The sequence below is a fragment of the Salinibacter sp. 10B genome, assembly GCF_002954405.1.
Taxonomy (GTDB): Bacteria; Bacteroidota; Rhodothermia; order Rhodothermales; family Salinibacteraceae; genus Salinibacter.
In genome coordinates, this window is record NZ_MQWC01000004.1 from 3,142,459 (window position 1) to 3,200,129 (window position 57,671).

Sequence of the window (57,671 nt, forward strand, 5' to 3'; positions counted from 1 at the left end):
ACCGAACGCGGGCTGTCGGGGAGGGCGAGTGCAGAGAGCCTCTCCTCCAGAAACGTCAAGACGCAGTCGCCCTGACAATCGTATAGGAAAGCCCTAGTTGGAGCAGGACGGTTCCATGTTTGTGACGCTATTGATTGTACATTTCGTCAGTGTGCGTGAGCGCTTGTCGTCGAACCGTAATGTCGTAACCGACATCAGGCTTCGGAGACAGAGTACGATTCGACACTCGACGTCCTCAGCTTGACGGAGCAATAGACCCTTTATACAGACACTGCTCTCCCTTCTCGTATACTGGGAATCATCCTGACAATGAGGCACGCGCAGATGGGAGCGTACGACGACTCATCCATCTAACCGTCGTGCCGAATTCCCCACCACCAACAGACTGCTCGACGCCATGGCGAGGGCGGCGGCCAGCGGATTGAGCCAGCCGAGAATGGCCAGCGGAATGGCAATGGCGTTGTAGCCGAATGCCCAACCCAGATTCTGACGGATGCGTCGACGGGTGGTGCGGGCCAGGTTCAAAAGGTCCGGAAGACGCGTAAGGTCGTCGTCCAACAGCACGACATCGGCAGAGTCGGCGGCGAGGGCCGTGGGACCGAAGGCCACTCCGAGGTCCGCGTCGGCGAGGGCCGGGGCGTCGTTACTGCCGTCGCCCACCATGGCTACTCCGTTGTGATCTGTGCGCCATGTGCGGAGGAGGGCGCGCTTGGCTTCGGGCCGCACTTCGGCAAACACCTCATCGATACGAGAGTCGGCGCGGAGGGGGGCTACGGCGGCCTTATGGTCGCCCGTACACACAGCAACGCGGACAGATTCGCCGAGCTGGTCGAGGACGGCGTCGGCTTCGTCGCGGAGCGAGTCGCCTACCACAAAGAGGCCTTGTGCTTCATCTTCGTCTCCCCCCACCACCACGGGCACCCGCGCGTTCTCGATCGCAGCCTTCGCCTTCGCGGATAGCGAAGCCGAGATCGTTCCGCCCCGTGTCCGGTACGCCTCCGGGTGGCCTACAAAGACGCGATCCCCGTTGATCGTCGCCCCGATGCCGCGCGGATGGGTCTTCACGTCGCGTACCTCGGCGTCGGTGCTCCTTCCCGAACCAGCGACCGCCCGGCCGACGGGATGTGACGACCACTGTTCAATGGCGCGGGCCTGTGCGAGCGTCTCGGGGTCGCCCGTCGCGTCGACGACCTGCATTTGGCCCGTGGTGAGCGTTCCGGTCTTGTCGAAGACCACCAGGTCGAGGTCGGCAGCCTGCTCGAAGGCACCGGGGTGCTTGATGACGATGCGGCGCCGGAGGCCGGCCTGCGTGCCGGCGGCCACGGCCAATGGCGTCGCGAGGCCGAGCGCGCAGGGGCACGATACGATGAGAACCGTCAGGCCACTGAGCAGCGCGTACGGAAGCGTAGCTCCCATCGTGAGTTGAATGCCAACGGCCCCAACGCCAAGTACCAACACAAGCGGGACAAAGATGGAGGCCAGCCGGTCGGCCACCTGCTGCACACCCGGCGTAGAGGCCTGGATCTCCCACATCAGGCGTACGAGTCGGTCGAGTGTGCTTTGCGCCTCCTCTCCCACCCGCACGTCGAGCACGTTCGTTTGTACTACGCTTCCGCCGATCACGTCGTCGCCCGGGGTCTTGGAGACGGGGCGGGCCTCCCCCGTCAGGAGCGATTCGTCAACCGTCGCTCGTCCCTCGGCAACCGTACCGTCGATCGGGACGCGTTCACCCTGGCGTACTCGTACCACGTCGCCGGAGCAGAGGGCGCTAAGGGCAACAGACTCGGTAGTGCCATCGGCCCCGACGCGCTGAGCAGCGTCTACCTGCTCGCGGGTGAGTTCGGACAACAGCCCGACGGCTCGCGCTTTTACCCGGTCCGCGAACCAGCGACCGAGGGTGACGACGAAGATGATAACGACGGCTACGTCGAAGTAGACCTCCATTTCTCCCAACAGCAGGGCACCGGTGCTGTAGAGGTAGGCACTGCCCGCTGCGATCACGATCAACAAATCCATGTTGGGCTTCAGGACACGGAGGCTGACCCCGGCACTGCGGATCAACGGCCAGCCGGTAATGCCGAGGACCACCGTGGTCGCGAGCCATACGTTGCCGAGCGCGTAGCGGGCAAACTCCCCTTCCAGAGGGACGAGGCCATTCCCTCCGACGTATACCGGGTACAGAAACACGATGTACCACACCATCACCATCATGGTGAAGAAGCCACCGAAAATGAGCCGGACGGCGGTGCTGGAGTCATCGTCCGCCTCCGATCGGTCTCGGGCAGCGGTATATCCACTCCGGGTGAGATGGGAGGCCAGAGCGTCCCCCGACTGCTGGTCCTCGTCGTAATGAAGACGCATCATCTCGGAGGCATAGCTGGCCTCTGCCCGGTAGACCCCGTCCGCCTGCTCGGCCACTGCTTCGAGAAAGGCCTCGCACGCCGTGCAGTGCATGCCCTGTACGTGCAAGAACGTTTCGGCCGCGTCGTCGGGGACGGGGGAAGCGGCACCGGAGCCGTCCAAGCGCTCACGGACCGCCGCTTTGTCCTCGTCATCGAGGGTGTCGAGCGTGCGGTAGACGTCCCGGCAGCCCGGACAGCAGAAGGTGCCGTTGACGTCCGTGCCGGTCACGGGGGGATCCGGGGTCGGCAGATCGCAGAGCGTGCACCGCTCAGAAGACGCGTCGGCTGGATCAGAGGCGCTCGTCGTGGGGGACGGAGAGGTCGGGGCTGTACTCATCGAGACGGGAGGAAAACATAGGACGATTCTCAGAACGGCAAACGCAGCACTTCCCGATGGTGTCCGCCGTTGATCTGCGATCGTATGTGGGGAGGGGCCCGACAGGATTGTGCCCTGTGGGGGATTCGGAACTATGCGAGGTCCGCTGCGGACACGGTCACTTGCACCAACGGTGCAGCCCCACCCCCTCCATACTGATACGGGGTTCCCGGGGCGATCCCGCATAGATTGGGGCACTCCTCTCTCGGTGTGCAACAGATCCCTTCAAAATGATGACACCATCAACCCGTCGTTCGTTACCCGATACGAGCAGATCTCCTCTCCCCAGGACCGCTCGTTCCGATCCGTCCCGGATCACGTCTGTGTACATGGTGGATGACCATCCGGTCATCTGCCAGGCGGTGGCCGATGCGCTACACCATACGATCGGAGTCGACCTTCTCGGGTATGCAACCGGGTTTCGGGAAGGACTCTCTGAGATTCAACAACAGCCCCCCGATGTCGCCATCGTGGACATCTCGCTTCCGGATGGGCACGGTCTCGATCTGGTACGGACCATCAACAGACAGAATCCGGACGTCGGGATTCTCATCTTTTCGATGTACGATGAGAAAATATACGCGGAGCGGGCCCTGCGAACAGGGGCGTCCGGCTATCTGATGAAAACCGAACCCGTAGAGTGGATCGTGGAGGCGATTCGCTGTATCGAACGCGGAGAAACGTTTCTCAGCGACCGAATGACCAATCGCATCGTCCGCCGGATGAGACAGAATGGATCAGCAGAGGCTCGATTTTCCGTTGACGAACTGACGGATCGAGAGCGAGAGGTTTTCCGCATGATCGGTCGAGGATACAGCGTCGAGAAGGTTCAAGACGAACTAGGCCTTAGCCGCAAGACAGTGGAGACTCATCGGCGCCGAGCACGAGAAAAACTAGGGCTTGACAGCATCTCGGCCCTTCTGCAGTATGCTATGCAGTGGATGTACTGTGAGAGCAAGGGCCTGAACGGGGAGCGGTAGTCGGAGACGGAATGGGCATCAGGACACGGTCTTGTCGGTACATGGGGCGAGATCCATGTTTCAAACGAAGGCGCTGGGGGGAGAGTCTCAGCGTCCCGACTGAGCCTGCACTACGGGGTGGGGGGAGGCGACTCGGAGGCGGCCGCCGTTAGACTCGTCTCCAGCGACTCGCCGGTGCCGATGGAGCGGATGGTGCGGCGGCCGTAGCGTACGCGAATTGGGGTGGCGTCTGCGCTTTCGGCAATGCGGGTATTTCCTGCGTACTCCGTTTCCGGAATTGTGAGGGGCTGTCCTACGTGCATGGAAATCGGATAGCCATTGGTGTTGGCCTCCACGAGACGGTCGCGCTCCACGTGGTACCGCTCGGCGACCTGTCCCATCGTTTCCCCGGATTGCAGAATATGCTTCAGCGAGGGAGCTCGTTCTTCGGCTGGGAGGGCGGCGTAGTTCTTGGCAAATGTGTGGTACGTGCCGTAGGGCAGGCGCACATAGTACGGCTCTTCCGAGGGCGGGAGACGGTTGCTCCGCAGCTCCGGATTTAATACCTGAACCTTTGTTTTCTTTACTTCCGCCAGGGTGGCCACCTGCTCGATGGTGAGAGCGGCCTCCACGGGCACGTAGTCGAAGGCATAGCGCGGACCGGCCTCCACGCGCTTGAGGTCAAAGTCCGTGGGATTCGAGAGAATGACGGCCGTGGCGGTAAAGAGGGGGACGTAGTTGCGCGTCTCCTCCGGCAGCTTCTGGTAGATGTCCCAGAATGAGGGCGTCTCCCCCGTGCGCTGTCGGTACTTGTAGACGTGATACTGCACCACGCCCGGATCGCAGTTGTACCCCGCCAGGGCCAATTGCCAGTCTCCGAAGCGAGCATACAAGTCTTTCAAATGGCGCGCCGCGGCTCGCGTCGATTTTTCCGGATCGAGGCGTTCATCCACCCAGGGGTCGACCGATAGGCCGTAACGACGGCCCGTTCGGGCCACGAATTGCCAGATGCCAGCGGCCTGAGCCCGGCTTTGGGCGTGGGGGTTGAGCCCACTCTCAGCAATTGCGAGATACTTCAGTTCGTCCGGCACGCCCTCTTCTGCAAGGATCTGCTCGATCATAGGGAAGTAGGTGGAGGCCCGCCGCAGCCACGGATACAGGTACTGCTGCTTGTGGTCCAGCAGAAAAGCCATGCTCTCCTTAACAGGACGATTCAGGGTGAGAGGGATTGGCAGATCCTGCTCGCGCAGATCGGAGGGCAGTTCGTCCACGAGCGAGGCCGGCGCATCGTCGTTGAGGGTTGCAAAGAGGCCGCCGCGCATCGTGTGAATGTCCCCTTCGGGAAGTCGGAGCGTGTCGGGGATGCCATAGCGCTTCTCGTATTCCGAGGTGAGGGCATGAAAGACCCGGCGGAAGCGTGGGCGATCCGCGAGACTGCGATGATTGAGGAGCGTTCCCAACTCGTCGATGGCCGTGTGTAAAATTCCCTCGACCCGTTTGGCGTCGTGGGCGGCTTGCGCCTGCATGAGGTCGGCCTGGAGGCGATAGAGTCGCTCGATGCGACGCAAGGCGTCGGCCTCGGACAGGGTGTCCTGTGAGGCTGGGGGATTGGCGTGAGCGATCGGGCCCGTGCGGGCGAGGGAGTGCGTCCAGGAGGTCTCGGACGTGGGGGCCGATGGATGTACCGAGTGGTGCCAGAGTGCGGCGAGAACCACCCCACCGATGGCAACGACAAGGAGAAACGTACGCTTCTGCATGGCACCTCCCGCTCCGTGCGGAGCATCGGTGACGGAATTGCGACGCGGGGTCCAAAAGAGATGACTCCCCTATTTCGAAGTGGAATGAAACGTCGGCGTCCCTTTCATTCCGTATGCGCCGCGAAGATTCGACGCAGGTCACAGTAGACCCTTCAGGCACAACGCGTGAATCTGTGACCGGGTTGTAAATCTACCAATTCATGACGCATAAACCGATCCAGCGATCCGTGGACGGTCCGTTTCGGAAGAGAGGTTTCTCAAATCTTGGGATTCTGGTTCCCTCTGCGTGTTGATTTGAAGAGAGACTGTTTTGGCTCTCTCCCCATCCTGTGACCGCAAAACAGTTTCTAAGACGGTCGAGGCGATTGTCCGCTACCTCCGTGTGTCCGGAATCCGCGGCTGTTACAGGGGCATATTGCCGTGTTTTTTGGGCGGATTGTTAACGACCTTGTTCTCCAGCATATCGAAGCCACGGAGGAGACGCCTCCGAGTTTCGCTCGGCTTGATGACATCGTCCACGTAGCCGTATTCCGCCGCCACGTAGGGAGTCGCAAACGCCTCCCGGTACTGTTCAACAAACTCGTCTTTTGCGGCCTCCGGGTCGTCGGCCTCTTGAAGCTCATCACGGTAGATAATCTCGACGGCACTTTTGGGCCCCATTACGGCCACCTCGGCGGTGGGCCAGGCAAAGTTGAGGTCACCCCCGATGTGTTTTGAATTCATGACGTCGTAGGCCCCCCCGTATGCCTTGCGGGTGATGACGGTAATGCGGGGCACGGTGGCCTCGCAAAAGGCGTAGAGCAACTTGGCCCCTTCCTTGATGATGCCGTTCCACTCCTGGTCGGTGCCGGGCAGAAAGCCGGGCACGTCTTCGAAGACCAGTAGCGGAATGTTGAAGGCGTCGCAGAACCGAACAAACCGAGCGCCCTTCACGGAAGCGTCGATGTTGAGCGTGCCCGAGAGTACGGCGGGCTGGTTGGCCACGATGCCGATGGGGCGTCCGCCGAGCCGCGAAAAGCCGGTGATCAGATTCTCGCCGAAGTCGGGCTGGATCTCGAAGAAGTCGTCTTTGTCGACGATGTGCCGGATCACGTCGCGCATGTCGTAGGGCTTGTTCGGCTCCTCCGGCACCAGTGCGTCCAGTTCCTCTCCGTCGAGTGCGCTGGAGACCTCATCGCGCGACTGCCGGGGCGGGTCTTCCTCGCAATTCTGCGGGAGGTAGCTCATGAGGTCCCGAATGCGACGGAGGCAGTCCACGTCGTTCTTGCACGTCACGTGGCTCACGCCGCTCTTGGTCGCGTGGGTGCGTGCCCCGCCCAGCTCTCCTGCCGTCACGTCTTCCTGCGTCACCGTCTTCACCACGTGCGGCCCCGTCACGAACATGTAGCTGGTGTCCTCCACCATGAACGTGAAGTCGGTGATGGCCGGGCTGTAAACCGCGCCTCCGGCGCACGGCCCCATGATGGCGGAGATCTGCGGAATGACGCCGGACGCGTCGGTGTTGAGCTTGAAGATGTCGGCGTAGCCGCCGAGGCTCTTCACGCCCTCCTGGATGCGCGCACCGCCACTGTCGTTGAGGCCGATGAGGGGCGCCCCATTCTCCAGCGCCTTCTCCATCACGTTCACGATCTTGTCCGCGTGTGCCCGGCCGAGCGAGCCGCCGTAGACGGTAAAGTCCTGGCTGAAGACGTAGACGAGCCGCCCGTGGATGGTGCCGTAGCCCGTCACGACGCCGTCGCCGTACGGCCGGTTCTCGTCAAGGTCGAAGTTGGTCTCCTGGTGTCGAACGAACGTGCCCAGCTCTTCGAACGACCCGTCGTCGAGCAGAATGTCGAGGCGCTCGCGGGCGGTGAGCTTGTCCTTTTCGTGTTGCCGTTCGATGCGTGCGTCTCCGCCTCCCTTGGCGGCCTCTTCGCGGCGGTGCTGGAGATCCTCGTACAGCTCTCGGTGGGTCTGGGCATCAGTGGTGGAGGAGGTGGGGGCGCTCATAAGAGAAGAGGACGATCGTGAACGAGAGAAGACAGAAAGGAGGGTGAGGGATGAAAGTAAGAGCCACGGCATCCTTCCTCAACGAATCCCTGCTGAGCATGTCCGTCCCGCTCCCGCTTTTCTTGCGAAGAGGGCCATGCTCGGGGGGACTCCGATTGGAGGGACGGTGTGGTCCAAGCCGTTTTCCCGCGGTACTGTCCCGCCGATAGGCACCCAATACGGTATTACGCCCCCGTTGCACTTAGGAATGGGTACTGGAGAGGGGCTCCGTGTCGTCGCGACGCAAACAAAGCATCGTTAAGTACACAATCCTTTCTGAAAACCTCTTCACTCCCATGAGATCATACTCAAACACAGCCCTTCTCCCCCACCGGCGCCTATGGGCCGGGCTGCAGGTTCTCCTGCTTGCCTTCGCCCTCGTCATCGTAGGCTGCGACAGCAACGGGGACATGGATGACGATAACGGCGATGATTCCGAACCCGCAACGACCCTCACCGATGCGGTAACGGGCAGCGATAACCTTAGTACTCTTGCCACGGCGTTGCAGGCCACCGATCGGGCCAGCGTCCTGGACGACACGGCCGAAACCTTTACGGTGTTTGCGCCCTCCAACGCGGCCTTTGAGTCGTACGACGTTGACTTCCTAACAAGCAACGCGGATCTGCTCGGGTCTGTGTTGGACTATCACGTCGTGCAAGGGGCTGCTGTCCTGTCCGGCGACCTCGAAGATGGGGACACCTTCACGACCGTCACCGAAGAAGAGATTGAGGTCAGCATCGATGACGACGGCAACGTCTTCGTCGAGGGGGCTCCGGTAACGAGTGCCGACATCGAAACTGACAACGGCGTGGCCCATGTGATCGGCGACGTTCTGCTGACCAACCGCACCGCCGCTGAGCGGCTGCAGGTGACGACTGCGACCGAGCAGCTCTACCAGGCCCTGCAGAACGCCGAATTGGTGCAGGCCTTCGAGAGTGCGGACAACACCTGGACCACGTTTGCGCCCAACAACGCCGCGTTCGAAAACGCGGACCTCAGTGGCTTTAGCGACAACGAGGTCCAGCAGATTCTCCAGTACCACGTGCTCGACGGCATCACCGACGCCGAGTCCCTCGTCCAGATGCTGTCGCAGAGCGACAACGGCGAGATCTCCGTCCCCACCCTGCAGGGGGAAGAGGTGACGATCACGCAGCGAGAAGACGGCACCATCGTGTTCAACGGCGGCGAGGCCACACTGAATCTCGACCGCGTGGATCAGCGGGCGAGCAACGGCATTATCCACCTCATTGACGGAATTCTCGTGCCGCCCAGCTTTACGAAGAGCGTGAGCTACGAATTGGCGGCTCAGTCCAACGAGGGCGCTATTTCCGAGGGAGTGAATGGGACCGTCACCTTCTGGGAGGTCAGTGAGAGCCAGACGGCGGTAACGCTGGAGCTTGAGAACGGGGCAACGAATACTCAGGTCGCTCACCCAGCACACATTCACGCCAATTCGGTCTCTGAGGGCGGCGGGATCGAGATTTACCTGACCCCGATTGACGGCAGCGGCGGCGGAGGAACCAGCGCTCGCCTCGTGAACCGCCCGTTCGAGGAGCTTGCCAACTTCAACGGATACGTCAACATCCACGAGAGCACGTCGAGTCTGGGCACGGTGGTCTCGCAGGGCAACATCGGCGCCAACGCCGAAGGAACCCTCGCAGCCGGCCTGGACCTCGTGGACAACGGACGGTCGACGACCTTTTCGCTGTCGGCCAACAGTAACAATGGCAACCTGGCCCCGAACGGCATCCCGGGCGAGGTGACGCTCATTGAGCTGACCGACGGCATGACGTACGCACAGGTGTCCCTGCAGCCCGGCGGCGATGGCTCAACGGGCGCCGACGTCTCGCATCCGGCCCACATCCACAATAATTCGGACGGCAACATTGCGTACTACCTCAGTCCGATCGATGGGAAAGACACGGAGGCTCGGAGCGGTAAGCTCATCGGGGAATCGTATGACACGCTCGTTGGGTTCGACGGGTACGTCAACGTGCACGAGAGCATTCCGAACATCCAGTACATCGTCTCACAGGGCAACGTGAGTACTGGTAGCTAAGGACAAAGTCCTCAGTCGAGAGGGTCTTGCCCGCCCACCGTTCCGTCCGGAATGGAGGGCGGGCTTTTTTTGTGGGGGAGGCGCAGGCCACGTCCAGACGACGGCATTTTTGATTGTGAGTACTTCAGATGGGAGCCGGAGGCATCTCTCTCCATTACCCGCGCTGGTAGGTGCCCACGTGCTCCGCTTTTGTGGAGACGTGCCCGTCGAGGACGGTCATCACCTTGGCCCGATCGGCGCCGGCAGAAAGGTCGAGAGGCGAGGGGAGGGCGTACAGGGTGAAGACATACCGGTGCGTTTCGCCGATCGGAGGACAGGGGCCACCGTAGCCCACGTCCCCAAAGTCGTTCATGCCTTCTCGGGGCGTCAGGGACTCGGTGTCCACCCGAGGGTCTCCAGCACCATACGCTCGGGGCAAGGAGGTGACGCTCGGCGGGAGGTTGAAAAGAATCCAGTGTGTGAATGCACCGGTTCCCGGAGCATCGGGGTCGTCAACAACCAGGGCAAGGCTCTCGGTCGCCTTGGGAGGAGGACGCCACGACAAGGGAGGGGAGACGTCTTCCCCGTCGCAGGTATACTCTGCTGGAATGGAGGCAGCGGGGGCGAACGGAACGGAGGTAAACTGAAAATCGGACATGACGACTCAGCAGATTGGGCAAAAGAACCGATGAGAATCCGTCGCCAGACGCAACACCGTCTTGCTAGTGAAGAGGTCTGGAACGTCTCTTCATGGAAACTACATGTCCGCTCCAGCCAGTGTTTTTCGTTTTCAGTACCTCCGCCCGTTTTTCGGAAACGTTCAGAGATGGGATCGACCGCAGGGGCCGGTCCGACCCCGGAGGGCGTCGGCTCTCCTTGTTCGCGTAGGGAGGTCTTGCCGCTCGGTCGCTGAGAATGTTCAGTTCGGGACGCGCTTTCTCCGGGTGGTGGGAGAGATCGGCTCGCGGATCGACGCCCCGGTCGTACGTCATGCTCCGATTTGGGGCGTCCAGGTCGTCGTGCTTGGTCACCTCTTGTTGTCGACGATCCTCGCGAGAACGGAAATCGGTTCCTTTTCGTCTCTTTTCCGTCAGCGCACCTCTCGGGATCATGGATTGTTTTTCGTTGCGCGATCTGCTCGGCTCACCAGCCTATTCGCGTGCAGGAATTATTGCGGCCGTGCTTCTGCTGTTGGGAGGGACGAGCCTTCTTCGGGCTCAGACCATTACCGCCCTACATCCGGAAAGTGGGACGTCCGGCACGTCGGTGCGCATCTACGGAAGCGGCTTTGGGGCGACCCCGAGCGAGAACACTGTCCGATTTGCGGATGTCACGGCGCCAGTGGACAGTGTGGGGGATGGGGTTCTCTACGCCCGGGTTCCCAGCGGAATTAGTGGAGTCGTGTCGGTATCGGTCACGGTCGGGGGGAGCACGGGGGCCGCTGCACAGCGATTCTCGGTGGTAGCGGGCGGAGGGGGGCGCTTTGCGCCATTTGGAGCAGGCATCGCCGGGGTCCAGTACGGCGACGCTGATCTCGGAGACGTGAATGGCGATGGGCGCTTGGACCTCGTTGTGGTTGGCAGCGATGGGTCGGCTCCGTCGACTACTCTCTACCTCAATCAAGGAGGGGGCGACTTTACGGTGGCCGATGCGGGGCTCGTCGACGTGACAGGGCGCGACGGGACGGGGGCGTCAGTGGGGTTCGGGGACGTTGACAACGATGGCGCCCTTGATCTGCTCGTGGTTGGATCCGACGGAAGCATTCCGACCGCAACGCTCTATCTCAACGATGGAGCCGGGAATTTTTCGCCTGCAGGAGTCGGAATTGGAGGGGTGACGAACAGCTCGGCCGACATGGGGGATGTCGACAACGATGGGGATCTCGATCTTGTGGTTACGGGAGTGACGAGTGACAATATTCGGACCACCATGCTCTACATAAATCAAGGGGGAGGCGACCTCATCCAATCCGATGTGCAACTCCAGGGGGTGTCTGCAGGCACGTCTACGTTCGGAGACGTTGACAATGACGGCGATCTTGATCTGCTCGTGACGGGGCGCTCCGCTGAGGACAGCTACTCGACCACCCTCTACAAAAACGACGGCTCGGGGAACTTTACGGTTGCTGAGACGGGCCTGCCGGCCGTCGCACGTGGATCTGCCGACTTCGGGGACGTGGATGCGGACGGGGACCTCGACCTCGTCCTTACGGGGGAGCAAGCAGAGCAGTCGGGGTCCGCAATGCTTTTTGAGAATGACGGAACGGGCACCTTCACGCCGGCGAGCGAGCTACCTGCAGGTGTGGCGCTCGGCTCCTCCACCTTCGGCGATTTTGACGGGGATGGGGCGGCAGATCTAGTCCTCACGGGACGTGATGGGACGTCTACCCCAACGACACTTCTGTACAGAAATGCGGGGAAGGGAAGCTTTTCGCTTCATACCGATAGCCTCACGGCCGTTGAATACAGCACGTCGGATTGGGGGGATCTTGACGGGGATGGGACCCTGGATCTCGTGGTAACGGGCGACACGACAGGAGATGGAGGGCCAACGGCGACCCTCTACCAGAATGGGGGCGAATTCATCCCGCCCGCGATAGGGGTGGACTCATCGGCGTTGACCGACACCGTGGCCGCCGGCGAGTCGAGGACGCAGTCCATTCAGATTGAGAACATTGCTTCTGACTCGGCGGCCGCGGCCTTACAGTTCAATGCATTCGTGACGGCCTCCGATGGGGATAGCACGTCCAAGCTGCTCCGGGCAACGAGAAGAGTAGACGAGTGGCCGCTGCCGGTTGAGACGAGCGGTGAACCCGTTTCTTTCTCCCCGCCTGGACCCAAGTCGCACAGCGACGAGCCCCCGCTTTTTCTCGATGACCCCGTCGCGACTGACACCGCAACCGTCAATCTCGACCAGGTTCGAATGGGCATCTCCGGAGAGCAGATCAATGTGGTGTTGGAGCACGCTCAGCCGGTGGATACGAGCAACTACGCCTTCAGTCTGTCGTTTGACGTCGATCAGGATACCTCTACCGGTGTTGAGTATCAGGTCGTGGGGGCCGACCTTGGATCGGGGGGCATTTTCCTTTCTGAAACCACATCTGACGGGACCGTCACCGAGCTGCCGGTGGCAGTCGATAGCTCAGCCGTACACTTCTCGGTCCCGTTGTCCTTCATTGAAGGAACGCTGCCGATGAACGTAAGCGGTGCTGTCGGCACCTCCGATTATCCGAGTGACTGGTTTCCCAATCAGGGGAGTGCCCCGCTTGGAAGTGTGGAGTGGTTATCGCTGTCTCCCACCTCCGGGTCGTTGGATCCCGGCGTATCCGTGGAAATGGAGGCCACCATGACCACGGATGTGCTTCCTCCTGACACCACCGTTTACGGCGCAGTTCACATTTTGAGCAATGATCCTCTCCAGGAGAGTGTGGAGATTCCGGTTACCCTGCGGGTGAAGGGAGAGGCTGTTTTATCGGCTCGTCGCGACTCCGTGGCGATTGGGCGGGGGCAGGTCGGGACGAATGCATCGGAGGTGCGTCTCGTTTTTGAGAATACGGGAAGTGGGGAGGCTACCGGATTGACACTGACCCTCGACAATCGAGCGGACTACACAATTCTTGACGACACTGGGGAAGAAACGCTCCCCCCAGGAAGCACCCGTACGGCCCGGGTCGCCTTTCATCCTGATGAGGCAGGGACCGGACAGACCGCGGCGGTTACGCTGACATCGCCGGTGGGCACTCAGGCAACGACGGTGCTAACCGGGACGGGGGTCGATGCCCAGGTAACGACGCAGACCGATCGGGAGGCAGCTCCACGAGGAGAGCCGATCGGAATCTCCGTCACCCCGCAAGGTCCGTTCGAGCCCACGAGGCGTCGCCTCTACGCCCGTCAGGGGGGAGGGCAAGAGTATCAAGTGCAGACGGATTCGTCTCAGATTGCCGAGGCGCTCGTGACGAGGCAGGGAGTGGACTACTACGTGGTTCTCCAGGAGGGCGATTTTTCGGTTGTGGTGCCGGGAGGAACGGAGGCGGCCGCTCAGGACGATCCGTTTCACATGCCCGTCTCCTTCACGGAGTGGGCAGCCCCCTTTCAGATGCAGCCGCAGGCCTACCGGATGGTATCGGTGCCGGCGCGTCCGGCAGAGGGGATTCGGTCGGCTTTAGAGGCGGCCTACGGGGCCTACAACCCTGCCGAATGGCGACTGATGCGATGGGCACCGAGTGGTCGTGGGGAGGGGGCGGAGGGAGGGTACCGCGAGTATCCGCAGCTCGACTCCCTGCGGCCGGGGCAGGGCCTGTGGTTGATTACGTCGGGCGCCGACAGCCTTGCGGTAGGCGAGGGACGGACGGTCGATGCGTCGAAGCCACAGACGATCGTGCTGGCGCCGGGGTGGACGCAGATTGGGAATCCCTTCGGGTTTGCGGTGCCGTGGTCGGCGGTGCGGGCGGCGTCGGGGATCGACTCGACCCAGGTGGGAGCGCCGGTAGGGTATCGGACGGGGGAGGGCTACCGCTATGGGGAGCCGGTGCTGTCGGCGTGGGAGGGGTACTTTTTGCACAACCGGGGATCTCAACCGGACACGCTGGTTGTGCCGCCAGTGGGGGCCACCACGACCGAGGGCGGCATGCAGCAGACGCGCGGACGGTCGGTGGGCCCGGAGGCGCTGGCGGGCACCGGTCGGCTCGGGGCTCCGGCGCGGCGTCCTTCGCATCAAGGCACTGCCGGACAGGAGGTGTCGAAGCGCGGCACTGGACAACAGGCGTCGGCCAGTGGGTCGCCCTCCGAAGAGGCCTCTACCGGACGGGGGACCGAAGGCAGCGTGTCGCCGAGCGGGCAGGGGGCGTCCGAGCGCGCGGCTCAACGGCCGGGCTATACCCTCCGGATTGGGGCGTGGCCCAGTGGTTCTGGCGGGGGCCGTCCGCATCGGGTATGGCTTGGGCTACGTCCGGAGGCACGGGAAGGCGCGGATGCACTGGATTTTGCGCAGGCCCCGCCGGTCGGACGGTCGGTGCGGCTGAGCGTTAGGGGAGACGAGAGGGACGCCAGTGGGGCGGGGCGGTGGGCCGGGAGCTTCAAGCCGCCGGTAGAGGGAGGCGTCCCGTCGGCCCAGGGGCGGAGCTGGCCTCTGGTTGTAAGCAACCAGGACGAGGAGGCCGCGCAGACGGTTCAGCTCCGAGTGAAGGCCCAAGGCCACTTGCCGGAGGGACAGCGCCGCTACCTGCTGGATCTGGACCGGAAGCGCCGGATGGTGGCTGGCCGAAAGCTAGTGTTGGAGCCAGGGGCGGTGCGGCGTTTGAAGGTGGTGGTCGGGACGGAGGCCTACGCGAGGGACAATAGCGAAGGGATATCGGTGGAGGCGTTCAGCAACGAACTGCGGGGGAACTATCCGAATCCATTTAGGGGAGAGACAACCATCGAGTACGTGTTGGCCGACCCGCAGGAGGTGACGGTTCAGGTGTACAACGTGCTGGGGCAGCGGGTGCGCACGCTGGTCGATGGAAAAAAGAAGGCGGGACGGCACGCGATCCGGTGGGAGGGGAAAAGCCGGTATGGCCATCCGGTCGGGAGCGGGGTGTATTTCTATCGGATCGAGGCGACCGACTTCACCGAGACACGCAAAATGGTGCTGGTCCGGTAAGCACGTTCAGGGCGTGCAGGCGTTCGGGCCGGCACGAGTGGCGTTGCGATCCTGGAGTGCAGCGAGTATCATGAGACGACCTTACCGTGTCTCCCGAACGGACCGGCTGCGGAGGGGCAATGAGGCGCGTTTCGTTCGGGACAGATTGAGTGCCACCACGTCAACTCTCTCAAACCCCATCTTCGATCTCTATGTCCGGAAGCGCCTACGAGACAACCAACAAGTATCTCCAAGATGGCTTTGACACCCTCGGGCTCGATCCGAAGACCGAGCACATGCTGAAGACACCGGCTCGGGAGGTTCGCGTCGAGCTCGTGATCAGGATGGATGACGACTCCGTCGGAAACTTTATTGGCTATCGGGTGCAGCACGACAATGCGCGCGGTCCGTTCAAGGGGGGGCTTCGTTATGCTTCCAGCGTGAACCGAAACGAGGTGCAGTCCCTGGCCAGCCTTATGACCTGGAAGACGGCATTGATTGGGGTGCCGTACGGAGGAGCGAAGGGGGGCATTCAGGTCGATCCGCAGGAACTGAGCACTGGCGAGACTGAACGCCTCACGCGGTGTTTTGTGGAAACGACCCACGAATTTATCGGGCCGACGACGGACATTCCGGCGCCGGATATGAATACGGATGGACAGGTAATGGCGTGGCTCTTTGATGAGTACTCTAATTTCCACGGGTTCGAACCGGCAGTCGTCACGGGAAAACCGGTCGATGTGCATGGCTCGGTTGGGCGCGAGGCGGCCACTGGGCGGGGGTGTATGTTTGCGCTTCGTGAAGTGCTCAACCACGAAGGAAAAAGCATAGAAGGCACAGAGATCGCCATTCAGGGCTTCGGCAACGTGGGAAGCTGGGCCGCGCGACTACTGCACGAGAAGGGGGCCAAGATCACAGCGGTGAGCGACATTACAGGGGGCTACCACGACCCGACGGGGCTCGACATTCCATCTGTTTGGGAGCACGTGGCGGCAGAGGGAACCCTGGAGCGTTTTGACGACGCCCCCTCGATCACGAATGAGGAGCTGATGACTCTCGACTGCGACGTGCTAATGCCGGCGGCGATTGGTGGCGTGCTTACCGAAGAGAACGCCGACGACGTGCAGGCCGATTACGTACTGGAGGCGGCCAACGGCCCAACCACCTATGCGGCCAATCAGATTCTGGAAAATCGGGGCATTACCTGCATTCCTGACATCTTCGCAAACGCAGGTGGAGTGACGGTGAGCTACTTTGAGTGGGCCCAGAACATCCAGCACTTTAGCTGGACCGAGTCGGAGATCAACGAGCAGCTGGAGGAGCGCTTCGTCGATGCACATGCGGCTCTGCGCGACACGATGACGGAGTACGACGTGTCGATGCGGACCGCTGCATTCGTCAACGCCATCGATCAGGTCTGTCACGCCACCGAGATGCGAGGCTTGCAGTAATGAAAGGGAGGATTACGACTGGGCTCTGTGGGCTCGTGCGGATGAGGGGTACGGCCGGTCGTTTTCAACAATCGCGACGGCTTCGATTTCCACCAGCAGTGCCGGCTCGATCAGGCGATTGACTTCTACCATGCTGGTTGCCGGGCGAATGTCCCCAAACACCTCGCCGTGGGCCCTCCCAATCGCGTTCCACTGATCGATATTCACGACGAAGAGTCGGGTGCGCACTACATTTTCAAGTGCTGCCCCAGCTTCTTGAAGGGCCGCGTCGATATTGTTCAGGGCCTGTTTGGTTTGACGGTACGGATCACCGACGCCCACAATATTGCCCTCTTCGTTCGTTGCCGTCGTGCCGGCCACATGCACATGCGATCCGGCGCGTACGGCCCGGGAGTAGCCGACCTGGGCTTCCCACTCGGTGTCACTGGAGATACGTTGGTGCTTCATGATGGGAGACAGTTGTGCTGGAAACGAGCGGAGGGGACCTACACCTGGACGCTGTGCCGGAGTTCGTCGAGCCGGTCCAGGGCCATCTGAATGTCTCGGGCGGCTGTGCGTGGATTAATCGGACAGAGGCGGAGCACCGGACGCCCGTTGAGTGTCGTTTTCGTGAGGAAGATCTGGTCTTCCTCATTAATCGCTGGGGCCAGCCGGCGGTTGAGGGCATCAATTCGAGATTTGTCCCACCCGTCCGGTGCGCACCGAAACGTCACGACGCCCATCTGCGCGGGCGTGACCACCCTCCATTCGGACTGATTGCGGAGAAGTCGTTCGGCCTGCTCGGCCCGTTCGAATCCTTGCTCTACCGCTGCTGCAACGTGTTCACGGCCAAAGACTTTGAGGGTCATCCACAGCTTGAGGGCACGAAAGCTGCGGGTCAGTTGGATGCCGTACGCCGAGAAGTTTACCTCCTCGTCGGCGCCCATCGCATCTTCGAGGTATTCGCCTTCGAGCCGAAAGGCACGGCGCAGGTGAGTCGTGTCCCGTACCAGCACCCCGCCAATCTCGAAGGGTTGAAAGAGCCACTTGTGAGGATCAAGAGTGATCGAGTCCGCGCGATCGAGACCGTTGAGGCGATCCGTCCCGCGCTCGCAGATGGCGGTAGGCGCCCCATACGCCCCGTCCACGTGCAGCCAGAGGTCCTCCGCTTCGGCCCGCTCGGCCAGGGCCGGCAGCGGATCCACGGCGCCCGTGTTGGTGGTCCCTGCGTTGGCGATCACACAGAAAGGGCGGCGGCCGTCGGCGCGGTCGGTCGCAATAGCCTCCGTTAGGGCCTCCACGTCGAGGCGAAACTGGTCGTCGGAGGGGAGGCGGCGCAGTTGCTGAGGCTGAAATCCAAGAAGGCGGAACGCCCGGTCTACCGACGTGTGCGTTTGGTCGGAGCAGTACGCCACCGCATCGTCCAGTACGTCGTCTAGTTGGGCGTGGCGGGCAGCGGCAAGGGCCGTCACGTTTGCCATGGATCCGCCGCTGGTGAACAGCCCGCCTGCGTCGTCCGGTAGGCCGCACATCGACCGGAGCCAGTCGATGGTTATCAGCTCCACCTGAGCCGCCGCAGCCCCCGAGATCCAAGTCCCGGAGAAGATGTTGAAGCCCGATGCTAGGGCATCGGCCATTGTCCCGATGAAGTTGTTTGGGCCCGGCACGAAGCCGAAGAAGCGTGCGTGATCGATTCGTCTCGTGTTGGGCAGGATGTCCTCCTCCACCTGATCGAGCACGGCGTGCGGATCCGCGCCTGTTTCTGGAAGGTCCTCCCGAAGCGCCTCCTCCAGCGCCGCCCGAGAAGGGGAGCGGCCTGTGTTTTCGTCTGTTTCCGCAAAATGATCAACCAGGAGGTCGACGATGCGATAGCCCAGCGACCGCATCTGCTCGCGTGAGAGCTGAAGGCCGTCTCGATCCATGAGTGGAAATGTTTTTGGGAAAAACAGGCGGGCCTGAAACGTACCTGTTTTCCCCAACGGGATCAAGAGGCGTTAGTCCAGCGCGTCCCAGAGTCCGTGCAGATAGCTGGCCCCGAGGGCCCGGTCGTGGAGGCCGTAGCCGGGGCGTCCCGTTTCTCCCCAGATCATGCGGCCGTGGTCGGGGCGGAGCGGCCCGTCGAAGCCAATATCTTTGAGGGCACGCAGAACGGCATGAAAGTCGACGTCGCCTTCCGGATGCGCCGTTTCGTGGAATTGCTTCGGTCCCGTGACCGCCACGTTGCGGGCGTGGACGAAGTGGATACGGTCGTTCAGTCGACGGACGATGGTTGGGAGGTCCTGCGAGGGATCCGCTCCGAGGGAGCCCGTGCAGAGGGTCACGCCGTTTGCGGGGCTGTCCACGAGCTCCGTAAGTCGCTGAAGGGCGTCCCCGCTCGTGACGATGCGGGGCAGGCCGAAGAGGGACCAGGGGGGATCGTCCGGGTGGATGGCGAGCGGGACGCCCACACGCTCGGCCACCGGCACCACCCGCTCCAAGAAGTAGGCAAGGTTCACCCACAAGTCCTCGGCCGACACATCGTCGTAGGCGTCCATGAGGGCCCGCAGGTCGGCGGGGTCGTAGGCGGTGGCCCAGCCGGGCAGGCCCGACAGCTCGTCGATGTCGTCGAGTTGCTGGAGCGTGTTGTGATCGTAGCTGAGTGTGGTGGAGCCGTCGGGGAGTGGCGTGTCGGTTGAGGTGCGCGTCCAGTCCACCACCGGCATAAAGTTGTAGCAGACCACGTCGGCCCCGACCGCGGCCACGTGTTCGAGCGACTGACGGAAGGCATCGATGTGGCGGTCGCGTCCCGACCGTCCCAGTTTGATGTCTTCGTGGACGGGGATGCTCTCGATCACAGACAGCTGAAGGTTGGCTGCTTCCACCTGGTCGCGGAGCTGTTTGAGCCGGTCGAGCGGCCACGCGGTGCCCACCGGCACGTCGTAGAGCGCACTGACGATGTTCGTCATGCCAGGGATCTGGCGGATCTTCGTCAGCGACACCGGGTCGTCGGGGCCGTACCAGCGGAACGAGAGGTGCATCGGCAAAGGGAAGGGGCGAGGAGAAGGAACGGGAGGGGAAGGGTCGGCCCACTACCCGCGGACCTCGTCAATGGTGCGGCGGAGGGTGCGGGCATTTTCGGTGAGCTGATCGAAATCTCCCTCGGCAATCGCGTCGTCGTCGAGCAGGGCGCTGCCGATGCCCACCATCGACGCGCCGGCGTTTAGCCATCGATCCACATCCGTGAGGCCTACGCCGCCGGTCGGCATCAGCGTGAGGTGCGGCATCGGGGCTTTGAGGGCACTGACGAACCCTGGCCCGACGGAACTTGCCGGAAAGACCTTCACCACGTCCGCGCCGAGCTCATGGGCACGCTGCACCTCGGTAGGGGTAAACGCGCCGGGAATCGCGGGCACGTCGTAGCGGTGGCACGTCTCAATCATCTCGGCCTTGAGCACCGGACTCACCACGTACTGCGCCCCCGCGCTGATGGCTCGTCGGGCCGTGGGGCCGTCGAGGACGGAGCCTACGCCGATGAGGACGTCCTCATCGGCCGCGTAGGCCGAGGTCGCCTCCTCGATAACGCGCAAGGCGTTCGGCGTCGTCATGGTAATCTCGATGGCTGGAATGCCCCCCGCCCGAATGGCGTCGATGACTCGCATGAGCTTCTGCGCGTCCGCCATGCGGATAATGGCCACGGCGCCCGTATTGCCGAGGGTGTGCACGAGGTCATGTCGGGTCATGGGAGGGTCGGTACAGTTGAGGTCAGTGGGGCCAGATGATTCGTTGCACAGGAGCGTCGCGTACCCCGACGGCTGCCGGTGGACCGTTGTCGATTATCGGAGGGCATCCGGATTCCTGGAAGCCGGACGTCACTCTGTCCCCAGGTTGTAGGTGTCACGCACCAGGCCGATCGCGAGGTCCTCCATGATGTCGTGGGCCTCATCCAATTCGATTTGATGACGGGCGACGAGCGTGGCCACGTAATTGGCGTCGAGGCGGCGGGCGAGGTCGTGCCGGGCGGGGATGGAGAGGAACGCACGGGTATCGTCGTTGAATCCGGCGGTGTTGTAGAAGCCGGCCGTTTCCGTAATTTGGCGACGATAGCGCTTCATGCCCTCGATGCTGTCGAAGAACCACCAGGGGGGACCGATCCGCATCGCCGGGTAATGGCCGGCCAGGGGCGCCAGCTCGCGTCCGTACGACGTCTCGTCGAGGGTAAAGACGACCAGGGAGAAGTCTGGATTGGTGCCGTACGCATTGAGCAGGGCCTTCAGGTTGCGTGTGTATTCGGTGCGCACCGGAATATCGCCCCCGACGTCGGCGCCGAAGCGCTGATACAAGGCCTCGTTGTGGTTGCGGTACGAGCCCGGATGGATCTGCATCACGAGGCCGTCATCCACGCTCATGCGCGCCATTTCCATGAGCATGTGGGCCTCGAACTGGGCCTGGTCGTCCTCGGTGGCCTCTCCCGCCAGCGCCCGCTGGAAGATGCGCTCGGCCGCCCCGTCGGACAGGCGCTCTGTGTGAGGGTTGTAGACGCCGTGGTCCGTGGAGGTGGCCCCCATTTCTTTGAAGTAGGCGCGCCGGTCTTCGAGGGCCTGCACAAACGCCTCATACGAGTCGATGGTCGTGTCGGCGGCGTCGGCGAGGCGATGGAGTTCCTTCTTCCACCCGTCCGCCGCAATCTGGAGGGCGGCGTCGGGGCGGAAGCAGGGCACCACGCGCCCGTCCCAGTCCGACGCACGGAGCGCCTGGTGGTGCTCCAGGGAATCGGACGCGGCGTCCGTGGTCGTGAGAACGTCGATGTCGAACTGGTCGAAGAGCGCCCGCGGGCGAAACTCGGGTTGCTGCAGCTTGGACTGAATCTGGTCGTAGATGTCCATTGCCGTGTCGCCATCCAGCCGTTGACGCACGTCGAAGACGGTGTAGAGCTCGTAGTCGAGCCAGGCGCGGGTCGGGGTGCCGCGGAAGAGGTAGTAGTGTTCGCCAAACGTCTGCCAGATGGTGCGGGGGTTGTCTTCCACCGGCGTGCCGTCCACTGTCGGAATGCCCAGATCCTCCAGCCGAAGGCCCTGCGAGTACAGCATCCGAAAAATGTAGTGGTCCGGCGTGAAGATGAGGGAGGTCGGTTCCGGGAACGGCTCGTTTTCGGCCAGGAGCGCCGGCGGCACGTGGCCATGCGGACACACGAGGGGCAGATCGCGCACCTCGCTGTACAGCATCCGCGCGATGCGGCGAATGGCGGGGTTCGGATCGAAGAAGCGGTCGTCGTGGAGGGTGAGACGAGCCATTGCGGAGGGGGTTGAGCAGAGAGCGGCGAATCCGCGGGCGAGGGACTGTGGCGACCGGACGCCGGGAGGTTAGAAGCCGAAGAGCGACGGGAGCCAGAGACTGATCCAAGGGGCGTAGGTCACGAGGAGTAGCGACACCACCATGGCCGCATACAGGGGAAGCATGGGCCGAATCATTCGGGAGATGGAGGTATTGCCCACGGCGGCGCCCACGAACAGGACGGTCCCGACCGGTGGCGTGCAGAGCCCCACGCACAGGTTGAGCACCAGAATCATCCCGAAGTGGACGGGATCGATGCCGAGGTTGGTGGCGATCGGCAGGAAGAGCGGGGTGAAGATGAGCACCGCAGGCGTCATGTCCATGAACGTCCCCACCACCAGCAGGATGAGGTTCATCAGGAGCAGGATCAGAATCTTGCTCTCGGTGAGGCCCAGGATGCCTTCAGAGATGAGTTGGGGAATATTTTCGAAGGACATCATCCACGAGAGGGCGATCGAGGTCGCGATCAGCAGCATCACGATCGCCGTCGTGTTCACCGTATTGATGAGAATGTCGGGCAGGTCGTCGATTCCGATGGCCCGGTACACGAAGGCGAGGACGAGGGCATAGAGCACGGCCACGGCGGCGGCCTCTGTGGCCGTAAAGATGCCGGCCACAATTCCGCCAATGACGACAACAAGCATGAGCAGGCTGGGCACGGCCTCCAGAAATCGCCAGAAGACCGTCGACAGCGGGAGCCGCTCGGAGGTGGGGTAGTTGGCACGAAACGACCAGTATCCGGCCACGGCCATCAGGCTCAGGCCGACCAGGAGGCCGGGAAGGTAGCCCGCGAGGAAGAGAGCAGCGATGGAGACACCCCCACTCGCGAGCGAGTAGACGATGAGGATGTTGCTGGGGGGGATGAGGAGGCCGGTTGTGGCGGCCGTGGAGTTGACGGCCGCACTGAAGTTTTTGTCGTAGCCCTCGGCTTCCATCTGCGGCGCCATGAAGCCGCCAACTGCCGATGCAGCCGCGGCGGCAGAGCCCGAGATGGCCCCGAAGAGCATGGCAGCCACCACGTTTACGTAGGCGAGCCCCCCGGGAAGCATGCCCACGAGCCCCTTCGCAAAGTCCACGAGGCGGCGCGCCATCCCGCCCTGATTCATGAGCTCCCCCGCGAGGATGAAAAACGGAATGGCCAGCAGTGGGAATGAGTTGAGGCTTGCCGCCATGCGCTGAGCCACGGTGGTGATAACCGGCAGCGGATCAATCCCGACGAGGAGCGCTGCCGTGGTGCTCAGGCCGAGACAAAACGCGACGGGCACCCCAATCGCCAGCGTCACCACGAAGACCAGAAGGAGAATGAGAACCGGAAGAACCTCCATGAGATCAGCCGAGTCGATTGAGCAGGTCGGAGCAAAGGCGGGCTACGCGTTTGGAGGAGTGACCTCTGGGTCGGGATTTTCGCCAGGCAGCGCACGCAGTGCTCGTGCCTCCTCGATTATGTGCACGACACTGTAAAACGCAATGACGAGGCCGGAGAGTGGCACCGCCGCGTAGACGTAGCCGACCAGAATGTTGAGGGACGAGGAGGTCTGTCCCGAAAGAAGCAGGAGGTACACGAGACGAACCCCGCCGGCCCCCATCACGACGACAGCAAAGGTGAAAATGCACACCTCAATGACGATCTGAAGCCGATGGTGCCGGCGTCCCTCCAGCTTTTCGGGTAGAAGTTCAAGGGCAAGGTGGCTGCGCTTCCCCGCAGCGTAACCAGACCCGAGAATGCCAACCCAGATCAAAAGATACCGGGCCAGTTCCTCGGTGAAGCCACTGGGGGCACTAATCACGAAGCGGGTAAAGACCTGCCAGAGAACATTCAGGACGGCCATGCTCATCAACACGACGAGGAGGCCCCTCAGTCCTTGGTCGACCACGTTCGTCACCTGTTCAAGAGTCATCGGACGAGTGTAGATTTCGAATGCGCTGGAAGAGCTCGTAGACGCGGGGCTGATTTTTGCGGTACTGTTCGTAAAGAGGCTGCACGGCCTCGACGAACTTCGACTTGTCCGGGCGGACAATCTCGACCCCTGCTTCCTTCACCACCTTCATTGCCTCCCTTTCGGCCTGGGCCCAGTACGCTTTCTGCTTCTGCAGGGAGGCGTCGGCGGCGGTCTGCACCCACGAGCGTTGCTGTTCGGTGAGATCCTCCCAGGTGTGGGTGCTGATGAGCAGCACGTCCGGGGGAGAGGTGTGTTGGTCGAGAGAGTAATAGTCGACCAGCTCGTAGTGGCGAGTCGAGTGCAAGCTCGGGGGATTGTTCTCGGCCCCTTCCACAACCCCCTGCTGCAGGGCCGTGTAGAGCTCGCCGAAGGAAATCGGAGTGGCCTGAGCCCCAAGCTCCTGCACCATCTGGATCGCCACGGGGCTCTGCTGGACGCGAATCTTAAGGCCCTTCAGATCGGCGGGCTCGCGGATCGGAGTGTCGGCGGTGTAGAAGCTCCGGCTTCCAGCGTCGTAGTACGTGAGGCCTCGAAGCCACACGTCCTGTCCCGACAGCAGGATCTCGCGTCCGATTTCGCCTTCGAGCACGTTGAACCGGTGCTTATCATTTCGGAAGACGTAGGGCAAGCCGAACACCCGATAGTCGCGACTGAACCCTTCAAGGACGGCCGAGGACACCTTGGCCATGTCCAGGCTGCCGATCTGCAGCAGCTCCAGGCATTGCCGCTCGGTGCCCAGCTGCTCGCTTGGATAGATTTCCACGTTCATCTTCCCGTCCGAAAGGCTATCCACCGTGTGGGCGAAGTACCGCATTCCCTTGCTGACGGGGTGGGCCGGGGCCATGCCGTGTCCCAGCCGAAGGGTGGTCGTGTCTGCCTCAGAACCGCATCCCGTGAAAAGCAGAAGCCCGAGGAGAAGGCCCCCGAGGGGCACGGCCGAAAACCGGCGAAGCGACGGTAGCAACGCAGAGTCCATGCGACGACCGCTGGCAATGAGGAGCAAAACGTAGATTGCGTGCCTAGCTTAATCGGTTAAGCCACAGCGCCGCCTAAGATGAAAAGAGTGTCTAGAAAAGTCAACCGAGTGCGGATTGTTGGCACGACTGCGCATATCGGATTCCAACGAGACTCGGGGATTGCAGAGGAGCACGGGGGCGGCCCGTCTCCTTGTGACCATGGCAAACTTGCACATGAAAGGAAGTCTTCTCTTTATGAGTCGTGGCGGCGGACCCGTTGTCGACTCTCCTCACGTCTCCGAGGTGTGGGGATCTTGGGACTGACCATGGTCCTGCGTCCGCCCGTTCCCGACGTTCTTTCGACACGACCCGACACCCACCCATGTCTCTCCAGGATCTTCGTGCCCAGGCCAACGCCCGCTCGCCCGACGAGCTAGTGGAGCATCTCAAGAGCTTTGAGCTCGATCTCGAGTTTACCGCTGGGATCTGGTTCTTTACCCAGGTAGATTCCCGGTTCCACGATCACTACAAGGAGGCCCGTTCCATTGAGGAGCGCCTCGACATTGCAGCGTCGCTGAAGGACTACGGCCTCGTCGGACTTGAGGCACACTACCCGAACGAAATCAACGAGGACAACGTCGAGCTCTGGAAGGATTTTCAGGAGGACACGGGCATTGAGCTCGTGACGACGATCCCCCTTCTTTTCTACGACCAGCAGTTCGAGTTTGGCTCCCTTTCGAATCCAGACGAGGAGGTTCGCCAGAATGCCATCGAGCGGACGAAGCGGACCTTTCGGATCGGGAAAGAGGTGGACACCGACTTTTCCGTGATCTGGCCGGGCATCGACGGGTACGAAAATCCGTTCGGCATCGACCTGGCGGCCATGCGGACCCGCTTCGAGGAGGGGCTGGCCGAGGCCCTGGACGCCGTGCCGGGCACGCGGGTAGCGTTTGAGCCGAAGCCGTACGAGCCGCGCGGACACATTCTCTATGGTCTCACCCCCGAAGGCAACCTTCTCGGCCGCAACGTGGAGGCAATGCTGACGGCTGATGAGAATCGGCGTCTGCTGGACGAGGGGCACAAGCTCGTCTGTATGAACCCGGAGATCGGACACGTGCACATGGGCTACGAGGATCTGCCGTACGCTCTCTCCTGGCCGCTGTCGGAGGGCCGCCTCGCGCACACGCACTGGAATAGCCAGCCGCTCGGCAACTACGACCAGGATCTTAACGTGGGCACCATCTCGCCGGAGCAGATGGAGGCGGGGCTTTACACGCTCAAGATGCACGGCTACGACGGCCGCTTCGGCATCGACATCAACCCGGAGCGCCAGCCGGTGGACGTGGCGCTCAAGATCTCGATGGATGCGTTGCGGGCCGCAAAAGAACGTATCAACGGCCTCGACCACGAGCGCATCATCGAGGCCACGACGAACCCGAGCGAGAATCGAGGCTTCATCGAGGCCTATCTGGCGCGTGAGCGGGCACCGGAAGGGGCGGATCTGCCGGCACTCGACGAGACGCTCCAGACGGCGACGGACCGCACTTCGAGTTAGCCGGATGAGGCTTCTTATTTCGAGGGCGGGCGAAAGGGACGCTTCCTGTTTCGGGAGGGTCCCTTTTGTTGTTCAGATGACACACCCACGCAACGCATCGGTCAGGACATCCCGCTATGCTGAAAGTCGACGATCCGGAAGACATTTTCCGGCTCCCGAAGATTTTCTGTACTCGACCCGATGAACTACTACCATCTTCGAAGGATCGATGTGCATCTGCCGAGCGCGTTCGCACAACGAAGCCTCCTCCGTTTGCTTCCGGCTCGATGCGGGATCTTCTCCGATAGACAAAAGCAACTCCGTCCGATACGGAGCTACTCGTAAAATGCATGATCATTCTGCATCGTTCGTATAAGGAAATGGCTGACCGGTCCTCTCGCGATGTGATGTGGCTTTCGCGGTGGTCTTCAGAGCCGATTTGTAGCTCTCTGTCGCGAAAGTCGCCTCAATCGTTCGGCCGGAAACCCGCTCCTGAGCGGGAGCACCCCTTACAGGGGACTACACATACTTTGCACGATAGCACAGGCCGTTCTAGGAGAGGAGAGGCCGACAGCGCTCCAGGTTTGATTCGGCCCGGTTGCCCTCGGCAGAATCCGGATCAAGTGGACCGACGTGGGGATATGACGGATGCATCCGATCCGCTTCCCCACAACCTTCCGTTGCACACATGAACCAGATTCCGGAGGCCACCCCGGAGATCCAGGAACAGATTCGCCCCGAGGCGGTCGCCAACCGGGTGCAGTCCGTGCGGGAACGCATAGCAAAAGCCTGTGAGCGTGCCGGACGGTCGCCCGACGAGATTACCATCGTTGGCATTTCGAAGACATTTCCCATGCAGGCCGTCGAATCAGGAAAAGCAGCGGGGATTGATCATTTTGGAGAGAATCGGGCACGGCAGTTGCGGGATAAGGCACGGACGCGGCCCGGTCGGTTCAAGGCGGGGGACGTGGTCTGGCACATGGTGGGCCACCTCCAGACGAACAAAGCCAAGTTTGTGGCGCGCCATGCCGACTGGTTCGATGCCCTCGACAGTTTGCATCTGGCTGAGGAGCTCGATGAGCGGGCGGCCAAGAACAATCGCGTGCTTCCCTGTCTTGTACAGGTTAACGTGACGGGCGAGGAGCAGAAGTACGGCCTTGATCCGGCAGAGGTGCACGATGTCCTAGACCAATGTGCACAGTTCGAGTACTTGGCCATCAAAGGCCTTATGGCCATGGCCTCGTTCGTCGACGATTCCGAACAGGTGCGAGACGAATTTCGACGGGTTCGATCGCTTTTTGAGACCTACGATCCGACCGGCAACCCCCGTGTGGAGATGACGGAACTCTCCATTGGCATGAGCAATGATTTCGAGATTGCCGTCGAGGAAGGAAGCACAATGGTACGAATTGGAAGTGCTATCTTTGGGCCGCGCGACTACGATTAACGCCGACTCGAAACAGTGTAGGGCGATTCTGGTGAAAATACGGTAAATCAAGCGACACATCTTGCCCGTAGTTGTTCCCTGAAGTCACGTTTTCTACTCTGTACTCATTCGGGACACGGCGCTTCCGTCCCGACACTCAATGGACCGGGGAGTGCTCCGTGTACTGTCCCACTGATTGATTAATGTCATGAAACTTACGCCACTCGACATTCGGAAACAGGATTTCGACAAGAGCCTCCGTGGCTACAGTCCCGACGAGGTGGAGGCCTTCCTCGACATGGTGGCCTCGCAGTGGGAAGAGATGGAAGATGAGCGGCGGCGCCTGGAGAACAAGGTCCAGGAGCTCGAAAATCAGATGGAGCACTACCAGCGGGTGGAGGAGGCATTGCAGGAGGCCCTCGACCAGACGCGCCGGAATGCCGAGCAACAGTTGGAGAATGCGAAGCAGGAGGCAAAGAACATTGTTCAGGAGGCGAAGACGGAGGCGCAGGAAATCAAGCAGCGGGCGCAGGCGAAGCGCGACCAGTTGGAGGCCGAGGCTCATACCATCCAAAACCGCCGGAACGAGGTAGTGGCCCGGCTCCGGGCATTCCTGCACTCCGAGCTTGAAATCCTGGACGAGTACCAGCAGGATGATCAGACGCGAGAGGAGAGTGCCCCGGAGGCACGCACGGGCACGGGGGAGCGTGCACCGGACGTAAGCACACTAGACGAGCCGGAGGTAGACGAGTCTGCTCCAGGTGAACAGAGTCCCGCCGAGCCGGAGGTGGACACTGCAGCCATCGAGAGCGCGGCGGATGAGATTGCCGACGAAGCGACGAAAGAGGAGGCGCCGGAGCCGGACGTGTCGGCGGAGCCCGAGGTGGAAGACCAGAACGTGCCTCCCTCGGCAGCCGCCGATGCTTCCGAAGAGGTTGAGGAGGAGGAAGACTTTGCGGAGGAGTTTGCCGGTCTGCAGGACTCGCTCTCCGACGTGATCGACGAAGAGGAATTCCAGGAGGCTTCTGCCGCCGACGAAGAAGACGAGAACGAGTCCGACATTTTTGAGGACGACACGCTGCCCGACATCGGGGGGCTCGACGAAACGACGGAGTCGGAAGCCGACGCCGCGCCGTCGGAACCGGCTGTGGAAGCAGGGCCGGACCCGTCGGCTGCGGACACGAGTGCCGACGATGCCGACAAGGCGGAGGACGACGGAGGATCGGACAGCTACCGTTCGTTTGAGGACATCCGAGAAGAAGTAAAAGAGGAGCCGATCGAGGCTGACACGTCGGAGTCGGAGAAAGAGGACACCTCCTCCACCGTCGAGGATCTGGACGACGAGACGGCCGAGATGGACTTTTCGGCGGCCTTCGAAGAGCCCGAGGGCGGAGGGGGGGGAGACGATGTGGAATCGGAGGCGCCCACGGCGGAGGTGTCAACGCCGTCGGTGGACGAGTCGGGAGCGGACGCGACGGAAGGCCCCGATCTGCCGTCGGAAGAAGAAGAGGATGACCTGGAGCGGGCCATGCGATCACTCTTTCCCGTTCTCCCCGATGAGGAAGAGCCTTCTGCTGCCGAGACGTCGGCAGAATCGTCGTCTTCTCCACCGGAGGCGAGCTCCACGTCGACACAATCGGACGAAGAGGAGGAGGGAAGTCGACACCCGACGGGCTCTCAGTTTGAAGCGATCAAAGAGGACGTACAGCAGCGTGAGGAGGAGCGGGACGAGGAGGAAAAGAAAGAGAAGAAAAATCGATCGCGCTCTACGGACGAGGAGGAGGCCTCTACGGAAGAGATTGAAAAGATCTGGAGCATCCTCGAGGACATGGAGTAGGAGGCTCCGTCTTGTCTTCTCACGCGACGATTGTGTTACCCTCTTCCGTTTTTCCCATTCCCGGCAATGTCCGAATCGAACGCATCCCCTGCGCGTACTGCCGACGATACTCGAACGTACCGGCGCCACGTAGAAGAAACGGCTACTGCTCTTCGAGAGCAGTTGTCCACCGTTCCATCGATCGCCCTCGTACTGGAATCCGGGATTGGCCGTCTCGATGAGGGCCTTGCCGAGGCACGGACGTGGAAACTGCGCGACCTGCCGCACGGGCCGTCGGACACGGAGGGCCCTGAACGTACTCTCTCGGTGGGGAGCTTTGAGTCAACTCCTCTTTTCACGCTGGAGGGGGCATTGTCGCTGCACGAAGGATTTACGCCGTACGAGGTGGCCTTTCCTGTGCGTGTGTTGGCCGAGGCAGGGGTGGAGACCATTCTGTTTGTGAACACCGCCGGGAGTGTAGACCCAGTCATTGAGACGGGCAGTTTGGTTCTCGCGACCGACCACATCAACTTCCAAGGGGGGAATCCGCTCGTAGGGCCGAACGTGGACGATTGGGGACCACGGTTCCCGGACATGACATCGCCATACGACCCTGCCCTGCGGGCCGCCGCCGAGGAGGCGGCATTGCGGCATGGCCTTCAGCTTCACGAGGGCATCTACTTTGCCATGCTGGGCCCAAATGCGGGAACGCGGGCCGAATACCGAATGATACAGTCCCTGGGAGCCAACGTTGTGGGAACGAGCACGGTGCCCGAGGTCATTGTGGCCCGACACATGGGGGTTCAGGTGCTGGCACTGTCGGTGGTGACTGAGCAGTGTCTCGTCGGGGAGGGGGCGTCGTCCGACTCGAAGGACGTTTCAGTATCGGCGATTCGTCCGCGGCTCCAGGTGCTTCTTCAGACCCTCATCGAGGAAGGCACGAACGGAACGGGCGCAAAGGCGTGATGCAACCCTCGCGGTTGTATTGCACCTCTCCGCGTCGTCAACCATTTTAACTGCGCTCGTCCGACGGGTCGTGCAGCGGCGGGCAATCTGTGATCCCTGAGTATCTGTCGTTGACTTCTGAGCGTATGGACACCGAGTCCTCTTCTGCTTCCTGGAGCGTCCACAAATTTGGAGGGACGAGTCTCGCCACCCCCGATCGCATTCGGCACGTGGCGTCTCTGTTGTCCGAGCACGGACAGCGAGCGGTCCAGCAGTCGTCGGCTGGTTCCAACTCGTCGGTTGGGCCTCCCCCCACGGCCGTCGTCGTGTCCGCAATGGGAGGCGTGACGGATCAACTGCTCAACCTGATGGAGTCCGCGCCGGCGGGAGACGACCGGCTCCACAACCAGCTGCAGGCGCTCCGCAGTGAGCAGCGGGACGTGATTACCGAGCTCCTGCCAAGTGAGGCGGCATCGTCTCTTCTCGCTGCCCTCGACGAGGACGTGGACGACATAAGCGATGTACTTCGGGCCACCCGGCACATGCGATCAGCGCCAGACACCGCGCGCGATCTGGTGGCGGGCTACGGCGAGCTCTGGTCGGCTCGCGTGCTGGCCGGTGTGCTACAGGCCAACGGCGTATCGGCCGTCTCGTGCGATGCGCGCGACGTGCTCGTCGTAGAGCACGGCCGGCTGGGACCGGAGGTCGACTGGGACACGACCCGCGAGCGTTTTGTCGACTGGCAGGCAGAACAGGACGCGGAGGTGCTTGTCCTGACCGGGTTCATTGCCTCGACGCCTGAGGGGGTGCCCACGACACTGGGACGCAACGGTTCTGACTACTCGGCCGCCATCTTTGCTGCCCTCCTGGGTGCGAAGTCACTCACGATCTGGACGGATACGGATGGGGTCATGAGTGCCGATCCGCGCTACGTGCCCGATGCTCAGACCCTCGACACCCTCACCTACGAAGAGGCCATGGAGCTGGCCTACTTCGGTGCCCGCGTCATTCATCCTCGCACCATGGCCCCCGCCATCGAGCACGAGATCCCGATCACCATCCGCAATACCTTCGAGCCGGATACGCCCGGCACGCGAATCCATCTGGAGGGCAGTGGCGATTCGGTCGTCAAGGGATTTTCTACGATCGATGACGTAGCCCTGCTGAATTTGGAGGGCACCGGCATGATTGGCGTTCCCGGCATTGCGCGGCGGCTGTTCGATGCCTTGGAAGACGAAAATGTGCCTGTGATCCTCATTTCGCAGGGCAGCTCGGAGCACTCCATCTGCTTTGCGGTGCCGCAGGAGCAGGTGGAGACTGCGCGCGAGGCGACCCAACAGGCCTTCTACGCCGAGATGGATCGAGGGGAGATTAAACAGGTGGAAGTGACCCCGAACTGTAGCATTCTGGCTGTGATTGGGGATCGCATGTCGGGCACGCCGGGGGTGGCCGCCACGTTTTTCGGCGCGCTGGGCGATGCGGGCGTCAACGTACGGGCCATTGCGCAAGGCTCGTCGGAGCGAAATATTTCAGCAGTCGTGGATGGGGCCGACGCCCAACGGGCACTCCGAGCCGTCCACGCGGGGTTTTATCTCTCCAAGCGCACCTTGTCGATTGGAATCATTGGGGCGGGGAACGTGGGGGCAGCCCTGCTCGACCAGATCGGCGACCAGGTCGAACGGCTCCGTGAGGAACAGGACATCGACCTTCGGGTGCGGGGCGTGACGACGACGGACACGATGCTTCGGGCAGAGCAGAGCGTTGATCTCGATGCGTGGCGCGACGCGTTGGCGGCAGGCGAAGAGGCGGATCTGGAGGCGTTCGTCGATCACGTGCAGACCGATTACCATCCCCACACCGTTCTCGTAGACTGCACGGCGAGCGATTACGTAGCTCAACATTACGAACGATGGTTGCGCCAGGGCATCCACGTGGTGACGCCGAATAAGCGTGCCAATACGGCCTCATGGGAGACATATCAGTCCCTTCAGGCGGCCAGCCGCGGCACCCGCCCGCACTACCTCTACGAAACGACAGTGGGGGCAGGCCTGCCCATCATCCAAACCCTCGAAAATCTTACGGAGACGGGAGACCGTGTGCACCACATTGAGGGGATTCTTTCCGGTACGCTCTCGTATCTCTTCAACGCCTTTGACGGCAACCGGCCGTTCTCTGAGATTCTAACCCAGGCAAAGGCGGCGGGCTTCACTGAGCCCGATCCGCGTGATGATCTCTCCGGTATGGACGTGGCGCGCAAAGTCGTCATCCTGGCCCGTGAGATGGGACTCTCACTAGAGCTTGACGATGTGACAGTTGAGGGGCTCGTGCCGGATGCTCTCAAAGAAGGGAGCGTCGAGGAATTCTTGGAACGGCTGCCGGAGCACGACGAAACGATGACGGACATTCTGCGCACGGCGCAGGCAGAAGGCAAGGTGCTTCGATTCGTGGGAAGCGTGAAGCGGGATGGCACGGCGTCGGTCCGGCTGCGGCGGTATCCGGAAGATCATGCCTTCGCCCGCATCAGTCATACGGATAACATTGTGCGCTTTCAGACGGACCGGTATCAGCAGAACCCACTCATCGTGCAGGGGCCGGGGGCCGGACCGGAGGTGACGGCGGCAGGGGTTTTTGCCGACCTGCTCCGCTTAATGACGTAGACTGCACTCGGGGTACCGCGTGTGGGCGGAAGGGGCACTGGAAATTGCGTCTTCCGTACTGTGTGAAGACGGAAAGGGAAGGCACGATACGCAATGCGAAATACGCAATTCATGGGAAATGGGTTGACCGAATAGCCAGACGACATGGACACAGAAGTAACCGTATTTGCCCCGGCATCCATGGGCAACGTGGCCGTGGGGTACGACGTGCTGGGCAGTGCTCTGAACTGCATCGGCGACCGGGTGACGGTACGCCGGCTTGATGAGCCCGTCGTGCGGGTGGGCGGCATCACGGGGTGCGTGACGGACCTGCCGACGACGCCGGCCGACAACACGGCGACGGTGGCCCTGCTCGACCTGATGGAGACGCGGGACCTCGACTTTGGCTTTGAGGTGTCTCTGGAAAAAGGAATTCCGCTGGGGTCGGGGTTGGGCGGCTCGGCCGCATCGGCCGTCGGAGCCGTGGTTGCGGCTGCGGAGTTGCTGCCCATGTCGCTGTCGAACGACGAGCTTTTGCCCCACGCGTTGGCCGGGGAGGCGGTGGCGAGCGGGGCCATCCACCCCGACAACGTGGCGCCGTGCCTTTACGGCGGCCTCGTGCTGACGCGGGAGGTCGACCCGCCCGACGTGATTTCCATCCCAGTGCCGGATCGCATTCGGTGCGTGCTCGTCCGACCTGATCGCATGATTGAGACGCGGGATGCCCGTGCCTGTCTGCCGGAGTCGTTGCCGCTTACAGACTCGGTCAAACAAACGGCACACCTCGGGGCCTTCGTGGCTGGCTGCTACCGGAACGATTTAGAACTCATTGGACGGGCGCTGCGCGACCTCATTGTGGAGCCGCATCGGGCCTCCCTCGTGCCCGGCTTTGCCGACGTGCAGTCCGCCGCCATGGAGCACGGAGCGCTTGGTTGCTCCCTCTCGGGGGCCGGCCCCACCGTTTTTGCGTGGTGCGACGGCCCGGTGGAAGCTGAACGGATCGAAGAGGCGATGTCGACGGCCTTTGCAGCCCACGACGTGCCGACGGAGGCGTGGATTTCGACTATTCCGACCGCGGGCGCTCGGGCTGTGGAGCCGAGCCCTACCGACGCAGCCATGTGATCGGTCAGTGCCGGAATTTCCTCGGGGTATCGGCTGTTCGCCTCCTGTCTGAATCGGCGCGGACTCTTCCAGTGGTCACTTCTCTCTCGTCGGGTGTATCCAGAGAAAAGCGTACGCTGTTTTTCGCGTTTCGAAGAGACGAGAGGTCGCTATGCTTCGATCGGCCCGACTGGCCGTGCCGTTTTGGGGAGTTGTCTTTTTCTTGGGGACGTGTGGGAGTGGGTGTGACATGTTCGGCGATGGGGGGGCGTCCATTGAGCACAACCTTCGCTTTCAAGTCGTGGAGGACTGGGAGAATTCCGGGAAGCCGGTGGATCCTGCGCTCTTTCTCAAAATGGAGACGGCGGACACCCTTCGGTGTATAAACTTCCGCATTCAGCACACCTTTGAGCGAAGAGGGGCACAGCTCGTTGTCCGCGTGCTGGACGTCGAACTTCCCATCTCGATATGCCTGACGGCACTTGGACCCGCAAAGGCGCGTCGTCGGTTGTCGATTGAGCCTGGAACCTACACGCTCACTCTCGTCAATGGCTCGGTACAAGACACGTACGAAGTGTCTGTCACGGAGCGCCGCGTCGAAATTGAGCCCAGCGAGGGGGAATGGAGAGCACCTTCCGACACGTTGCTCTGGCGGTATCCCCGACGCTCGTTCGGGTACTACTGTGGCACGACCGACGACACGAAAGAGATTTGCGATCAATTCAGGTCTCGTCTTCAAGACCTTCCGTTAACCTCTATCGACATCCCGGACAGGGGACATTGGCCGTACCAGCGTCGGGTCGAGGGACATCCCTACAACGCGCCCGTTCGATTTTATCGGTATCCGAATTCGGAGACGTGGAGTCTCGTAAAGGACCGATTTCGCACCGTTGTCCGCCAGCACGTTCAAGGCATGGAGGGCGTGGGACTACGGATTGTCAATTGGCGCGCGGATAGTGTGCGTTCGGGGATCGCCGACGACGAAGAATAGGTCGTTGAAGGGGCGTCCCCTTCAGAGCTTCGTCTCCATTTTGGAAGATAGTGAATGCGTAAGAGTGGGACGCGTGAGTACGTGAAACGTGGACACAGGATGTTGTACTCAGCCTCAGTAGGATCTCACGCAATACAATTCGCGCAATACGGAGGACGAAACACGGAGCCAGCCCAGGGCAAGGAGCAGAAAGAGGGGCGGGCGTCATTTTCCATCAATCGACAACTCACTCACCCGCTGCTCGGCTTTGTCCAGCCGCGAGAGACAATCGTTGGCCAGGGCCACGCCCTCTTCATAGGTATCAAGGGCCTTTTCTAGGGAGGGGGGATCGTCTTCGAGCTGCTCGACGATGTCCTCGAGTCGATTGAGAGTTTCCTCGAAGGAGCGATCGGTGGGGGAAGAGGAGGAGTCAGTCTCAGTCATTGGACAGTTCGGGTGGTTCGGATGAAGGGACAATGCGAAGTAGGACAGCGTGGGCGGATTGTCAAGAGCAGGCAGGTGGGCATATGAACGTCACGCCGCTGGCGTATTCACGACTTCTCCAAAGTGCTTGGTCAGATGAATTCGTGAGGGGATACACTTACCCGGTGAGACCGTGCCCGTCAGGAGACTGAGGAGTGCGGCAAACCCGTATCCTCAAAACAGATCTGCATGGTCGGTTTGCTCCTTGAGGGCCTCTGCAGAGACGCCGCTTCAGTTCTGTGACGCTCCGGAGAGGGACGAATCGGGGATGCAGGAGACATCGTTCCCATGAAGAAGATCGTTTTATGTATACTCGCAGTTGTCTTGATTTTATCCGGAGGGACAGTGGTTCAAGCTCAAAGCCCGTCCGATGAGGAAGCAAAGATTCGGAGTGCCATGAGTGCGGCCGTGCCCTCCATTGCCGAGAAGGCCACGATAAAGGACTGGCCGTCGGAGCCCGGGGGAAAGATGGTTACCTTGCGCGAAGGCTCAGAGGACTGGACGTGTCTGCCGGACATGCCGGATACACCGGGAAATGATCCTATGTGTCTCGACGCTCCCTGGATGACGTGGGCCGACGCTTGGATGAATAAGACGGAGCCTCAAATTACGAAGATGGGATTTGGCTACATGCTCCAAGGGGGGACTCCGGAGAGCAACACGGATCCGTACGCCGAAGGCCCAACGTCGGATAACGAGTGGATGGACACAGGCGTCCCTCACCTGATGATTCTGGCACCGGAAGCGTCCATGCTGGAGGGATTGCCGACGAACCCGAAGAACGGGGGGCCATGGGTGATGTGGCGGAATACGCCATACGTCCACATTATGGCTCCCATGCCCCGCTACGATTTTGAAGGGAGTGGGAAGATCACGGAGAAGTGACGGGGAGGGCAGAAGACACGAGCGTTTGAGATCAAGAGAGCCTCGTTCAGGCGTCCTGTCCAAATGGTCTAAATTTCGGACTGAACCTAGTGTGACGGTGGAGGGTGTCAGGGCCGGTTCCTATTCTGCATATCGGTCATACACCCTCTACCATCATACTCTCTCTCCTCCATGGACCTCGGACTTCAGGATCGCGTCGCTATTGTCACCGGTGCCAGCCAAGGCATCGGCAAGTACATTGCTGAAGCGCTCGCCCGCGAGGGCTGCGACATTGCCATCTGTGCCCGTACCGAGTCCGATTTGGCGGACGCGGCGCAGGACATCGAAGACGAGGGCGCGGAGGTGCTGGCCCTGCCGATGGACGTGACCGACGCCGGGGAGCCGGAGCGGCTGGTGGAGGAGACCGCTGAGAAGTTTGGGCGCATCGACACCTACGTGGGCAACGTGGGCGGCAACCGGCGCGGGGACTTCGAGGACCTCTCAGACGAAGACTGGGAGGATCTGATCAATCTCAATCTGATGTCGCACGTTCGCGTGAGCCGGGCGTCCATTCCGCACATGCGCGAGGTGGAGGGCGCGTCCATTTGCTACATCTCCTCCATCTTTGGCCGCGAGCTGGGCGGCGCCGGCCTCTCGCTCTACAACACGACCAAGTCCGCTCTCATCAGCGTGAGCAAAGTCATGGCCCAGGAGCTGGCGCCGGAGATCCGCGTGAACAGTGTGGCACCGGGCTCGATTCGGTTTCCGGGCGGCAGCTGGGATCGGCGGGTGAAAGAGAATCCGGACGAGATGGAGCAGTTCGTCCAGGAGAACATCGCCATTGAGCGCTTCGGACGGGCGACGGAGGTGGCCGATGCGGTGACGTTCCTCTGCTCCGAACGGGCGAGCTTGATCACCGGGGCCTGCATCAACGTGGACGGAGGCCAGTCACACTCACTGATCTAGGGGAACGCAGGGGCGGGGGGACGAGAAGCACTTCGTGGCGTCTCGATCCTCTCGGCCTTCCTTACTCAAACCGTGTGAGCCGGACCCGGAGTCGGCGGGTCTGCGGGTCGGACTTGCGCCACTGCACGAGGATGGGACTCTGGTAGCGGCCCTGCACGATGGTTCCCTCGCCGTTCGACTCGTCTTCAGTTACCAGCAGGCTTACCGACCGCTTCATGCGAAGGAACCGCTCGGCGGGCACGGCCAAGCATTTGTCGATCACGCGCTCCACGAGCGACTCGCTCAAACCCAGGGTATCCACGACCTTGTTCACGAGACGTACGAGGTCGTACTTCGCGTAGTTTTTGGCCTTGTTGGGAATGGCGCCGGGATTGGAGAGCATGTTGCGCCCCTTTTGCGCCATAAACCGCAGCGGGTCGCGGAGCACGTCGACCAAGTCGTGCTTCATGAGCAGGGTTTCGTACTCGTTCACCGTGAGGCCAGCGTGTTTTTCGTCTGGCGGCAAGTCGATTGTGATTCGGCCCGTTTTGATGCCGCGCTCGGCCAACATCTCGTGGAGTTGGTCGAAAATGCCAAGGCGAGGATCGCGCAAACTCACCGAATCAATGCGGTGGTTCGACACCGGGACCGTGATTTCCGTCTCCTCAACGGTCCGCTCGTCGTCGTATCCAATGACAGTGGTGCGGCGCTCGCGCCGGTTCTGGTTGTCTTTGTTTACGCCGTCGAGGTCAACGAAGAAGACCGGCCGTGACGGGTCGCTGGGATACGTTACGCAATTTTCGAGTCCGGAGCCAATAAAGGTGAGGTGTGAGTCGGCATTACGGGGTTCGGTCTGGCGCTGCTCCGGGCTTAGCTCTTTCCGAAGGTGAAGCTGGTCGTGCTGGTAATCAGCCCCGAAGGGAAAGAGCTCCCGAAAGGGGGCAATAAACTCCTGTACTTGATCGGGGTGACGGTCGAGCCGCTTGCAGATCGTTTCTTCGAGGTACCCGGCCGTCGTGTGGTAGGAGCAATACAACGCTTTGCGGTGGGCCTCCAGAAACCCTTCCGTTTCGTCCTTCACGTGCTGGTTCACGTCGATCACATCGAGACGACGCTCGGGCTGGAAGTGAATTGTAAGTTGGCTCGGATCCGAAGCCATGGGAAAAAGGCGACTGTGACGGAAGGTCGGCCAATCACGAAAGCAGACCGACAAGGGGGCGACGCGGAATAAAAAGAGCGCCGAAGAAGGTACACAAGAAATCCCGTTGCGTACCCAAATTGCAAATCCGTCGGATGTACAGGTGATGAATGGGTCAGTTCCAGTTTGAAAGCCCTTCCAAAGTGAATGAACTGCACCAAAAACGCGAGTATGGAATGTAATTTCTCCGTTTTAACAATCTGACGGAGACTTTGGAGGCCTCGCAGGATGGTCTGAAGGGGGCGACTACCATTGCCCTGCGCGTCTCATTTGAAGGAGGGGCCGTCCGCTTTGTAATTTCGTTCCTATCTTTCACCCGTCACGTTGCATCAACTGACCGAACGATTCATGGCGCACGTCGTCGTTACCCGCCCGCTCGTGGAGGGGGGGCTTACCGAACTCCGAAAAGACCACACCGTCACTGTCTGTGATCCGCCAGAAGGGGCCGCTCGTTCGGAGGAGGAGTTGATTGCGCTGGCGGACGGGGCCGACGTCCTTCTTACGGTGCTGGCCGACCCCGTGACGGAGCGCGTCTTTGCGGCGTGCCCGGATCTGAAAATGGTCGCCCAATACGCTGTGGGGATTGACAACATCGACCTGGACGCCGCGCAGGCACACGACGTGGTGGTCACGCACACGCCAGGCGTGCTCACGGACGCGACGGCCGACATGGCGTGGGCGCTGTTGTTGGCCGCGGCCCGGCGCGTGCCGGCGGCCGACGACTACGTGCGGGAGGGACAGTTTGAACGCTGGGAGACGACGCTATTGCTGGGCACAGAGTTGGCCGACAAGACGATGGGGATCGTGGGGCTTGGGCGTATTGGGGCAGCGGTTGCCCGGCGGGCTCTCGGCTTCGGGATGAACGTCGTGTACCACAACCGGACCCGTGCGAATCCAACGGTCGAGCGGCAAACGAGTGCGCAATATGTCGAGTTGGAGGAGCTACTCAGCACAAGTGACGTGGTGTCGCTTCATTGTCCCCTCAATGAGGACAGTCGGCACCTCATCGATGCAGCGGCGCTCGGGCGTATGAAGGACGAGGCGATTCTCGTGAACACCGCTCGGGGAGCTGTCGTGGACGAGGCGGCGCTCGTGGAGGCCCTGTCGGCGGGCTCGATTGCGGGGGCGGCGTTGGATGTCTTCGAGGATGAACCCGACGTCCATCCTGGGCTAATGGAGCAGGATCGGGTCGTATTGGCCCCCCACTTGGGCAGTGCTACCACAGAGACCCGCACGGAGATGGTGCATATGTGCGTCGAATCGATCCGGGCTCGGCTGAGTGGGGCAGAAGAGATTCCTCATCGGGCAGTGTAGGGGGCACGCACAATCCCCATTTCTAACTCCATTCTGCTTGGGGATCTGTGATGCGTGGTCCAAACGAAACCAGGAGGCAGTCTCGTGCTCCTACTCTCGCGTGCAGGAAGCGCCAGTGATCGTTCTTGAGAATCGTACGGGGCACTGCAGAATCGGCAGCCAAACCACACGTGTGTTGCATCTGACCGGCGGGATGGACGGTCCCGTTTCCGATTTCGGACAGCCGAAAGGGGGGAGTACACCCGGAAGCGTCCTTCTGCGGAGCGGTCCGGTTTTTGTTGTCTGAAAGGCACCCTGTGTTTCTCTACTCTTTCTGGCGACTGATCTCTCGTATCCATGGCTTCGGTCCGATTGGCCTTCGCCCTGCTCCTGTTTGGATTGGGGACGACTGCCGCCTCGGGACAAACGTCGTCTCCGGACGGGCCGAAGAGTGTGCCGGACACGGTACTTCGACGGGTAACCACGGCCTTCATTGATGGCAACGCTCAACTTCTCCTGTCGCCGGCGGCCGACCGAGTCGAGGTCAGCCTCTTCGGGACGCGCACGTTCTACAGTAGTGCGCAGGCGTTTTATGTGTTGAGAGAATTCTTTGACACGCACACCCCCTCCTCGTTTGCGCTGAGCGACGCCACCGGAGCAGGCCGGAGCTGTTTCGTGCGAGGGCGGCTCGACCATGCCCACGGCGAACGGACCCTTCAGGTATACGTTCGGCTCGTGCAACGCAGCGACGTGTGGCAGTTGCATGAGGTGCGCATCGACGCGGACGTCGAGTAGCGATCAGGGAGTCCATGCGGGCGGTCGGTGCACTGGGCCGCTCGGGGTTCCTCTGTCGGATGAGGACTGACGTCAACGCCTCGGTTCCGCACACGCAAACGGCAGGGCTGAACGAGTGAACCAACGACGCGCGTCGCCGCCTGCTGCTGCAGCCTCTTCGGATCCGTATTCTTTACGATGCGCTCCCCTCTCTCGCTTGCTCGGAGTGCGCCCTGGATGGGAGTGGGCGCTCTTCTCGTTCTCGTACTGGTCGGAACGGCCGGGGCGCGATGGTGGGCAGTGCACCGGATCGAGACCGATCCCGAACAGCGGCGAGATGCGGTGGTGGATGCTGCCCTTTCGACCGCCGAAGAGCATTTCGACGCCCTCCACGATCGAGTGCGCGCGCGGGCCGAGCAGCTAGCGACGGATTCCGTGGTCGTGCAGGGCGTGGAGCATTGGCATGCGCAGGGCCAGAGACCCTCCACACTGGTGCGTCGGTTGCTCGATGTGCCGGTCGGCGATCGGACAACGGTGGAGGTCTACACGCCCATGCCGCGCGTGCTGGCCTGGAATGGGCGGCGCATGCCGCTCGGCACGGCCCCCAACGAAGAGGCCTTCCTTCAGCGGCCGCAGACCGCCATTGTTAGCGACGGGTCCGTGCGCCAGGCACTGGTGGTGTGGTGGCCCATACAGAAGAAGGGACAGACCCTCGGGGCCGTGCGGGTGGTGCAGACGATTCGGTACAATCCTCCGGTCAAAAATCGATACATTCAGGGGTTCAGTCTGGAGGAGACATGGGGGGCAGAAACGGGGGAATCCGTGCAGCTTTTGTGGTCGGCGTCGGCGAAGGAAATTCAGCAGCCGCATCGGGCCCTGCGGGGGACGCACGGGGTGCTCGGATATGTGGAGGTTACGCCTCCGACTACGGCTCGTCTCATTCAGCGCACCGCAGCCTTCTACGACGACCTTCTAGCGGCATGGGCCACCCTTCTGTTGGGATGGGGAATAGGGATGGTCGTCGTGTGGTATTTGCAGCTTGCGCGGCGGCCGGGGCTCCGACGACATCCGGAGGCTCGAACGGCGCTTGCCGGCCGGTTTGCCCTTTTCACGGCGCTTTGGGTCGCTGGTCGTTATCTTTTGTTGGCCCTCGACGTGCCCGGTCGCTGGGTTGAGCGCATAGGGGCCCTCGCGGTGCTGTTTGATCCCAGTCGGCTGGCGTCCACGATTGGAGGGGGCATCCTCCAGTCCGTCGGCGATTTGTTTTTGACGAGCGGGTGGGCTGTGCTACTGGCCGGAGGACTGCTGCATCTGGGGCTGCGGTACCGCGTCCGGGCAGACTCGCTCAGGGCGCTACTGGAGACCATTCGGGCGCACCCGCCAAGGCAACCGTCCGCTGTTCGTTTCTGGGGGCTCGTGGTTGCCCTGGTCGGAATCAGTCTGTCGAGCATTCTGGGCCTTGCGTACGCAGTGCGGCGCGCAGTGCTAGACAGCACCCTCGACTTCTTCTCGCGGACCGGTCTTCTCCCGGAGCCTTTGGTGCTGATCGTACTCAGTGCTCTGGTGCTGTTGGTGCTTGCTGTTCTCTTGTTCGGAACCGCATGCACGTGGATTGGACTCCGGCTCGGCCTGCGGTACCGACCGACATGGCCGCGGAGTCTCATCCTGCCGGGGGTGGTCATGCTGTTTGCGCTCGGCGTCGTCGTTCTGTATCTGGGGACGGAGGCCCAAGTGCTTGTGCCGTTTCCGTATCCACTGTTCTTGATGGGAACGGTGGGAGCAGGAGCAGTCTACGGCATGGTGGGTCGGAAAGGAGGCATCGAGATTCTAACGGTACGAGGGCTGCTCCTGCCCCTCTTTGCCGTTACGCTGCTTTTCTATCCGCTCCTCTATGCTGGCATGGACGCACAGCGCCGCGAGCGGATGGTTGAGGCTGCCCAGTCGTTCGAGGAGGGGTACGATCCGCGGGCGATCTATTCGATCCGGCAGGTCCTCCGGGCGGCGGAGGAGGAGCTCGGGCCTGTGCTGGCAAGGCAGGACCGTCTCGGAGAAGCGGCCGTCGACTCCGTAGCCACCCGGCTCGTGCGGCGCTCGCTGCTGGCGTCTCTCACGACGTACGAGGTTCGCCTCACGCTTCTCGACGCCGAGGGGACGCCGCGCCGGCGGTACGGGGCCGAGGGGCGTCGGCCCTTCCGTTCGGGGGCGCAACGGGTCGACCGCTCCGTCTTCCAGGTGTTAAACTACACGTATACCCATCAGCTCTCGCCTGGACCGGTCATTGACCGGCTGGCCGGAGAACGAGGAGTGGTGCGGGCGGGGGAGCGCTTTCAATATGCCGGGCTGCATCGGATTAACGAAGGAACCGACCGCGAGACGTGGGTTCTGTTTCGGGCCGAGCCGCGCTCGCTGTTGCCGGGAGCGGGGACGGGCGTGCCCCGCGTGCTACTTCCGGACGGATCGTTTGGCGATCTGTACGCTGAGTTGTCGCTGGCCGAATTTCGGGACGGAGCCCTCGTGCGAAGCTACGGGGAGAGCTTCGGGCGAACCCAACTGCGCCCGGCCTACCGGACGGCGCTGCAGAAACGAACGACGCTCTGGCAGACGGAAACGGCACAGGGACAGCAGTACCTCACGTACTACTACCGGCCGCCGGAGAAGGGCGGAGTGACAGTGGCTGCACGCATCCCGGCGATTCTTGCGTTTGATCACCTCTACTACTTGCTTCGGCTGACTGTGGCGGGGCTGGGGGTGGGGATCCTCATCTACTTACTGGGGCTGTTCGGCCGGTATCGACACGGTCTCGTGCCGGCCGAGCGCATCCGATTCCGCAACAAGGTGCTGAACGCATTTCTGGTGGTGGGAGTCGTGTCGATGGTGGCGGTGGGCGTGGTGGGCGTGCAGGTGGTGACCAGCGAGAACGAGCGCGTCGTGGAGCGGCGCCTGCGCGACCATCTGGTCCGCGTGGAGGAGACGCTCTCCCTGGAGGCACGACCCGAGGAGGCGCTCTGGCAGGTCGCGGGGCGGATGGATGTGGATTCGCTTGCCGCGCGGGTGGGGCTCGACCTCCGGCTCTACGAGGACGGCCAGCTGGTGGGAACGAGTCGTCCCCGGCTCGTACGGGACGGACTGGTGGACGAGCGGCTGCCGGGCGCTGTGTACCAGGAGCTCTACGACAACGCCTATCGGTTTGCCGCCGCCGAGGCCGCCATTGGACAGTTTCGGTACCGGGTGGGTTACCGGGCCCTCGTGGATGAGGCCGGTACGCCCCGGCTCGTGGTGGGCGTGCCCACGCTCGCCCAGCAGGAGCAGGTTGCCGAGGAGCAGGCGCGCACCCTTGCCTACCTCTTCGGCGCGCTGCTGGTCCTGGTCGTGGCGGTGATGATTACAGCCATCATTCTTGCGAATGCACTCGCCCAGCCCATCGCTCGTCTCCGCGAGGGTCTGGAGGCGGTGGGGGAAGGCCGGTTTGCGGAGAAACTCCCGGTCGACACGCGAGACGAGATCGGAGACCTCGTGCGCACCTTTAACGAGATGCGGGCACAGCTCGCCGAGAGCCGACGCAAGCTCGCCCAGCAGGAGCGGGAGATTGCCTGGCGCGAGATGGCGCGACAGGTGGCCCATGAGATCAAAAATCCGCTCACGCCGATGAAGCTCTCCATCCAGCATCTCCGCCGGGCCTTTGAGCGGGAAAAGGGAGACAACAATTCGGACTTTCCGGCCCTGTTCGACCGCATCACGTCGACCCTGATCGAGCAGATCGAGTCGCTCGTTCGTATTGCCAACGAGTTTTCGACCTTCGCGCGTCTGCCAACCCGCGTACCGGAGTCACTCGACCTCAACGAAGTCATCCGGGAAGCCGTTCGGCTCATGGAGGAAGACGCTGGGGCTGGGTGTATCGAGCTTGACCTGCACCCGGAGCCACTGGTAGTAGAGGCCGACCGCGAAGAGCTGCGCCGTACCTACATCAACCTTTTGAAGAATGCCCTTCAGGCTCTGCCGGAGGACAACGGGCGCGTGCAAGTTACGTCCGCCGAAGTGGACGCGGAGGGCGAAGCCATGGCCGAGAGCCGCGTGATCGACAACGGGACCGGCATCCCGCCGGAGGTGCAGGACAAGATCTTCGAACCCAACTTTTCCACGAAGACGAGCGGGACGGGACTCGGGCTTGCCATTGCCCAAAAAAGCATCGATGAGCTCGGGGGGACGATTGGGTATGAGACGGAGGCTGGGGAAGGAACGACCTTCTGGGTGCGGTTGCCACTGGATTCTTCAGGGGCGTAAGTCGCGGCGAGAACCGAACATCTGGGTGGAGCCACAGCGGAGGATCCTCAGGGGGCTGAGGTCCCGTTTCGGGTGCAGGCGGGGCAAGAGAGCTCCGAGAATGGGAAAGGGACCCTTCCTCCAGAAAGGATCTCCTCCTCCATTTTGCACGTCCTTGTACCCCTCGAACTCCCCGATCCTCCGAAGAATCTTCCCGCGAGAATTGCCGAGTCTCATTGATAAAGCCCTCTGGGACCGCCTATCTTAAAACTCCCGGTCCGCGTCTTTTCGTCCAATCTCTCCCTGTGCCGTGCAAACCAAATATCTCTTCGTCACCGGTGGTGTGACCTCCTCCCTCGGCAAAGGCATCTTCAGTGCCTCCCTCGGACGGTTGCTTGCGGCCCGGGGGCTCGACGTGTCGATTCAAAAGTTTGACCCGTACATCAACGTCGATCCCGGCACGATGAACCCGTACGAGCACGGGGAGGTGTACGTGACAAACGACGGGGCCGAGACCGACCTCGACCTCGGCCACTACGAGCGGTTTCTCGACCAGCCGACGAGCCAGGCCAACAACGTCACCACCGGTCGGGTCTACATGGAGGTCATCACCAAGGAGCGGGAGGGGGCGTACCTGGGCAAGACTGTGCAGGTGGTGCCCCACATCATCGATGAGATCAAGCACTGGATGCTGAAGCTCGGAGAGACGGGCAACTACGACGTGGTGATCACCGAGATCGGCGGCACGGTGGGCGACATCGAAGCGCAGCCGTACCTGGAGGCGATCCGCCAGCTGCGCAACGATCTGGGGCCGCACAACACCATGATCTCGCACCTCACACTCATCCCGTACCTCCGGGCGGCGGGCGAACTGAAGACCAAGCCCACCCAGCACTCCGTCAAGGAGATGCTCGCCCACGGATTGCAGCCGGACAGCATCGTGTGCCGCTCGGAGATGCCCATTGATGCCGATGTGCGGCGCAAGATTTCCCTCTTCTGCAATGTGGAGGAGGAGGCCGTCATTGAGATGCTCGATGCAGAAACGATCTACGAAGTCCCGCTGCTTCTCAAAGATGAGGGCATGGGCGAGTTCGTCGTGGATCGGTTCTATCCCGAGAGTGGTCAGGACGACACGTGTCGAAACGATCCAGAGCTGGATGACTGGATCGAGTTTCTCAAGAAGCTGAAGAATCCGGAGGAGACAATTCCGATCGCGCTGGTGGGGAAGTACGTCGAGCACCAAGACGCCTACAAGTCGATCTCCGAGAGCTTCATTCTCGCCGGGGTGCCGGACGAGGTGCAGGTGGACGTCAAACACGTGCTGTCGGAAGACCTCGCGGAAGGCAATGTAGAGGCGGAGCTCGGCGACGTTGCGGGCATTCTTGTGGCGCCCGGATTTGGAGATCGGGGCGTGCAGGGCAAGGTGCTGGCGGCGAAGTATGCTCGGGAGAACGACGTCCCGTTCTTTGGGATCTGTCTGGGCCTGCAGTGCGCTATTATTGAGTTTGCGAGGAACGTGTGCGGCTGGGAAGGCGCCCACTCTACGGAGTTCGACGAAGAGACGGCCTACCCCGTCATCGACCTCATGGAAGAGCAGAAAGAAATTTCGGATAAGGGGGGCACTATGCGCCTCGGCCAGTACGACTGCGAGATTCAGGAGGGCTCTCGGGCCCACGAAATCTACGCAGATACCATGGTGCAGGAGCGGCATCGTCACCGCTATGAGGTCAACAACCTCCTTCGCTATAAGCTATTGGAGGAGGGCATGCGCTTTACCGGGGTAAACCCTGATACCGATCTGGTTGAGATCATGGAGTTGCCGGAGAAGCGATGGTTTCTCGGTGTGCAGTTCCACCCTGAGTACAAGACGACGGTGGGACATCCGCACCCACTTTTCCGCTCGTTCGTGCGGGCCTGCCGGACCTACGCCCACGAGAAGGACCTCGTCGAAACCCCGCAGCCGCCCGAGCGCGAAGCCGTCCCTCTCGCTTCCGCGGACATGTGAAGGATGCGTTGAACGTTCAATGTTCTTACAGGGTGCGGATGAGGCCGAGCAGTCGACCGATGACGTAGCAGCCCGGATGGTCGGGCGGGAAGGTGTCTTCGGTGTAGTGGCGATCGGCCGGGCGGAGGTGAAGGCGGCCGTTGGCAAAGTGAAAGGTTCGGGCGAGCAGTTTTGCCTGTACGAGGACAGCCACGAGGGCTCCATTCTCCAGATCAGACCAGTCCATCTCTTCAATTAGAAGCAGGTCACCTTTCTGAATGGCAGCCCCGTTCATTCCGTCGTCGCCTGCCTGGCCCACCAGGCAGGCGTCCGGGTCGCGGGCCTGACGCAGCAGACGATCGTCTACCGAGATCGTCCCCTTGGGACGTTCGCGCAGCCGCTCGGGTTGGTCGCTAGCCGTACGACTGATAATCGGAAGGCGCGGCTGCCCGCTCCCCATTCCGAACGGATCCGAGGTCTCGTCGACCAACTCAATTCCGCGTGCTGCATGTTTTTCTCTCTCGATCCACCCCTTCTTTTCTAGCGCCTGCAGGAGCTTGTAAACACCGTTAGTCGACGCAATCCCGAGGGCCTCTCCGATTTCCTGCAGCGTGGGAGGTTTGCGATGCTGGTCCATGTAGCCACGAATGAACTCGTAGGCCTCATTCTGGCGCTGGGTGAGGCGATCCTTGGCCATGGGAATAGTGGAGAATATGTAACGGAATCGGTATGAAAGCCCCGCGGTCGGCACGGGCACAGACGAGGGGGAGAGCCTGTCCCCGTCGGACATGTGTAGATAAGGGGAAATGAGAACAGAAGGGAGGGTGAAAATGTTTTTACCCCTCAGGAGAAGGTGGTGAACATATTTTCACTTCGGAGGGAGAGGAGGAGGGGAAGCAGGGGAATTCCGCATGTGCACATACTTCGGACATGGAAGGAATGGGCCTGAGAAACGCCATTTAGCGCCGCTAAACCTTGACATTGAGTGCAAGAGCCGTACCTTGTGGATGCGCGTGGGGAATTGTGGGGAATTATCCCAGACATTCACTCGCGGCTGTTTGCCGTCCTGTTCATTTATTGCACCCCGCCCCGTATGGTGCCGCTGCGATCATGGTGTTCAAGGGACAGGCTGAATATTCCGTAGACAGCAAGGGGCGGGTTGCCATTCCGGCAAAGATGCGGAATGCAATGGCGCCCGAGGCACAGGGGACTTTCACAATTACACGTGGGTTTGAGGAGTGCATTTTCCTATACCCGATGGATCGGTGGTCGTCGATTGAGGAGGAGATCGGCGAGTTGAACATGTACAATCGCGAGGCTCGTGACTTTATCCGCATCATTATGATGTGGGCCGATGAGGTCTCGCTCGATGGGCAGGGACGGATCAGCATTCCGAACTCGCTGGTCGAGTTGGCCGGGCTTGACGACACGGCGCTCATTTTGGGGGCGTTCGATCACATTGAAATTTGGGATCCTGAACAGTTCGACGAGTATCTCAACGAGCAGCCGTCCGACTACGAGACGCTCGCCGAGCGCGTGATGGGAATGTAATGCAAATGCGCGGCGACGCGGGAATATATGACTGACCCCCACACTCCAGATCATTCGTCCGGCCGCGATGACCCGCTGCGGTACGCAACGGATTTTCACGCGCCCGTTCTTTCACATGACGTGCGAACGCGACTTGTGACCAACCCCAGCGGTCGCTATGTAGACGCTACGCTCGGGGGCGGAGGGCACGCCCGCGCTCTTCTCGACGCGTTGGGGCCGGAGGGGAGCGTTCTCGGCATTGACCGAGATCCCGACGCGCTGGCGACAGCCCGCGACCGCCTCGATACTGAACAAGAGGCCGGCCGCTTCCGGGCGATTCGGGGCACGTTCGGAGATCTCCAGGCGCTCTTGGAGGCCGAAAAATTCATTCCGATCGATGGGCTCCTGCTGGATCTGGGAGTATCGTCCGAGCAAATCGACGCGCCCGAGCGCGGGTTCAGCTTTCAGAAGGAGGGGCCGCTCGACATGCGCATGGACCCGAGACAGGGGCTCACTGCACGACGAATCGTCAACGATTGGTCGGAGCGCGACCTGCGATCAGTGCTTCGAGAGTATGGGGAAGAGCGGCGCGCTGGTCGAATTGCTCACGCCATTGTGGAGGAGCGCCCCCTCGAGACGACCCGCGACTTGGCCGATCTTGTGCGTTCGGTCGTGCCTCCGCCCGATGAGGTGAAGACGCTGGCGCGTGTGTTCCAGGGGCTTCGCATTGTCGTGAATACGGAGCTGGAGGAGTTGGAGGCAGCGCTGCGACAAAGCGTGGAGGTCGTCCGCCCCGGCGGTCGCATCGCCGTCATCAGCTACCATTCGCTGGAGGACCGGCGGGCAAAGCGCTTCCTTCGGTACGGCAACTTCGACGGGGAGCCTCGCCGCGACCTGTACGGCAATCTGGTGGCGCCCTGGCGAGAGGTCCCTCGTGGGCCCATTGCGGCTGATGAGGCCGAGGTGGAGGCCAATCCGCGGGCCCGGAGCGCTCATCTCCGCGTTGCCGAGCGGCGCGACGACGAGGAGATGGGAACGCCCATGCCCTGAAGCCTCGCGTTCACACCGTCGTTTCCACGTGTCCTTTCGAATCCGTCTCCGGGACCAGCCATGAACGATTCCGACAGCATTTTTCCCGACCCTAACATTCTCTGGAACCAGATCCGCGAGTCCGAACGCACTGCGCCCGACGATCGGCCCGTCGTTCTCGTGGTTGAGGGAGATCCGAGTGTGCGGATGGTTCTGCGCCATGCTCTGCGCACCGTAGTGCGCACTGATGCTGCCGGTACCGTGGCCGACGCCCTGCGCATGGCCGAGACGGTGCCGTACGATGGGGTGCTCTTGGATCTGGATTTGCCGGACGGGAACGGAATGGAGGTGGTAGACACGCTGCGCGAGCGGACGCCCTACTGGGGGGTGCCGATGGTGGCCGTGACGGCCCACGAGCTGCCTGACGGTCGGGGGCACTTTCTCGAGGCCGGACTCGATGCGTTCGTGGCGAAGCCGTTCGAGAAAGACGAGATTCGTACTCTGGTACGTCATCTTGTGGTCGCGCCCGACAACGCCGTGGACAGGGGGCGGAAGCTGATCCGGGAAAAGCAAGACCGACAGCCGGCAGAGACGGAAACGGCAGAAGCGGCCGAAGAAAAGCAGGAGCGCCGGGAAGCTCCTGTTACACAATCCCTGGACGTTTTGTCGGAGCGGTAGTGGGCAGTTCAGCCGAAGAGACGAGCCGTCGCGGTCCGACTCCGAAGCCATTTCGTACTGATCGACAATCGAAAGAGGCGACATGAAGAATACGCGTTCCACATCCCGAAAAAACCGGACGTCCGGTGCACGCCGATCCGGTTCGAAAACCCACGGTCGCCGAAGGGGGAGCAAGGGCGGGCGGTCCTCCTCGTCCCGCAACGGATCGAACTGGGCACGGCACAGCACGGCCCTGCCGGACTGGACCGATCTCGAACCGCCGACCAATCGGCGTCGCCCCGACCCGTCCGAGGAGTCGTTTCTCCAACAGGTATCGACGGTGCGCTTCGCGACCATCGTGCTACTGCTGGCGGGGGCTTTCACCCTCTACGTGGGGCACGTACACGCCACGAAGGACTTGCTCGGCAACGTTCAGGAGGTACGGGCCGAAAATCAGCGTCTCCACCTGAAGCGCAATCGCCTGCAGGGCGAGTTTGCCCGCAAAACGAGCCCATCGGTCATCTACGAGCGCGCCCGAGCACTCGGCCTTCGAGAAAGTGTGACGTACGGAGAACCCATCTCGATTGACGAATAGCGAATTCCGAGTTCGCACCTCGTCTTTCCCAATTCGCCATTGCCATGAAGCCGAAGGATCAAATCCTAACCCGGATGTACATGGTGCTGACGCTGCTCAGCATCGTGCCCGTGATTGTGGCTGCCCAGATTGGGTGGATCGTCCTCACGGAGAAGGGAGAGCTACGCGATCGGGCGAAAGAACAGGCCCGCTCCACAGTGAAGATTCCGGCCATGCGGGGCAGTATTCTGGATGCTTCGGGACGAACGCTGGCGACGAACACGGCTCGCTACGATCTTGCACTCGACCCGACAGTGGAAGGATTTGCGTCGGTAGCCAACCGGTTCTATGAGGGGCTTGCCTCTATCACCGGCCGGTCGGCTGCCCACTTCCGGACCATCGTAGACGAGCGGTACAGTCCGCAGTATGTGGCCTTATATGATGGCCTCACAGAGCGCCAGTACGAAAAGGTGAAGAGCTGGGAGGTGCCGGGGGTAATCCTCACGCCCCGATTTGCTCGGCGCTACATGCATGGCACCACGGCCGCCCATGTGCTCGGGCACGTCGGGGGCGATGGGCAGGGCTTGTCGGGATTGGAGCTGTCGTACAATGACGCCCTGGCGGGCACGCCCGGAAAGCGGGTGGTTACCCGCGATCGGAGCGGTCGCATCAAGGCGTTTGTAGGGGGGCAGGTGCGGAAGCCAACCCACGGGAACGACCTCGTGCTCACCATCGATCTCGTTCGTCAAGCGGCCCTTGAGGACGAATTGCGACAGGGCGTGCGTGAGAGTAAGGCGAATTGGGGGACGGCGGTGGCGATGGACCCGGAGACCGGAGCTATTCTTGCCATGGCCAACGTGCCGACCTACAATCCCAATCAGCCCGGCAGTTCTCAAAGTGCAGCTCGGCGCAATCGCGCCATCACCGATCGGTTCGAACCCGGCTCCACGTTCAAACTCGTGGGCGCCACGGCGGCGGTCGATCAAGGCACGGTGGCAATGGACGACTCCGTGGAGACCGGAGAGGGATGGGCCGTGTTTCACGGGCACACGATGAAGGACGTGACGGCCTACGGCACCATTTCCTTTGCCGAGGTCATCTCGAAGTCGAGCAACGTGGGCATGGCGAAGACGGTGCGCAGTCATGTGGAAGCGGGGACCTTTTATCAGTACGCCCGCAACATGGGGTTCAGTACACCGACGTGGATTGATCTGCCGGGAGAACAGGAAGGGGTACTGAAGACGCCGGATGAGTGGAGTCAGACGACCCTCACCTCGATGAGTATTGGCTACGAGGTGGCCGTGACGCCGCTGCAACTGGTGACGGCGTACAGTGCTCTTGCCAATGGGGGGCGCCTTCTGAAGCCGTACGTGGTGGCCGAGCGGCGGGACGTGACCGGGAAAACATTGTGGCAAAACGAGGTCGATTCCATTCGCCGGGTTATGAAACCGGAGACGGCCCGGACGCTTCGCCCGGCGTTCGAACAGGCGGTGGAGAGCGGCACGGCGACCGAGGCAAATATTGAAGGGGTGGAGGTGGCGGGCAAGACCGGAACTGCGCTTCAGGTGACCGACGGGCACTATACGAAAGAGCAGGCGCGGGCGTCCTTCGTGGGCTTCTTCCCGGCGGACGACCCGAAGGTTACGCTTCTCGTCATTGTGGGTGGGCCGGAGACGAGCATCTACGGAGGGGCCGTGGCGGCGCCCATTTTTCGGCGCGTGGCCCGGCGGTGGGCGGGTACGTTTCCGTCGGTCGTGGACCGCATGACGGCCGAGCCGTCGTACGGAAAGACGCGTGTCTCGTCGCCGCTTGATTCTCTTCTGCGTCGCCCCTCCCTTCCGCAAGATTCGACTCGCACGCTCCCGAACCTCACGGGGACCAGTACCCGACGGGCGCTACATTGGCTCCGCAGCCACGGTGTAGATGTAAAGCTCTACGGCCAGGGACGGGTGGAGGGCCAGAAGCCGAAGCCCGGGGCTCCGATGCCGTCTCGCGTTCTCCTCGAAAGTGGCTCGTAATCCAATGCCGACGAACCAGTCCCATGCTCCCCGGACGCCTGCGTCCGATCACGGCCACTTCTCGGTGGCCCTGGGGGAGCTACGTCGGCGTTTCCAAGCACGGGACCTGCTTGCGAAGGGGGGCTGGCCCTCAGAGGGCTCAGACGATCGTGTGATTGAGCACCTTGCGGACGACAGTCGTGAGGTCGTTCCGGGGGGCGCCTTCATTGCCCTTCGGGGCACGGAGGGGGACGGGCATTCGTTCATTGACAGTGCTGTGGAGAAGGGGGCCCGACTCGTGGTATGTGAGGACATTCCCGAGGCGGTCCGTGAACGGTTTTCCGATACGCTCTTTGTCCCGGTCACGGACACGCGGGTAGCCCTGGCGGAGATGGCGGCGGCCCTTTATGATGACCCGGCGGACGAACTGCAGATGGTGGGAGTGACAGGAACGAATGGAAAGACGACGGTTGCCTTCCTGGTTCACCACCTGCTTGAGGCGCTGGGAACGACAACCGGCCTCCTCAGCACGGTAGAGGTACGGACGGGAGAGGGGACGAGCAAGACAGATCTCACGACGCCCGGACCTCTGGAGCTGCATCGCCTCCTCCGTCGCATGGTAGACGAGGGCTGTACGGCGTGTGCGATGGAGGTGTCGTCGCACGCCCTCGACCAGGCCCGCGTTCACGGCCTCGACTATGCTGTTGCGATTTTTACCAATCTCACGGTCGATCACCTCAACTACCACGGCACTCTCGTTGCGTACCGGCAGGCCAAGAAGAAGCTCTTCGACCAGCTTTCCGCGGAGGCCACGGCTCTGTACAATGCCGACGATGAAGCCGGAGACGAGATGATAGCCGACACGGCGGCCCGAACCATCTCCTTCGCCCTGGACACGGACGCCGATATACGGCCTCGGATTTTGGAGAGTGCGGTCGACGGCCTGCGCCTGGAGATGGGGGGGCGGGAGCAGCACTTTCGACTGGCCGGACGCTTCAATGCCTACAACCTTGCGGCGGCCTACGGGGCGGCCCGTGCGTTGGGGTACGACGCCGAGGCCACGCGGGAGGCGCTTGCCGAGGCACCGCCGGTGCCCGGTCGCTTCGAACCGCTGCGCTTTGAGGAAGGCCCAACGGTCGTTGTGGACTATGCCCACACGCCCGATGCACTGGAAAATATTCTCCGGGCCGTCCGCGAGACGATGGACGCTGCCACAACGCTCTGGTGCGTGTTCGGGTGTGGGGGCAACCGGGACACGACCAAGCGCCGCACAATGGGCAGTATCGCCGAGCAAGGGGCCGATCGCGTCATTGTGACGAGCGACAACCCGCGCACCGAGGAGCCGGAAGCCATTCTCAACGACATCAGACGGGGCGTCAGTCGTCCCGCCGATATGCAGTGGATTGTGGACCGGGAGGCGGCGATTCAGGCGGCGGCCGAGCAGGCCACGCCCAACGACGTGGTGCTGATTGCGGGCAAAGGACACGAGGCCTATCAAATCATTGGGAACGAGAAACGACCGTTCGACGATCGCGAAATAGCTCGAAAATATTTTGGCTGAGTGAGCGTGGGAGCGTGGGCGAACGAGCGCTCGTGCTCCCATGCGCCCACGCTCTCTACTCCCATACGCATGCTCTATTACCTCATCGACTACATTGAGCAGCTGTACCACCCGCCGGGGTTCCAGGTGATTCGGTTCATCACCGTGCGGGCGGCGCTGGCGTCCATTACGGCGCTCGTGATCGCGCTGTTTGCGGGACGCAGCATCATTCGCTGGCTGCGACAGCAGCAGCTTGGGGAACAGGTGCGCGAGGGCGAGGAAGCGGGGGCGGTGAGTCACGTGCACAAGGCCGGTACACCCACGATGGGCGGCATCATCATCCTGCTGTCCGTGCTGGGGGCCACGCTGCTGTGGGGCGCCATCGCCAACACCTACGTGTGGCTCGTGATGGCCGCGACGGCGGGACTGGGCATGCTCGGGTTTGCCGACGACTACGTGAAGACCGTTAAGAAGGACAAGGACGGACTGCCGGCAAGGATCAAAATTTTCGGCCAAGTGGGCGTGGGGGGGCTTGTGGGAGGCGTGCTCTACTTTCATCCCGATTTTGCCGACTACAACACCCTCACGTACGTCCCCTTTCTCAAAGATCAATTGCTCGACTACGACCTCTTCCGGTTTTGGGAGTTGGGCCTCGACCTCGGATGGCTCGTGTACATCCCGGTCGTCATCTTCATCATTACCGCCGTCTCGAATGCCGTCAATCTGACTGATGGGCTCGACGGCCTCACGACAGGGGTCACGGCGTTCGTGTCGCTCGGGCTCATCGCGCTCGTGTACGTGTCGGGCAATGTGCAGCTTGCAACCTTTCTCAACGTGATGTTTTTGCCCGGCACCGGCGAGCTCACGGTGTTCGTGGCGTCTGTGACGGCGGCCTGCTTCGGGTTTCTCTGGTACAACGGGTATCCGGCCACCGTTTTTATGGGCGACACCGGCTCCCTGGCGCTGGGAGGAGCTGTGGGGGCGACCATTCTCATGGTGCGCAAGGAGTTGCTGTTGCCGCTGCTCGGCATCGTATACTTTGCGGAGGCGGTGTCCGTCATTTTGCAAACTGGCTATTTCAAGTACACGCGTCATCGTACCGGGACGGGAAAGCGGATCTTCAAGATGGCACCGTTGCACCATCACTTTGAGGCGCTCGGGACCCACGAGGCGAAAATCGTGACGCGCTTTTGGATCGTGACCGCGATTACCGTGATTGCTGCCCTCCTCTCGTTGCGATTGCGTTGAAGGTTTTCGGACTGTAATGAGACGCCTTCTTTAGAATTGAAAGACAGCACTTTACCGACGTGCCTTCCCAAGACGAGAGTACGTAGCACGTTGAACGTTCAACGTTTTGACCTTCAACGAAAGGACAGCAGCAGACTCCTTAGGTACACACTCCCACGCTCGAATTCTTCTCGACAGCCCGAATGAATGACTCCAGACAATGTCCGCACAAAGCAGGTGACCGTCGTCGGCGGGGCGCGCAGCGGGCGAGCTGTGGCGCAGTTGTTGGCGGAGGCCGGGGCGGAGGTCTTCTTGACCGAGCAGGGACCTCCGACCGAAGGATTAGAGGCGACGCTCGATGCCGCCGGGGTGGAGTACGAGTTCGGAGGGCATACGACGCGCGCCATCGAGGCCGACTTCTTTGTTCTGAGCCCGGGAGTGCCTACGCAGTCGAATATTGTACAGCAGGCTCAGCGGGCGGGGCTCAGCATCTACTCAGAGATCGAAGTGGCGTCCTGGTTTTGCGAGGCGCCCATCGTCGCGATCACGGGCACCAACGGGAAGACGACCACGACGAGTCTGACCGGACACGTATTTCGGCAGGCCCTCGCCGAGGCCTCCGGGCGCGAGGCCATCGTGGCGGGCAACATCGGGTATCCGTTTTCGGACTATGTGATGGATGCAGGGCCGGAGGACGTGGTGGTGCTAGAAGTCTCCAGCTTCCAACTCGATCACGTAGATACGTTCCATCCTGCCGTCAGCGTGATCCTCAACATCACCCCCGACCACCTGGACCGCTACGACCACGACTTCAATGCCTACGCGCAGGCCAAATTCAACATTTTTCGCAACCAGGGGACGGGCGACGTGGTGGTGTACAACCGCGACGACGATCTTGTGCGCGATTATGTGACGTGGGCGGCAGAGGAGCAGAGGATGCGGCCATTAGGCTTTACGCTGACCGACGAGCCGGGGCCGGGGGCATACCTACAGGACGATCGCATTTTTCTTCGCATTGAAGATGGGGAGCCGCTCATGCAACGGGACGAGTTGGCCCTCCGGGGGCGTCACAATCTGTACAACTCGCTCGCGGCTGCCGTCTCGGCTCGCGTCATGGAAGTCGAGCGCGACGTCATTCGTGAGAGCCTAGCCGGGTTCGAGGGAGTGCCGCACCGTCTCGAAGAGATCCGAACGGTCGACGGCGTGCTCTACGTCAATGATTCAAAGGCAACCAACGTGAACGCGGTCTGGTACGCCCTGGAAAGTTTTGATCGGCCCGTGGTGTTGATTGCCGGCGGACGGGACAAGGGAAATGACTACACCGATCTGAAACCGTTGGTACGCAAGGGCGTGCGCGCTGTTGTGGCGATGGGCGAAAGTGCCGAGAAGGTGTACGAGGAGTTGGGCGCCGAGGCCGAGGAACGCGGCAAAGCACGATCGATGGAGGAGGCGCTCAATCTCGCACAGGGCTTTGCGGAATCGGGGGACGCCGTGCTGTTGAGCCCAGCCTGCTCGTCCTTCGACATGTACGAAAATTACGAAGAACGGGGCGACATCTTCCGCCGCCTCGTGAAGACGCTGCTATAGTGCGTATTTTGGGAGGCGATGAGGAACGAACCGAAATACGCAAGCAACACGAAATACTCGATTAACGCATTTGCCGACAGACAGACGTAGCGACCTCGTTCGATGAGCTTCATTGACACCCTCAAACAGAAAGTCACCGACCGCGCCCCGGCGGACAAGTACGTCGTGTGGGTCGTGTTGGCCCTTGCGGCTATGGGGACCGTGGCCGTGTACAGCGCCATTACGTACCTGGCGGAGGTGCGGGCGGGAACGGGGCCGGAGCAGTTTCTGGTGCGGCACCTGATCCGGGTCGGAATTGCATTCGGGGTGATGGGGGTGGTCAGCTTCATCGATTATCGCACGCTGGCACGATATAGCCGGATCGGACTCATTGGCGCTCTTCTGCTCCTGCTTTCTGTAAAGATCATGGGGCTCTTTTCCGCGGGCTCTGACCGCTGGTTAGAGATTGCCGGCTTCGGGTTCCAGCCGTCCGACCTGGCGCGAGT

41 protein-coding genes (1 of these 41 running past the window's edge) are annotated in these 57,671 nt (G+C 61.8%); 26 read left to right on the forward strand and 15 right to left on the reverse strand.

What is annotated here, in order from left to right; genetic code table 11:
- Positions 1 to 342: 342 nt before the first annotated feature.
- The gene (locus tag BSZ35_RS12820; RefSeq protein WP_105012813.1) at positions 343 to 2,739 is read right to left on the reverse strand and encodes a cation-translocating P-type ATPase; all 2,397 of its coding nucleotides are present in this window, start codon (positions 2,737 to 2,739) and stop codon (positions 343 to 345) included.
- A gap of 368 nt (positions 2,740 to 3,107) precedes the next feature.
- On the opposite strand from BSZ35_RS12820, the gene BSZ35_RS12825 reads away from it, so the two are divergent.
- Positions 3,108 to 3,758, forward strand: a complete 651-nt coding sequence (locus BSZ35_RS12825) for a response regulator transcription factor (protein WP_258096272.1) — start codon at positions 3,108 to 3,110, stop codon at positions 3,756 to 3,758.
- A 110-nt stretch (positions 3,759 to 3,868) separates the two neighbouring features.
- On the opposite strand, the gene BSZ35_RS12830 is transcribed toward BSZ35_RS12825, so the two are convergent.
- Both BSZ35_RS12830 and BSZ35_RS12835 read right to left on the reverse strand, forming a co-directional pair.
- Positions 3,869 to 5,494 (reverse strand): lytic transglycosylase domain-containing protein, encoded by a 1,626-nt coding sequence (locus tag BSZ35_RS12830; protein ID WP_105012815.1) that lies wholly within the window; start codon positions 5,492 to 5,494, stop codon positions 3,869 to 3,871.
- A 402-nt stretch (positions 5,495 to 5,896) separates the two neighbouring features.
- Complete coding sequence (locus BSZ35_RS12835; protein ID WP_181149333.1) at positions 5,897 to 7,483, reverse strand: acyl-CoA carboxylase subunit beta; 1,587 nt, start codon at positions 7,481 to 7,483, stop codon at positions 5,897 to 5,899.
- A 335-nt stretch (positions 7,484 to 7,818) separates the two neighbouring features.
- Between BSZ35_RS12835 and BSZ35_RS12840 the strand changes: the two genes are divergently transcribed.
- Positions 7,819 to 9,582 (forward strand): fasciclin domain-containing protein, encoded by a 1,764-nt coding sequence (locus tag BSZ35_RS12840; RefSeq protein ID WP_105012817.1) that lies wholly within the window; start codon positions 7,819 to 7,821, stop codon positions 9,580 to 9,582.
- A 154-nt stretch (positions 9,583 to 9,736) separates the two neighbouring features.
- Here the strand turns inward: BSZ35_RS12840 and BSZ35_RS12845 are convergent, their stop codons facing one another.
- Positions 9,737 to 10,219 (reverse strand): YbhB/YbcL family Raf kinase inhibitor-like protein, encoded by a 483-nt coding sequence (locus tag BSZ35_RS12845; RefSeq protein WP_105012818.1) that lies wholly within the window; start codon positions 10,217 to 10,219, stop codon positions 9,737 to 9,739.
- 452 nt (positions 10,220 to 10,671) lie between these two features.
- On the opposite strand from BSZ35_RS12845, the gene BSZ35_RS12850 reads away from it, so the two are divergent.
- On the forward strand, positions 10,672 to 15,201 hold the full coding sequence (locus BSZ35_RS12850; RefSeq protein WP_181149334.1) for an FG-GAP-like repeat-containing protein: 4,530 nt from the start codon (positions 10,672 to 10,674) through the stop codon (positions 15,199 to 15,201).
- Positions 15,202 to 15,392: 191 nt separating this feature from the next.
- A complete protein-coding gene (locus BSZ35_RS12855; protein ID WP_105012820.1) occupies positions 15,393 to 16,631 on the forward strand; it encodes a Glu/Leu/Phe/Val dehydrogenase dimerization domain-containing protein in 1,239 nt (412 codons plus the stop codon).
- A 12-nt stretch (positions 16,632 to 16,643) separates the two neighbouring features.
- Here BSZ35_RS12855 and BSZ35_RS12860 read toward each other — a convergent pair whose 3' ends face one another.
- The 8 genes from BSZ35_RS12860 to BSZ35_RS12895 form a co-directional block, all read right to left on the reverse strand.
- On the reverse strand, positions 16,644 to 17,078 hold the full coding sequence (locus BSZ35_RS12860) for a RidA family protein (RefSeq protein ID WP_105012821.1): 435 nt from the start codon (positions 17,076 to 17,078) through the stop codon (positions 16,644 to 16,646).
- Positions 17,079 to 17,116: 38 nt separating this feature from the next.
- Positions 17,117 to 18,532: an aminotransferase class I/II-fold pyridoxal phosphate-dependent enzyme gene (locus BSZ35_RS12865; protein WP_105012822.1), complete on the reverse strand. Its 1,416-nt coding sequence runs from the start codon at positions 18,530 to 18,532 to the stop codon at positions 17,117 to 17,119.
- Positions 18,533 to 18,604: 72 nt separating this feature from the next.
- Positions 18,605 to 19,627: a mannonate dehydratase gene (uxuA, locus tag BSZ35_RS12870; RefSeq protein WP_105012823.1), complete on the reverse strand. Its 1,023-nt coding sequence runs from the start codon at positions 19,625 to 19,627 to the stop codon at positions 18,605 to 18,607.
- A gap of 51 nt (positions 19,628 to 19,678) precedes the next feature.
- Positions 19,679 to 20,329 carry a bifunctional 4-hydroxy-2-oxoglutarate aldolase/2-dehydro-3-deoxy-phosphogluconate aldolase gene (gene eda / locus BSZ35_RS12875; RefSeq protein ID WP_105012824.1) on the reverse strand — a complete coding sequence of 217 codons (651 nt, stop codon included), beginning with the start codon at positions 20,327 to 20,329 and terminating at the stop codon, positions 19,679 to 19,681.
- A gap of 129 nt (positions 20,330 to 20,458) precedes the next feature.
- Positions 20,459 to 21,880: a glucuronate isomerase gene (gene uxaC / locus BSZ35_RS12880; protein ID WP_105012825.1), complete on the reverse strand. Its 1,422-nt coding sequence runs from the start codon at positions 21,878 to 21,880 to the stop codon at positions 20,459 to 20,461.
- A gap of 69 nt (positions 21,881 to 21,949) precedes the next feature.
- On the reverse strand, positions 21,950 to 23,245 hold the full coding sequence (locus BSZ35_RS12885) for a TRAP transporter large permease (protein WP_105012826.1): 1,296 nt from the start codon (positions 23,243 to 23,245) through the stop codon (positions 21,950 to 21,952).
- Positions 23,246 to 23,287: 42 nt separating this feature from the next.
- Positions 23,288 to 23,818, reverse strand: a complete 531-nt coding sequence (locus tag BSZ35_RS12890; RefSeq protein ID WP_105012827.1) for a TRAP transporter small permease — start codon at positions 23,816 to 23,818, stop codon at positions 23,288 to 23,290.
- The gene (locus BSZ35_RS12895; protein WP_105012828.1) at positions 23,808 to 24,836 is read right to left on the reverse strand and encodes a TRAP transporter substrate-binding protein; all 1,029 of its coding nucleotides are present in this window, start codon (positions 24,834 to 24,836) and stop codon (positions 23,808 to 23,810) included. Before BSZ35_RS12895 ends, BSZ35_RS12890 begins: the two co-directional genes overlap by 11 nt.
- 362 nt (positions 24,837 to 25,198) lie before the next feature.
- Between BSZ35_RS12895 and BSZ35_RS12900 the strand changes: the two genes are divergently transcribed.
- From BSZ35_RS12900 to BSZ35_RS12930, 7 genes are all read left to right on the forward strand, one after another.
- On the forward strand, positions 25,199 to 26,371 hold the full coding sequence (locus tag BSZ35_RS12900) for a TIM barrel protein (protein ID WP_105012829.1): 1,173 nt from the start codon (positions 25,199 to 25,201) through the stop codon (positions 26,369 to 26,371).
- A 667-nt stretch (positions 26,372 to 27,038) separates the two neighbouring features.
- Complete coding sequence (locus BSZ35_RS12905) at positions 27,039 to 27,797, forward strand: YggS family pyridoxal phosphate-dependent enzyme (RefSeq protein ID WP_105012830.1); 759 nt, start codon at positions 27,039 to 27,041, stop codon at positions 27,795 to 27,797.
- 187 nt (positions 27,798 to 27,984) lie between these two features.
- Complete coding sequence (locus tag BSZ35_RS12910) at positions 27,985 to 29,613, forward strand: DivIVA domain-containing protein (RefSeq protein ID WP_105012831.1); 1,629 nt, start codon at positions 27,985 to 27,987, stop codon at positions 29,611 to 29,613.
- 66 nt (positions 29,614 to 29,679) lie between these two features.
- The gene (locus tag BSZ35_RS12915) at positions 29,680 to 30,558 is read left to right on the forward strand and encodes a purine-nucleoside phosphorylase (protein WP_105012832.1); all 879 of its coding nucleotides are present in this window, start codon (positions 29,680 to 29,682) and stop codon (positions 30,556 to 30,558) included.
- 125 nt (positions 30,559 to 30,683) lie between these two features.
- Positions 30,684 to 33,194, forward strand: coding sequence for a bifunctional aspartate kinase/homoserine dehydrogenase I (thrA, locus tag BSZ35_RS12920; protein ID WP_105012833.1), 2,511 nt, complete (start codon positions 30,684 to 30,686; stop codon positions 33,192 to 33,194).
- A gap of 144 nt (positions 33,195 to 33,338) precedes the next feature.
- Entirely contained in the window at positions 33,339 to 34,295 is a 957-nt protein-coding gene (locus tag BSZ35_RS12925) for a homoserine kinase (RefSeq protein WP_105012834.1), read from the forward strand.
- A gap of 151 nt (positions 34,296 to 34,446) precedes the next feature.
- A complete protein-coding gene (locus BSZ35_RS12930; protein WP_105012835.1) occupies positions 34,447 to 35,265 on the forward strand; it encodes a hypothetical protein in 819 nt (272 codons plus the stop codon).
- 204 nt (positions 35,266 to 35,469) lie between these two features.
- Here the strand turns inward: BSZ35_RS12930 and BSZ35_RS12935 are convergent, their stop codons facing one another.
- On the reverse strand, positions 35,470 to 35,688 hold the full coding sequence (locus BSZ35_RS12935; RefSeq protein WP_105012836.1) for an exodeoxyribonuclease VII small subunit: 219 nt from the start codon (positions 35,686 to 35,688) through the stop codon (positions 35,470 to 35,472).
- Positions 35,689 to 36,072: 384 nt separating this feature from the next.
- Between BSZ35_RS12935 and BSZ35_RS12940 the strand changes: the two genes are divergently transcribed.
- Together BSZ35_RS12940 and BSZ35_RS12945 are read left to right on the forward strand one after the other, a co-directional pair.
- Positions 36,073 to 36,612, forward strand: a complete 540-nt coding sequence (locus tag BSZ35_RS12940; protein WP_146110090.1) for a hypothetical protein — start codon at positions 36,073 to 36,075, stop codon at positions 36,610 to 36,612.
- 171 nt (positions 36,613 to 36,783) lie between these two features.
- Positions 36,784 to 37,557, forward strand: coding sequence for an SDR family oxidoreductase (locus tag BSZ35_RS12945; RefSeq protein ID WP_105012838.1), 774 nt, complete (start codon positions 36,784 to 36,786; stop codon positions 37,555 to 37,557).
- Positions 37,558 to 37,618: 61 nt separating this feature from the next.
- On the opposite strand, the gene BSZ35_RS12950 is transcribed toward BSZ35_RS12945, so the two are convergent.
- The gene (locus tag BSZ35_RS12950) at positions 37,619 to 38,695 is read right to left on the reverse strand and encodes a hypothetical protein (RefSeq protein WP_105012839.1); all 1,077 of its coding nucleotides are present in this window, start codon (positions 38,693 to 38,695) and stop codon (positions 37,619 to 37,621) included.
- Between the two features lie 387 nt (positions 38,696 to 39,082).
- On the opposite strand from BSZ35_RS12950, the gene BSZ35_RS12955 reads away from it, so the two are divergent.
- The 4 genes from BSZ35_RS12955 (at position 39,083) to BSZ35_RS12970 (ending at position 47,066) form a co-directional block, all read left to right on the forward strand.
- On the forward strand, positions 39,083 to 40,048 hold the full coding sequence (locus BSZ35_RS12955; protein WP_105012840.1) for a D-glycerate dehydrogenase: 966 nt from the start codon (positions 39,083 to 39,085) through the stop codon (positions 40,046 to 40,048).
- A gap of 336 nt (positions 40,049 to 40,384) precedes the next feature.
- On the forward strand, positions 40,385 to 40,822 hold the full coding sequence (locus tag BSZ35_RS12960; RefSeq protein WP_105012841.1) for a DUF4783 domain-containing protein: 438 nt from the start codon (positions 40,385 to 40,387) through the stop codon (positions 40,820 to 40,822).
- Between the two features lie 177 nt (positions 40,823 to 40,999).
- Complete coding sequence (locus BSZ35_RS12965; RefSeq protein ID WP_105012842.1) at positions 41,000 to 45,082, forward strand: ATP-binding protein; 4,083 nt, start codon at positions 41,000 to 41,002, stop codon at positions 45,080 to 45,082.
- Positions 45,083 to 45,371: 289 nt separating this feature from the next.
- Complete coding sequence (locus BSZ35_RS12970; protein WP_105012843.1) at positions 45,372 to 47,066, forward strand: CTP synthase; 1,695 nt, start codon at positions 45,372 to 45,374, stop codon at positions 47,064 to 47,066.
- A gap of 25 nt (positions 47,067 to 47,091) precedes the next feature.
- Here the strand turns inward: BSZ35_RS12970 and BSZ35_RS12975 are convergent, their stop codons facing one another.
- On the reverse strand, positions 47,092 to 47,742 hold the full coding sequence (locus BSZ35_RS12975; RefSeq protein ID WP_258096290.1) for a S24 family peptidase: 651 nt from the start codon (positions 47,740 to 47,742) through the stop codon (positions 47,092 to 47,094).
- 413 nt (positions 47,743 to 48,155) lie between these two features.
- On the opposite strand from BSZ35_RS12975, the gene mraZ reads away from it, so the two are divergent.
- The 9 genes from mraZ to BSZ35_RS13020 form a co-directional block, all read left to right on the forward strand.
- Positions 48,156 to 48,596 (forward strand): division/cell wall cluster transcriptional repressor MraZ, encoded by a 441-nt coding sequence (gene mraZ, locus BSZ35_RS12980; protein WP_181149335.1) that lies wholly within the window; start codon positions 48,156 to 48,158, stop codon positions 48,594 to 48,596.
- Positions 48,597 to 48,623: 27 nt separating this feature from the next.
- On the forward strand, positions 48,624 to 49,625 hold the full coding sequence (rsmH, locus tag BSZ35_RS12985) for a 16S rRNA (cytosine(1402)-N(4))-methyltransferase RsmH (RefSeq protein WP_105012845.1): 1,002 nt from the start codon (positions 48,624 to 48,626) through the stop codon (positions 49,623 to 49,625).
- A 60-nt stretch (positions 49,626 to 49,685) separates the two neighbouring features.
- On the forward strand, positions 49,686 to 50,282 hold the full coding sequence (locus BSZ35_RS12990) for a response regulator (protein ID WP_105012846.1): 597 nt from the start codon (positions 49,686 to 49,688) through the stop codon (positions 50,280 to 50,282).
- An 82-nt stretch (positions 50,283 to 50,364) separates the two neighbouring features.
- Positions 50,365 to 50,856, forward strand: a complete 492-nt coding sequence (locus BSZ35_RS12995) for a hypothetical protein (protein WP_105012847.1) — start codon at positions 50,365 to 50,367, stop codon at positions 50,854 to 50,856.
- A 44-nt stretch (positions 50,857 to 50,900) separates the two neighbouring features.
- Positions 50,901 to 52,853: a penicillin-binding transpeptidase domain-containing protein gene (locus BSZ35_RS13000; protein WP_105012848.1), complete on the forward strand. Its 1,953-nt coding sequence runs from the start codon at positions 50,901 to 50,903 to the stop codon at positions 52,851 to 52,853.
- Positions 52,854 to 52,857: 4 nt separating this feature from the next.
- Positions 52,858 to 54,393, forward strand: a complete 1,536-nt coding sequence (locus BSZ35_RS13005; RefSeq protein WP_105012849.1) for a UDP-N-acetylmuramoyl-L-alanyl-D-glutamate--2,6-diaminopimelate ligase — start codon at positions 52,858 to 52,860, stop codon at positions 54,391 to 54,393.
- Positions 54,394 to 54,462: 69 nt separating this feature from the next.
- On the forward strand, positions 54,463 to 55,620 hold the full coding sequence (gene mraY / locus BSZ35_RS13010) for a phospho-N-acetylmuramoyl-pentapeptide-transferase (protein WP_105012850.1): 1,158 nt from the start codon (positions 54,463 to 54,465) through the stop codon (positions 55,618 to 55,620).
- 186 nt (positions 55,621 to 55,806) lie between these two features.
- Complete coding sequence (gene murD, locus BSZ35_RS13015; RefSeq protein WP_105012851.1) at positions 55,807 to 57,186, forward strand: UDP-N-acetylmuramoyl-L-alanine--D-glutamate ligase; 1,380 nt, start codon at positions 55,807 to 55,809, stop codon at positions 57,184 to 57,186.
- Positions 57,187 to 57,288: 102 nt separating this feature from the next.
- Positions 57,289 to 57,671: the 5' end (the start) of a putative peptidoglycan glycosyltransferase FtsW gene (locus tag BSZ35_RS13020; protein ID WP_105012852.1), read on the forward strand. Its footprint extends 811 nt past the window's final position; 383 of the gene's 1,194 nt are visible here — the first part of the coding sequence; it begins with the start codon at positions 57,289 to 57,291; the stop codon falls past the right edge of the window.

What these genes read in the sequence shown, in the direction of transcription:
- BSZ35_RS12855 (WP_105012820.1), top strand. Translation starts at nt 15,393, where the DNA reads ATGTCCGGAAGCGCCTACGAGACAACCAACAAGTATCTCCAAGATGGC.
- mraZ (WP_181149335.1), top strand. Translation starts at nt 48,156, where the DNA reads ATGGTGTTCAAGGGACAGGCTGAATATTCCGTAGACAGCAAGGGGCGG.
- BSZ35_RS13005 (WP_105012849.1), top strand. Translation starts at nt 52,858, where the DNA reads ATGCCGACGAACCAGTCCCATGCTCCCCGGACGCCTGCGTCCGATCAC.
- BSZ35_RS12915 (WP_105012832.1), top strand. Translation starts at nt 29,680, where the DNA reads ATGTCCGAATCGAACGCATCCCCTGCGCGTACTGCCGACGATACTCGA.
- BSZ35_RS12930 (WP_105012835.1), top strand. Translation starts at nt 34,447, where the DNA reads ATGCTTCGATCGGCCCGACTGGCCGTGCCGTTTTGGGGAGTTGTCTTT.
- BSZ35_RS12825 (WP_258096272.1), top strand. Translation starts at nt 3,108, where the DNA reads ATGGTGGATGACCATCCGGTCATCTGCCAGGCGGTGGCCGATGCGCTA.
- BSZ35_RS12890 (WP_105012827.1), bottom strand. Translation starts at nt 23,818, where the DNA reads ATGACTCTTGAACAGGTGACGAACGTGGTCGACCAAGGACTGAGGGGC.
- BSZ35_RS12820 (WP_105012813.1), bottom strand. Translation starts at nt 2,739, where the DNA reads ATGAGTACAGCCCCGACCTCTCCGTCCCCCACGACGAGCGCCTCTGAT.
- BSZ35_RS13000 (WP_105012848.1), top strand. Translation starts at nt 50,901, where the DNA reads ATGAAGCCGAAGGATCAAATCCTAACCCGGATGTACATGGTGCTGACG.
- BSZ35_RS12965 (WP_105012842.1), top strand. Translation starts at nt 41,000, where the DNA reads ATGCGCTCCCCTCTCTCGCTTGCTCGGAGTGCGCCCTGGATGGGAGTG.
- BSZ35_RS12945 (WP_105012838.1), top strand. Translation starts at nt 36,784, where the DNA reads ATGGACCTCGGACTTCAGGATCGCGTCGCTATTGTCACCGGTGCCAGC.
- BSZ35_RS12895 (WP_105012828.1), bottom strand. Translation starts at nt 24,836, where the DNA reads ATGGACTCTGCGTTGCTACCGTCGCTTCGCCGGTTTTCGGCCGTGCCC.
- BSZ35_RS12935 (WP_105012836.1), bottom strand. Translation starts at nt 35,688, where the DNA reads ATGACTGAGACTGACTCCTCCTCTTCCCCCACCGATCGCTCCTTCGAG.
- BSZ35_RS12850 (WP_181149334.1), top strand. Translation starts at nt 10,672, where the DNA reads ATGGATTGTTTTTCGTTGCGCGATCTGCTCGGCTCACCAGCCTATTCG.
- murD (WP_105012851.1), top strand. Translation starts at nt 55,807, where the DNA reads ATGACTCCAGACAATGTCCGCACAAAGCAGGTGACCGTCGTCGGCGGG.
- BSZ35_RS12990 (WP_105012846.1), top strand. Translation starts at nt 49,686, where the DNA reads ATGAACGATTCCGACAGCATTTTTCCCGACCCTAACATTCTCTGGAAC.
- BSZ35_RS12865 (WP_105012822.1), bottom strand. Translation starts at nt 18,532, where the DNA reads ATGGATCGAGACGGCCTTCAGCTCTCACGCGAGCAGATGCGGTCGCTG.
- BSZ35_RS12900 (WP_105012829.1), top strand. Translation starts at nt 25,199, where the DNA reads ATGTCTCTCCAGGATCTTCGTGCCCAGGCCAACGCCCGCTCGCCCGAC.
- BSZ35_RS12885 (WP_105012826.1), bottom strand. Translation starts at nt 23,245, where the DNA reads ATGGAGGTTCTTCCGGTTCTCATTCTCCTTCTGGTCTTCGTGGTGACG.
- BSZ35_RS12840 (WP_105012817.1), top strand. Translation starts at nt 7,819, where the DNA reads ATGAGATCATACTCAAACACAGCCCTTCTCCCCCACCGGCGCCTATGG.
- eda (WP_105012824.1), bottom strand. Translation starts at nt 20,329, where the DNA reads ATGACCCGACATGACCTCGTGCACACCCTCGGCAATACGGGCGCCGTG.
- BSZ35_RS12860 (WP_105012821.1), bottom strand. Translation starts at nt 17,078, where the DNA reads ATGAAGCACCAACGTATCTCCAGTGACACCGAGTGGGAAGCCCAGGTC.
- uxuA (WP_105012823.1), bottom strand. Translation starts at nt 19,627, where the DNA reads ATGCACCTCTCGTTCCGCTGGTACGGCCCCGACGACCCGGTGTCGCTG.
- BSZ35_RS12995 (WP_105012847.1), top strand. Translation starts at nt 50,365, where the DNA reads ATGAAGAATACGCGTTCCACATCCCGAAAAAACCGGACGTCCGGTGCA.
- uxaC (WP_105012825.1), bottom strand. Translation starts at nt 21,880, where the DNA reads ATGGCTCGTCTCACCCTCCACGACGACCGCTTCTTCGATCCGAACCCC.
- BSZ35_RS12960 (WP_105012841.1), top strand. Translation starts at nt 40,385, where the DNA reads ATGGCTTCGGTCCGATTGGCCTTCGCCCTGCTCCTGTTTGGATTGGGG.
- mraY (WP_105012850.1), top strand. Translation starts at nt 54,463, where the DNA reads ATGCTCTATTACCTCATCGACTACATTGAGCAGCTGTACCACCCGCCG.
- BSZ35_RS12910 (WP_105012831.1), top strand. Translation starts at nt 27,985, where the DNA reads ATGAAACTTACGCCACTCGACATTCGGAAACAGGATTTCGACAAGAGC.
- BSZ35_RS12845 (WP_105012818.1), bottom strand. Translation starts at nt 10,219, where the DNA reads ATGTCCGATTTTCAGTTTACCTCCGTTCCGTTCGCCCCCGCTGCCTCC.
- BSZ35_RS12955 (WP_105012840.1), top strand. Translation starts at nt 39,083, where the DNA reads ATGGCGCACGTCGTCGTTACCCGCCCGCTCGTGGAGGGGGGGCTTACC.
- BSZ35_RS12975 (WP_258096290.1), bottom strand. Translation starts at nt 47,742, where the DNA reads ATGGCCAAGGATCGCCTCACCCAGCGCCAGAATGAGGCCTACGAGTTC.
- BSZ35_RS12925 (WP_105012834.1), top strand. Translation starts at nt 33,339, where the DNA reads ATGGACACAGAAGTAACCGTATTTGCCCCGGCATCCATGGGCAACGTG.
- rsmH (WP_105012845.1), top strand. Translation starts at nt 48,624, where the DNA reads ATGACTGACCCCCACACTCCAGATCATTCGTCCGGCCGCGATGACCCG.
- BSZ35_RS12830 (WP_105012815.1), bottom strand. Translation starts at nt 5,494, where the DNA reads ATGCAGAAGCGTACGTTTCTCCTTGTCGTTGCCATCGGTGGGGTGGTT.
- BSZ35_RS12835 (WP_181149333.1), bottom strand. Translation starts at nt 7,483, where the DNA reads ATGAGCGCCCCCACCTCCTCCACCACTGATGCCCAGACCCACCGAGAG.
- thrA (WP_105012833.1), top strand. Translation starts at nt 30,684, where the DNA reads ATGGACACCGAGTCCTCTTCTGCTTCCTGGAGCGTCCACAAATTTGGA.
- BSZ35_RS12905 (WP_105012830.1), top strand. Translation starts at nt 27,039, where the DNA reads ATGAACCAGATTCCGGAGGCCACCCCGGAGATCCAGGAACAGATTCGC.
- BSZ35_RS12950 (WP_105012839.1), bottom strand. Translation starts at nt 38,695, where the DNA reads ATGGCTTCGGATCCGAGCCAACTTACAATTCACTTCCAGCCCGAGCGT.